Raw genomic sequence first — 57,039 nt, forward strand, 5'->3', positions numbered from 1 at the left:
CCTAGATCATCTTCCCGCACCCTCGGTCGACTAACCCGCCAACCGTCTCGCCCCGAGCACCGGAACTTCCCATCTCCCCCTTTCGCGCTACGTTTCCGTTACCGCGAAAGAGGCGTGATTCTAGGCACCATTCCGCTTTCGCGCAAGTCCTTTTCCGAAAGAAATTTACCCCCCCGTTCCGAGCGCGCGAAGCGGCTCGGAACGGGGGGGCGCGCATGTCCGCCCGAGCGCCCTCTCCATATAGGGAAACGGGAGGCTGCCGCTATTTGACGGTGCGCTCGACCGCGCGCATGTAGTAATCCAGGTCCGGCGTCGGCTTGCCGGCCACCTTCGCGAGATCGTCCCAACGGCGCAGGCGGATCGCGTCTACCGCGTATGGGCGCAGCAGGAAGGCGCCGGCTTCGGCACCGGAGAAGATGCCGCCCTGCAAACGCAAGCTGCGCACCGAGTCCGCGGACAGGCGCTCACAGTACGACGCATCGATCGCGCAGAGGCAGCGCTTCGCGTCGACGTGCAGACGGATCGGCTCCAGCACCGCGTCCGGAAACAGCGGCCGCAGGAACGGCAGCACGTAATACTGATGCAGGTCGTCGATGCCGTGCGCGGTCGGCGTTTCACCCCGGCGGTTCAGCAGGTGGCCCAAGTCGTGCAGCAGCGCCGCCGCGATCAGCGCGTCGCCCGCGCCCGCCTCCTCCGCAAGCTGCGCGCTCTGCAGCGCGTGCTCGCGCTGCGTCACCGGTTCGCCGCTGTATCCGATGTCGCCATGGCGATCGAACAGCGCGCGAATGTCGTCGAGCGTCAGCGCCATGCCGTCATGCCCACGGCAAAGAGAACGTCTTCAGGTTCGTGAAGCTCTTCATCGCCTCCTGCACCCCTTCCTTGTAGCCCAAGCCCGAATCCTTGATCCCGCCGAACGGCGTCAGTTCGAGCCGGTAGCCCGGCACTTCCCACACGTTCACCGTGCCGACGTTCAGCTCGTTGACGAAGCGCACGATCGCGTCCGCGCGGTCCGTGCACACGCCCGACGACAAACCGAACGCCGTGCCGTTGCCGATCCGGATCGCATCGTCGATCGTGTCGAACGCGATGATCGGCGACACCGGCCCGAACGTCTCTTCGCGCACGAGCGTCATCGACGCGTCGACGCGGTCGAGCACCGTCGGCGCATAGAGCGCGCCGCGCCGCTCGTTGCCCGTCAGCAGGCGCGCGCCCTGCGACACCGCCTCGTCGACGCGCGCTTCGAACAGCGCGGCCGCCGCTTCGTCGATCACCGTGCCCATCCGGTTCGCCGGATCGAACGGATCGCCGTACGACCATGCGCGCGTCTTCTCGACGAGCAGCTCCGTGAAGCGCGGCGCGACGCCCTTCTGGACGAGGATTCGCTTCACCGCCGTGCAGCGCTGCCCCGAGTTCCTGTATGAGCCCTGCGCGGCGAGCGTCGCCGCGCGTTCGAGGTCCGCGTCGTCGAGCACGATCAGCGGATCGTTGCCGCCCAGCTCGAGCACGATGCGCCGGTAGCCCGCCTTCGCCGCGATGTACTTGCCGATCGCGACGCCGCCCGTGAACGTGATCAGCGTCGCGCACGGATGCGTCAGCAGTTCGTCGGCGATCTCGCGCGGATCGCCCGTCAGCACCTGCAGCATCGGCTCGGGCAATCCCGCTTCGTACAGCACGTCGGCAAGGTACAGCGCCGACAGCGGCACCTTTTCCGACGGCTTCACGATCACGCGGTTGTTCGTCGCGATCGCGGGCGCGATCTTGTGCGCGACCTGGTTCATCGGATGATTGAACGGCGTGATCGCGACGATCACGCCGTCGAGCGGCTGCCGCTGCGAGAACACGCGGCGCGACGTGCCGTGCGGCGTCAGATCGCACGAGAAGCTCTGCGCGTCGTCGCGCAGCGCCTCGATCGACGCGAACTTGAACACGTCCGCCACGCGGCCGATCTCGTAGCGCGAGTCCTGCTTCGACAGGCCCGATTCGAGCGAGATCAGCGTCGACGCTTGTTCCGCGCACGCGCGCAGGCGCGCCGCCGCCCGCTCCAGGATCTGCGAGCGCTCGTAGCGCGACAGCGTCGGCCGGTATGCGGCCGCGTAGTCGAATGCGCGCCGCACGTCGTCGACCGACGCGAGCGGCACCTCGCCGACGCGCATCCCCGAATACGGATCGAACACGTCGAGCGTGCGCGCGCGCGCCGCCCGCTCGCCGCACCAGCGCAGCGTCTCGCGGCGAAACGCGGGGTGATCGCGAAGCAGCGTCAGCGTCATCGCGCGGCCCGGTTCAGCGCGAGATCGAACAGATCGAAGTTGCGCAGCCGGCGGCCCGGCTCGACGCCTTCGATCCGGCGGTTGAACAACAGCGGCACGCGCTGCTCGGACAAGCCGCCGTGCGAACGCAGCGGCACCGTCAAACCGGACAGGTCGTGCTCGCTCGTGCGCGTGCCGAGCGCGACGTCGCGCCGGCTCACGACGACGACGTCGCCGATCCGGTCGGCCGGCAGCTCGAAGCGCTCGGCGGCCGTCGCGTTGTCGAGCGCGAGCTCGATGCCGTCGCGTTCGCGCAGGCGGCCGATGACCGCCGCCGCGTCGACGCCGTCCGCGAGATAGATCGTCGCGAACGAGCCGAGCGCGCCGTGATGGACGACGTACGGATCGGTGATCGGCAGGATCACGCGCGCGCGGCGCGGCCCGAGCCACGCGTCGAGCGCGTCCTGCAGATAAACGACGTTCGGCTCGCCCGTGCGCGGATCGTGCTTCGCGTTCATCCCGTGGTCCGCGGTCACGCCGATCACCCAGCCGAGCGCGTCGAGCGCGGCGAGGTAGCGGTCCATCATCGCGTAGAACGCGTTCGCGCCGTCGCTGCCCGGCGCGCACTTGTGCTGCACGTAATCAGTCGTCGACAGATACATCAGGTCCGCGCGCCGGTTCTGCGCGAGCCGCACGCCCGCCGCGAGCACGAATTCCGACAGCGCGGCGCTGTAGACGTCCGGCGACGGCAGGCCGACGAAGTCGAGCACGTCGGCAATGCCGTTCTCGCCGAGGTTCGCCTGGTTCGCCTTCTCCGCCGAGAAGCACACGCCGCGCATCCGCCAGCCGAGCAGCCGGCGCAGCTTGTCCTTCGCCGTCACGACCGCGACCCGCGCGCCCGCGTCCGCCGCGGCGGCAAGCAGCGTGCCCGCGCGCAGGTATGCGGGATCGTTCATCATCACTGCGGCGCCCGCGCCGTCCTGCGCGTCCGGATCCCAGAAAAAGTTGCCGCAGATGCCGTGCACCGACGGCGGCGCGCCACACACGATCGACAGGTTGTTCGGGTTCGTGAACGACGGGATCACGCAATCGGCGTCGAACGCCGAGCCTTCGCGCAACATGCGCGCGATGAACGGTGCAACGCCCGCGTTCGCGGCTTCTTCGAGGTAATCGTATTCGCAGCCGTCGACGCACACGGCGACGGTCGGCTCGGTCGGCATCCGGTAGACGCGGCCGTTGACTTCGATGGATCGATTCATGATGTTCGCCGTTGGGGCCTTTCGTTCATGGTACGCGCGCACCGCGCGCCGGCCCGCCGCTCATCGCTTCGGCCGCGGCGCGCGCGCCGCGATCGCGACGAGCGCGACGAGCGACGCGCCGAGCAGCAGCAGCGACAGCGCCGACGCGGGCAGGTAGTAGCCGCGCTCGACGTCGCCGATCACGACGATCGGCACGGTCGCGAAGCCGGGCGGGTAGACCGTCAGCGTCGCGCCGAGCTCGCCGAGCGACAGCGCGAAGCCGAGCGCGAGGCTCGCGCGGATCGCCGGCACGAGCTGCGGCAGCAGCACGCGACGCAACACCATCGCGGGCGGCGCGCCGAGGCTCGCCGCCGCCTCGCGCAGCACGGTCAGCTCCGGGCGCAGCGCGGCGGCCGCGCACCGGTAGCAGAACGGCAGCACGAGCGCGAGCTGCACGAGCACGACGATCGCGGGCGAGCTCGACAGATCGACGGGCTTCGCGTGATACGCGATCAGCACCGCGAGCCCGAGCACGACGCTCGGCACGCCGTTCGGCAGCATCACGAGCGCGTCGACGAGTGCGCCGACGCCGCGCCGGCTGCGCCCTTCGAGCGCGAGCGCCAGCGCGATCCCGAGCGCCGTGCCGAGCGCGGCGACGCCGAGCCCGATCTCGAGGCTCGCGGCGAGCGCGTCGAATTCGGGCCGCCCGAGGCGCTCGAACCAGCGCAGGCTGTAGCCGGCGGGCAGGATCGTGCCCGACCAGTGCTCGGCGACGCTCGACAGCGCGACGACGATGACAGGCAGCACGAACAGCCAGCAGCAGACGACGGCCGTCAGCACGACGAGCGCGCGCGACGCGTAGCGCGCCGCCGTATCGGTCCAGCGCAGCTCGCGGCGCGGCACCGCGACGCCGCGCGTCGACAGGTCAGCGGACATCGCGCCCTCCTTCGCTCGCGCGCCGGCTCATCCGCCGGTACAGCGCGTAGAGCGTCAGCGACATCGCGAGCATCACGACCGCGCCCGCGGCCGCGGCCGGCAGGTCGAGATCGACGGTCGCGCTGCCGTAGATCGCGATAGGCAATGTGACCCGCTTCGCGCTGCCGAGCACGAGCAGGATGCCGAATTCGTTCAGCGTCAGCAGGAAGCACAGGATCACGCCCGCGGCGATGCCCGGCCACGCGAGCGGCAGCACGACGCGCCGCGCGAGCATCCAGCCGTTCGCGCCGAGGCTCGACGCCGCTTCGACGAGCCGCGGATCGAGCGTCGCGAACGACGCGAGCGTCGGCCGCACGACGAACGGCGTGTAGAACACCGTCTGCGCGAGAATCACGCCGCCCGTGCCGAACAGGAAGTCGAGCGGCGGCGCATCGAGGCCGAGCAGGCGCTGCAGGCCGATGCTGACCGAGCCTTGCGAGCCGTACAGGAAAATCAGCGTGAACGCGACGAGGAACGACGGGAACGCGACGTACAGCTCCAGGAAGCGCGTGACGAGCGACGCGCCGGGGAACGGCCGGAAGAACAGCAACGCCGCGAGCAGCACGCCAACCGCCGACGCGGTGCCCGCGCTCGCGAACAGTACCCACAGCGTCGTGCCGAGCACGTCGCGGATGTCGTGATTCGCGAAAAAGGCCCGGTATGCGGCGAGCGTCGCGCCGTGGTCGCCGATCACGCTCAGCAGCACGAGCCGCGCAAGCGGATACAGCACGAGCGGGCCGAGCACGACGGCCGCGAGCACGACGATGCGCGCGTTCGCATGCCGCTCGCGCCGGCGCGCGGCCGCGTCGTGCGCGGCGGCCGATGCGCGGATGCGGGCGTCGGCCGCCGGATCGGCGGCGAGCGCCGCGCGCGGTTCAAGGTGAAATAAGGACGACATCATCCGCCTCGCAATCGAGCGACACGCGCGCGCCGCGCTCGGGCGCCGGGCCGCGGCCGCGCTGCATCGTGACGAGCACCGGCTCGTCGCACGCCGCATCGGGCATCACGGTCAGCGACAGCGCCGCGCCGTGCCATTCGACCGACGCGATCGTGCCGTGCAGCCGCCCAACGCCCAACGGCCGCACCGTCAACCGCTCCGGCCGCACGCACGCGACCTTGTCGCGCACGCCGTGGCGCGGATCGCCGAACGGAAACACGACGTTCGGCGGCAGCAGGTTCGCCGCGCCGAGATAACGCGCGACGAAGCCGTCGGCCGGCGCGTCGTAAAGCTGCTGCGGCGTGCCGAGCTGCGCGATCCGGCCGTCGCGCATCAGGAGCGCGCAATCGGCGAGCACGAGCGCGTCGTCGCGATCGTGCGTCACGCAGACGACGGTCAGGTTCGGCAAGCGCTCGTGCAGCGCCTTCAGCTCGCTGCGCACCGACGCGCGCAGGTTCGCGTCGAGCGCGGACAGCGGCTCGTCGAGCAGCAGCACGTCCGGCTCGATCACGAGCGCGCGCGCGAGCGCCACCCGCTGCTGCATGCCGCCCGACAACTGCGCGGGCAGATGGTGGCCGGCATCGCCGAGTTGCACGAGCTTGAGCGCATCGGCGACGCGCCGCGTGACCTCCGCGGACGACATGCGCCGCGCGCGCAGCCCGAACGCGACGTTCTCGAACACCGTCAGGTGCGGGAACAGCGCATAGTTCTGGAACAGCAACCCGAGATTGCGCTTGTGCGGCGGCGCGTGCGTCAGGTCGCGGCCGGCGACGGTCAGCGTGCCAGTCAGGCCGTCCGCCTTCACGAAGCCGGCGATGAAGCGCAGCAACGTCGTCTTGCCGCAGCCGCTCTTGCCGAGCACGGCGAGCAGTTCGCCCGCGCCGATGTCGAGCGACAGGTCGTCGAGCACCGCGCGCGCGCCGTAGCGCACGCTCAGATGCTCGATGCGCACGCCGCCCGGCGCGCCCGCGCGCGGCGTCGCGTGCGGGCGCGCCGCATCGAACGCGCCGGGATGGGTGAGACTTGCGGTATCCACCAGGTTTCGTCCTTCGACGCGTCATCGCGTCGGCTGGTTGCGGCGACGGCGTTCGCTCATTTCGGCTTGACGACGTCGGTCTGCTTGCCCGAATCGCCGATCACTTCCTTCTTCCAGCGCTCGGTCCACACGGGCTTCTTCGCCATCACCGCATTCCAGTCGACCGGAATCAGCTTCACGCCGGCGATCGCGCGCTTCACCGCCTCGCCGTTCTTGCCGGCGAGCGGCACGTCGGTGCGGCCCGGGATGCCGAACATGTCGGGCACCTTCGCCTGCACGTCGGTCGACATCAGATAGTCGATCAGCTTCTTGCCCGCGTCCTGATTCGGGCCGCCCTTGACGAGGCCGATCGCGTACGGCAGCTGGAACGTCGTCGGCGGCTCGCCTTCCTTCGCGGAAACGAAGATCGGCTTGATCGACAGGCCGCCGTGCTCGGCGTCGTCGAGATCCATCTGCAGGTCGCCGTTCGCGACCGCGATCTCGTTGCGCGACAGCAGCACGTTCAGGTAGCCCGTGCCCTTCGTGTGGAACTTCACGCCGCGCTCGAGCTTTGCAAGGTAGTCGAACGCCTTGTCTTCGCCCATCAGCGCGCTCGTCAGGATGATGACGGCCATCCCGTCGCCCGCCGTCGCCGGGTTCGAATACGCGACCTTGCCGCTGTAGTCGGGATGCAGCAGATCGGCGAACGTCTTCGGCTGGCTCTTCACGACCGACGGGTTGATCGCGAACGAGAAGTAGTTGTTGACGAAGGTGGCCCACGAGCCGTCTTCCGCCTTCGCAATCGCCGGCACGTTCTTGTAGTTGACGCTGCGATACGACTGCAGCAGGCCGAGCTGGCCCGCCTGCTGGATGAACGGCGGCAGCGTGACGATCACGTCGGCCTTCGGCGAGCCCTTCTCGACATTCGCGCGGTTCACCACTTCGCCGCTGCCCGCCGTCACGATGTTGACCTTCACGCCTTCCTGCTTCTCGAACGCGGGCAGCACGTCGCGGTACAGGTTTTCGAGGCCGTCCGCCGTGTACAGCACGACCGCGGCCGCCTGCGCGTGCGTCGCAACCCCTTGCAACAGCGCAGCCGCGCACGCGGCGAGCGCGAAGCGGCGCCAGGCGCCGCCGCGCGGGAAATTCGAATACGTCATGTCGCTTCTCCGTAGGGTGGAACACGAACGGCCGAACGGCGCCGACGCCGTCCGCACGGGCCACGCCGCCGTCCCGCCGCGGCCGGACGCTCCGGTTTCTCGCGGCAATCGAAGCATCACAGCGTTCGATGACAGCTCCGTGACGAATCTCTCGATTTCCAAAAAACGACACATTTCGCCACTATCCTCCACATCTCCGGACAACCCGATTTCGACCTTTTTCTGGAGTGACGACGCCATGCTCGAACGTGATCCCATCCTGTTGACGCCCGGCCCGCTGACGACGTCGCGCACGACGCGCGATGCGATGCTGCACGACTGGGGTTCGTGGGACGCGGCCTTCAACCGGCTGACGCGAAGCGTCTGCGCGGACCTCGTCCGGATCGCGGGCGGCGGCGACGCATTCGTCTGCGTGCCGATGCAGGGAAGCGGCACGTTCGCCGTCGAGGCGGCGCTCGGCACGCTCGTGCCGCGCGACGGCCGCGTGCTCGTGCCGAACAACGGCGCGTACTGCGCGCGGATCGTGAAGATCCTGCGCCGGCTCGGGATCGCGCTCGTCGAGCTGCCGTTCGCCGAAGACGAGCCGGCGGGCGCGCGGGAGATCGACGATGCGCTCGCGCGCGATCCGCGCATCACGCACGTCGCGCTCGTGCATCTGGAGACGAGCGCCGGCCTGCTGAATCCGCTCGACGACATCGCGGCCGTCTGCCGGGCGCATCGGAAAACGCTGATCGTCGATGCGGTGAGCTCGTTCGGCGCGCTGCCGATCGCGCTCGCCGGCAGCGGCATCGACGCGCTGATCTCGGCGAGCGGCAAGTGTCTGGAAGGCGTGCCCGGCATGGGCTTCGTGATCGTGCGGCGCGCGCTGCTCGAAGCATCCGAGGGACGCTCGCCGTCGGTCGCGCTCGATCTGCACGACCAGTTCGCGTACATGGCGCGCACGTCGCAATGGCGCTTCACGCCGCCGACGCACGTGCTCGCCGCGCTGCGCGCCGCGCTCGACCAGTTCTTCGACGAAGGCGGGCAGGCGGCGCGCGGCGCGCGCTATGCGGACAATTGCGCGACGCTGATCGACGGGATGCGCGCGCTCGGCTTCGCGCCGTTTCTCGACGCGCGTGCGCAGGCGCCCGTGATTGTCACGTTCCACGCGCCCACCGATCCCGCGTATGCGTTCCCCGCGTTCTATGCGGCGGTGCGCGACGCGGGCTACGTGCTGTATCCGGGCAAGTTGACGACGGCCGAGACGTTTCGTGTCGGCTGCATCGGCGCGCTCGGGGCGGAGGAAATTCGGGGAGCCGTGGCGGCGATCGGCGGCGCGTTGCGGGCGCTCGGCATCGCGATGCGGTGATGGCGTGGTGCGGTGGTGCGGTGGTGCGGTGGTGCGGTGGTGCGGTGGTGCGGTGGTGCGGTGGTGCGTCCGGCATGACGTGCGGCTGAACGGCTCAAGCCAATCACGCCGACGCGCAACCGAAACGTTGCGCTGGGGCCCTCGCTTGTCGCCTCTCACCGTTTGGGCTCGGCATCGCGAGGCGGTGATGCGCCGTGGCGACGACACGCCGGGCATGACGCGCGGCTGAACGGCTCAAGCCAATTACACCGACGCGCAACCGAAACGTTGCGCGCGTGCCCTCGCGCGTTTCATCGCTTGCCCGGACGTCCGCCCCCCGGCTTTCGGCCCAAGCAGCAGCAGACGCCGCAAACCACAAACCAGCCGCCGCCGAACAGCCAGTGCAAAAAACGGCGCGCGCGTCCGAACCCGCGCCGCGCGCGCCGTGCGTACCGCGCTCGCCGCGGTTACAGCACGATCCGCTCGATGTCGCCGACGACGAAGATGTACGACAGCGCACCGATCAGCGCGATGACGGCGATGAACGCGAGCGCGCCGAAGAACGACCCGGTCGCCGCGACGACGAAGCCGACGACGAGCGGCGTGACGATGCCCGCGAGATTCGCCGCAAGGTTGAAGATGCCGCCCGTGACGCCGAGCAGCCCTTCCGGCGCGATGTCGGACACGAGCGTCCAGCCGAGCGCCGCCATCCCCTGGGCGAAGAACGCGACCGACATGATCGCGATCACCGCCTCGTTGCTCTTCACGTAGTTCGCGAGCACGATCGTCGACGCGAGCAGGAGCCCCGCGATGATCGGCAGCTTGCGCGCGACGTTCGCCGACTTGCCGCGGCGCAGCAGCCAGTCGGAGAAGATCCCGCCGAACATCACGCCGACCGATGCGGCGATGAACGGTAGCACCGCGAAGAAGCCGATCTTGAGCCAGACCATGTGGCGTTCCGTCGCGAGATAGGTCGGGAACCACGTGAGGAAGAACACGAGCGTCGAGTTGCCCGCGAACTGGCCGATGCAGATGCCCGCGAGCTGGCGCTTGCCGAGCAGTTGCTTGACGGTGCGCCAGTTGAACGTCTGCTGCGCGCGCCCGCTCGACGGCTGCGCGAGGCCGCCGCCTTCGGCGATGTATGCGAGCTCGGCCGCATTCGCGCGCGGATGGTCGCGCGGCTCGTGATAGAGCGTCCACCAGACCAAGCCGAACGCGATGCCGACGCCGCCGACGACCCAGAACAGCGACCGCCAGCCGAACGCGCCCATCAGCGCGAACAGCACGGGGCTCAGGAACGCGAGGCCGACGTACTCGCCAACCGTGTACGTGCCCGTCGCCATCGCGCGCTCCTTCTGCGGGAACCAGGTTGCGACGACGCGGCTGTTGGTCGGGAAGCACGGCGCCTCGGTCACGCCGAGCCCGAGCCGGCACGCGAGGAGCGGCGCGACGCCGTGCACGAAGCCCTGCGCGAGCGTGCACGCGGACCACAGCGTCATCGACCAGCAATAGGTGACCTTGCTGCCGAAGCGGTCGAGCAGCAGGCCGCCCGGCACCTGCGACAGCACGTAGGTCCACGAGAACGCGGAGAACATCACGCCCATCACCGCCGCGCCGATGCCGAGCGCCTTCGTCAGGCCCGGCGCCGCGACGCCGAGCACCGTGCGGTCGAGATAGTTGATCATCGTCCCGATCGCGAGCAGCGCGAGAATGCGGTAGCGCGCGTTCGAGCGCGGCTGCGTCGCGCCCGCGGCGCGGGCGGACGCGGCAAGCGCGGCCGACACGGCGTCGGTTTGAATCGGCTGGGGCATCGATGTCTCCTTGTTTCTAATCTGTCTGGTTCTGGGATTCAGCGTCCGACGAGCGCCTGGAAATGCTCGAGCATCCGCATGGCGTCCGGCGCGCGGCCGGTGAAGATCTCGAACGCGTCGACCGCCTGGTAGACCGCCATTCCGCCGCCCGGCAGCGTCTCGCAGCCGAGCGCGCGCGCGGTCCGGATCAGCTCGGTGTCGAGCGGGAAGTAGACGATGTCCGCGACCCACAGGTCGCTGTGCAGCAGCTCGGCGGGCAGCGGCAGGCCGGGATGCGTCAGCATCCCGGTCGGCGTCGCGTGGATCAGGCCGTTCGCGCTCGCGAGCGCATCGGCGAGCGAGCCGCCCGCGCTCAGGCGTGCTTGCGGAAAGCGCGCCTGCAACTGGTCGGCGAGCGTTCGCGCGCGCCTCGGGTCGACGTCGAACAGCGCCAGCTCCGCCGCGCCCATCGTCAGCGCCGCATGGGCGACGGCCGCGCCCGCGCCGCCCGCGCCAAGCTGCACGACGCGCTCGAGCGGCGCGCCCGGCAGCCCGCGCGCGAACGCCTTCGCGAAGCCCGACCAGTCGGTGTTGTGGCCGATCCGCCGGCCGTCGGCGAAGCGCACCGTGTTGACCGCGCCGAGCGCGGCCGCGTCCGAAGACAGTTCGTCGAGCAGCTCGATCACGCGCTGCTTGCACGGATGCGTGATGTTCAGGCCGTCGTAGCCCATTCGCTCGGCGGCCGTCAGCAGTTCGGGCAGCGCGTCGACGGACAGCCGCAGCGCGTCGAGATCGATGCGCCGGTACACGTAGTTGTAGCCCTGGCGGCGCCCTTCCTCCTCGTGCATCGCAGGCGACAGCGAGCCGCCGATTCCGGAGCCGATCAGGCCGATCAGAAACGAACGTGCGGTCATCGCGCGCCCTCCCGGCCGATCAGCGTTGCGATCCGCTGCAGCGCGAGCACATAGCCGTCGGTGCCGCAGCCGCAGATCACGCCGTCCGCGACCGCGGACACGAACGAATGGTGCCGGAACGCCTCGCGCCGGTGGATGTTCGAGATGTGCACTTCGATGATCGGCTTGCCGAGCGCCGAGAGCGCGTCGGCGATCGCGACCGACGTATGCGTGTACGCGGCGGGATTGATCACGACGCCCTGCACGCGCTCGCGCGCTTCGTGCAGCCAGTCGATCAGTTCATGCTCGGCGTTCGACTGGCGAAACTCGAGCGCGAGGCCGAGCGTGTGCGCGGCGTGTGCGCAGCGGCGCTCGACGTCCTGCAGCGTTTGCGCGCCGTAGATGTGCGGCTCGCGCTTGCCCAGCAGGTTCAGGTTCGGCCCGTTCAGGACCAGCACCTTCGGCTTGCTCATGTATGACACTCCGGTGAAAAAACGGGTACGCATTCGTAGACGAGCACGGCGGCATCGTCAAGATTCGGCGTCAGTGTGCACTTGCGCGCGCGCAATGTCTTTGCGGGTTTTCTATTATTTGTACCATCTAGTTAGTTTGTATAATGCGCGCCAGCGCCCTATCCGATTCTCGATGGAGCGCGATCGGCGATCCGCCGTCCATCCGGCCGTGCGCCGCCGGTCTCGCACCGCCCTTCATCCGCAGGAAACCGACCATGCAGCGCTCGATCGCCACCGTATCGTTGTCAGGCACGCTCGTCGAAAAGCTCGGCGCGATCCGCGCGGCGGGCTTCGACGGCGTCGAAATCTACGAAAACGACTTGCTGTACTTCGACGGCTCGCCCGCCGACGTCCGCCGCATCGCCGCCGATCTCGACCTGAAGATCGTGCTGTTCCAGCCGTTCCGCGACTTCGAGGGCGTGCCGGCCGAACGGCTCGCGCGCAACCTCGAGCGCGCGAAGCGCAAGTTCGACCTGATGCACGCATTGGGCGCGGATCGCATCCTCGTCTGCAGCAACGTGTCGCCGGACACGATCGGCGACGAATCGCTGCTCGTCGACCAGTTGGGCGCGCTCGCGCACGCCGCGCAGCAGGCGGGCGTCGTCGTCGCGTACGAGGCGCTCGCGTGGGGGCGGATCGTGAAGACGTACGGGCACGCGTGGCGGCTCGTCGACGCGCTCGACCATCCGCATCTCGGGCTCGCGCTCGACAGCTTCCACACACTGTCGCTCGACGATTCGCCGGACGGCATCGCGCGGATTCCGGGCGAGCGGATCGCGTTCGTGCAGATCGCCGACGCGCCGAAGCTCGCGATGGACGTGCTCGAATGGAGCCGCCATTACCGGTCGTTTCCGGGCCAGGGCGATTTCGACGTCGCGGGCTTCACCGCGCGCGTGATCGAATCGGGCTACGACGGGCCGCTGTCGCTCGAGATCTTCAACGACGGCTTTCGCGCCGCGCCGCCCGCGCCGACGGCCGCCGACGGCTATCGGTCGCTGCTGTATCTCGAAGAGACGACGCGCAAGCGGCTCGCGCGCGCCGCGCGGCAGCCTTCGCAACCCCTCTTCGCGCCGCCGCCCGCCCCCGCGCACGTCGGCTTCCAGTTCATCGAATTCGCGGTCGACGCGGCCGCGGCCGACAACGTCGCCGGCTGGCTCGGCAAGCTGCGCTTCAGGCGCGCGGGCCGCCACCGGTCGAAGGACGTGACGCTGTATCAGCACGGCGCGGCGTCGATCGTGCTGAACGCCGAGCGCGACTCGTTCGCGGACGCGTTCTTCCAGGCGCACGGGCTGTCGCTGTGCGCGTCGGCGTTTCGCGTCGACGACGCGCGGCTCGCATTCGAGCGCGCGGCGGGCTATGGCTACACGCCGTTCTCGGGCCGCGTCGGCCCGAACGAGCGCGAGTTGCAGAGCGTGCGCGCGCCGGACGGCAGCCTCGAATATTTCGTCGACGAGGCGCCCGGCGCGCCGACGCTGTACGAATCGGATTTCGTGCTGACCGACGTCGACGGGCCGAGCGAAGTCGGCCCGCTGGCCGGCATCGATCACGTGTGCCTCGCGCTGCCCGCCGACGCGCTCGACACCTGGGTGCTGTTCTTCAAGACCGCGTTCGGCTTCGAGGCCGAGCGCAACTGGCTCGTGCCCGATCCATACGGGCTCGTGCGCAGCCGCGCGGTGCGCAGCCCGGACGGCTCGGTGCGGATCGCGCTGAACGCATCGGTGGACCGGCATACGGCCGTCGTCGAGTCGCTGCATCGCTATCGCGGCACGGGTCTCAATCACGTGGCGTTCCGCACCGGCGACATCGTCGCGGCGATCGCCGAATTCGCGGCGGACGGCGTGCCGTTCCTGCGGATTCCCCGCAATTACTACGACGATCTCGCCGCGCGCTACGCGCTGCCCGACGAGACGATCGCGATGCTGAGCCGCCACCACCTGCTGTACGACCGCGACGAAACGGGCGGCGAGTTCCTGCATGCGTACACCGAGCTTGTCGACAACCGCTTTTCGTTCGAGATCGTCGAGCGGCGCGGCGGCTACGACGGATACGGCGCGGCGAACGCGGCCGTGCGGCTCGCCGCGCAGGCGCAGCGGAGGAAGTGAGCGCGGCGCGGGCGGCCGCGCGCATGACGCCCGCCGCGCGCCGCGCCGCAACGGGCGGCGCGCGGCCGCCACCCCGCCGTCAATGCGGCAGCGCCGGAATCATCCAGCTCAGCACGTGCTGCTGCAGGAACACGAGCACGCCGAGCAGCAGCGTGAGGAACACGCTGTGCCAGAACGTCCGTGCGAACACGACGCCTTCCTGCCCTTTCAGAGCCGTCGTCGACACGCCGGTCGCGATGTTCTGCGGCGAGATCATCTTGCCCATCACGCCGCCCGACGAGTTGGTCGCGGCCATCAGCACCGGATCGAAGCCGAGCTGCCGCGCGGCGACCACCTGAAGATTGCCGAACAGCGCGTTGCCCGACGTGTCGCTGCCCGACAGGAACACCGCGATCCAGCCGAGCGTCGCCGACACGAGCGGGAACAGCGCGCCCGTCGACGCGACGCCCGTCCCGAGCGTGTAGCTCATCCCCGAATAGTTGAGCAGATACGCGAGCCCGACGATCATCATCACGGTGACGATCGCGATGCGCGTCTGCCGCCAGGTCTGCGCGACGCAGCCGAAGAAGCTGCCGACGCCGGTGCGCGTCCACACCGTGGTGACGATCGCCGACAGCAGGATCGCGGTGCCGGTGCCGAGCGGCTGGAAGTCCCAGATCGCCGCATACGACTTGTGATAGAGCGTCATGTAGACGACGTTGTGCAGGCCGGGCCACTTGATCTTCATGTCGCCGATCGCGGCGACGCCCGCGTGCACCCAGAAGATCACGATCACCGACACGACGAGCCACGGCAGCCAGCCGCCGTAGCCGACGCGGCCGCGCGCGGCGCCCACGCCGACGGCGGCGTCGCCGCGCACGATCGCGAACTGCGGATCGGGCTGCGGCTTCCAGATCTTCAGGAAGCCGATCGTCACGATCAGCGACGTCAGCGACGACAGCACGTCGGTCAACTGATAGCTGATGAAGTTCGACGTGACGAACTGCGCGAGCGCGAAGCTGCCGCCCGACACGAGGAGCGCCGGCCACAGCTTGCCGATCGAGCGGACGCCGCCATAGATCCCGACGACGTAGAACGGCAGCAACAGCGCGAAGAACGGCAACTGGCGGCCGACCATCGCGCCGAGCGTGTCCGGATGCAGCGACGTCACCGCGCCGAGCACGGTGATCGGCACGCCGAGCGCGCCGAACGCGACGGGCGCGGTGTTGAAGATCAGCGCGAAGGTGAGCGCCTCGATCGCCGGGAAGCCGAGCGCGATCAGGAGCGCGCTCGTGATCGCCACCGGCGTGCCGAACCCGGAGATGCCTTCGAGCAGGCAGCCGAACGAGAACGCGACGACGAGCAGCACGAGGCGGCGATCGTCGGGCAGATGATCGAGCATCCATTGGCGGAACTGATCGAAGCGGCCCGATTTCACCGCGATGTTGTACAGCAGCAGCGCGTTGAAGACGATCCACATGACGGGAATCAGCGCGAGCGCCATGCCGGCGCCGACCGCGTTCAGCGCGAGCCCGGCGGGCATGCCCCAGACGGCGATCGCGACGACGATGCCGGTCACGAGGCCCGCGAGCGACGCCTGCCACGCCGGGCGTCGGAACAGCCCGAGCATCGCGAGCGCGACCGCGATCGGCAGCACGGCGACGAGAAACGACAAGGCGAGCGAGTTGCCGACGGGGGTCAGCGGCTGGGCGAACGCCGTCCCCGCCGGTAGTGCGAATGAAGGGTTCATGTTGTCTCCTATCTCCCCTCGGAATGGTTTTTATGTCGTTCTTGTGGTCGGCTTGCATCGGGCGCCGCATGCTCCACGCGCGGGCCGTCGTCGGGTGTCGGATGTCGGATGTCGGATGTCGGATGTCGGATGTCGGATGTCGGATGTCGGATGTCGGATGGGCGGCGGGCGCCGGGGCGCCCGCCCGTCGCGTCAACCCGCTTTCAGGTGCTGCTTGAACGCGAGCCGGTACCGGTGCAGCAGCGGCTCGGTATAGCCGCTCGGCTGCGCCCGGCCTTCCAGCACGAGCGCGCATGCGGCGCGGAACGCGTGCGAATTCGCGTAATCGGGCGCCATCGGGCGATAGTGCGGATCGCCCGCGTTCTGCGCATCGACGACGCGCGCCATCCGCTCGAACACCTCGTCGACGAACGCGCGCGTCACGACGCCGTGACGCAGCCAGTTCGCGATGTGCTGGCTCGAGATGCGCAGCGTCGCGCGGTCCTCCATCAGGCCGACGTCGTGGATGTCGGGCACCTTCGAGCAGCCGACGCCCTGCTCGATCCAGCGCACGACGTAGCCGAGGATGCCTTGCGCGTTGTTCTCGACTTCGGCGCGGATCTCGTCGTCGCTCCACGCCGCGCGCTCGACGACGGGAATCGTCAACAGGCCGTCGAGCAGCGCATCGCGCTCGCGTGCGTAGTCGGTCGTTTCGAGTGCCTGCTGGACCGCCTGCACGTCGACTTCGTGGTAATGCAGCGCATGCAGCGTCGCCGCGGTCGGCGACGGCACCCATGCGGTGTTCGCGCCCGCGCGCGGATGCGCGATCTTCTGCTCGAGCATCGCGTGCATCAGGTCCGGCATCGCCCACATGCCCTTGCCGATCTGCGCGCGACCGCGCAGCCCGGCCGCGAGGCCCGCCAGCACGTTGTTGCGCTCGTACGCGGCGATCCACGCGGACGACTTCATGTCGCCCTTGCGGTACATCGGCCCGGCTTGCATCGCGCTGTGCATCTCGTCGCCCGTGCGATCGAGAAAGCCCGTGTTGATGAACGCGACGCGCGCCGGCGCCGCCGCGATGCACGCGGACAGGTTCATGCTCGTGCGGCGCTCCTCGTCCATGATTCCCATCTTGATCGTGTGGCGCGGCAGTCCGAGCAGATCCTCGACGCGCGCGAACAGCGTGTCCGCGAACGCGACTTCGGCCGGCCCGTGCATCTTCGGCTTCACGATGTAGATCGAGCCCGTGCGCGAGTTGCGCTTCGACTTCAGGTCGTGCATCGCGCAAAGCGTCGTCACCACGCCGTCGAGGATGCCTTCCGGGATCTCGTTGCCGTCACGGTCGAGCACCGCGTTCGTCGTCATCAGATGCCCGACGTTGCGCACGAACAGGAGCGAGCGGCCATGCAGCGTCAGCGTCGAGCCGTCGGGCGCGCGGTACTCGCGGTCCGCGTTCAGGCGGCGCGTGAACCTGCGCCCGCCCTTGTCCACCGCCTCGGTCAGCGTGCCCTGATTCAGCCCGAGCCAGTTCCGGTAGAGCTGCACCTTGTCGTCCGCGTCGACCGCCGCGACCGAATCCTCGCAATCGATGATCGTGCTCACCGCCGCTTCGAGCACCACGTCGTCCACGTGCGCCGGATCGCCTTTGCCGATCGGCGTCGACGCGTCGATCCGGATCTCGATGTGCAGCCCGTGATGCTTGAGCAGCACGGCGGCCGGCGAATCGGCCTCGCCCTGGTGGCCGGCGAACTGGCCCGGGCGCGCGAGCGTCTTCGCGCCGTCGCGCGTGTCGACCGCGAGCTTGCCGCCTTCGACGCGGTAGCGGAGCGCATCGCGGTGCGAGCCGTGCAGCAGCGGCGCCGCGCGATCGAGGAAGTCGCGCGCGTAGTCGATCACGCGCTGCCCGCGCACCGGGTTGTACGCGCCGGCGCGCGTCGCGCCGTCGTCTTCGGGCAGCGCGTCGGTGCCGTACAGCGCGTCGTACAGGCTGCCCCAGCGCGCGTTCGCCGCGTTCAGCGCGTAGCGCGCGTTCGACAGCGGCACGACGAGCTGCGGGCCCGCCTGCGACGCGATCTCGCCGTCGACGTTCGCGGTCGTCACCGCGACGCGCCCGGGCGGCGGCACCAGATAGCCGATCCGCTCGAGGAACGCGCGGTAGTCGCGCACGTCGCGCACCGGCCCCGGATGCGCGCGGTGCCAGTCGTCGAGCTCGCGCTGCAGCCGGTCGCGCTCGGCGAGCAGCGCGCGGTTTTGCGGCGCAAGGTCGCGCACGAGCGCGGCGAAGCCCTGCCAGAACGCGCCGGCGTCGACGCCCGTGCCGGGCATCGCTTCCTGCTCGATGAACCGGGCGAGACCTTCGTCGACCCGGAGTCCGTGTTGTTCGATCATCCTGCTTTCTCCCTTATTCGCTTCATTCGTCGCCGCGCTCACGCGGCGACGCCCTGCACGCCGGCCTTCGCGATCTGCGCATCCTGATCGGACTTCACGCCCGACACGCCGACCGCGCCCGCGACCTGCCCGTCGACGATCACCGGCACGCCGCCTTCGAGCGTCGCCGCGAGCGGCGCGCTCAGGAACGCGGTGCGGCCGCCGTTGATCATGTCTTCATAGAGCTTAGTCTCCCGGCGGCCGAGTGCGGAAGTTCGTGCTTTTTCCAATGCGATGTACGCGCTCGAAGGCGAAGCGCCGTCGAGGCGCAGGAGCCCGAGCGGATGGCCGCCGTCGTCGACGATCGCGATCGCGACGGCCCAGCCGTTGCGCGCCGCTTCGGCGCGGGCGGCTTCGAGAATGCGTTCGACGTCGGCGCGGCCGAGCATGGGTTTCGTCTGCATGTCAGGGATTCTCGTGGCCAGGAGCAAGAAGGGAATCGACAAGCTCGATCCAGTGGCGCACGCGCGTGCGGCCCGCGCCGTTCAGGTGCGATTCGCAGCCGACGTTCGCGGTCACGATCTCGTCGGGACGATCGGCTTCGAGCGCGGCGAGCTTGTTCTCGCGCAGCCGCGCCGCGATCTCCGGCTGCGTCAGCGAGTACGTGCCCGCGGAGCCGCAGCATAGATGCGCGTCGGCGACATTCGTCAGATCAAAGCCGAGCCGCAGCAGCACGCTTTCGACCGCGCCGCCGAGACGCTGCGCGTGCTGCAGCGTGCACGGGCAGTGAAACGCGATCCGGCGCGGCGCGGGGAGCGCCAGCGCGTCGAGCGGCTCGGCCGCGATCACTTCGACGAGATCGCGCGCACGCGCGCTCACGCGCCGCGCCTTGTCCGCGTAGGCGGAATCGAAGCGCAGCAGATCGCCGTACTCCTTGACGAACGCGCCGCAGCCGCTCGCCGGGATCACGATCGCCTCGGCGCCCGCGTCGATCGCGGGCCACCATGCGTCGATGTTGCGGCGCGCCCGCGCGAGGCCGGCTTCCTGCGCGTTCAGATGGAATTCGTTCGCGCCGCAGCAGCCCGCCCGCGGCGCGGGCATCACGCCGATTCCGAGCCGGTCGAGCACGCGCGCGGCGGCCGCGTTCGTGTTCGGCGCGAGCGACGGCTGCACGCAGCCTTCGAGCATCAGCACGCGGCGGTCGTGGCGCAGCGGCGGACGCGCGGACGCGGCCGGCCTGTCGAGCGGAACCTTGCCGCGCAGCGCGGCGGGCAGCAGCGGACGCAGCGCGCGGCCCGCACCCAGCAGCGCCTTGAACGCGGCCGGCCGCGACACGACGTGGCGCAGCCCGGCGCGCAGCGCCCGCTCGCGCGCCGGCCGCGCGGTGCGCCGCTCGACTTCCGCGCGGCCGATGTCGAGCAGCGCGTGATAGCGCACGCCGGACGGGCACGTCGTCTCGCAGTTGCGGCAACTCAGGCACCGGTCGAGGTGCAGCCGCGTGCTGTCGGTGACGGGCTCGCCCTCGAGCGCCTGTTTGATCAGGTAAATGCGGCCGCGCGGCCCGTCGAGCTCGTTGCCGAGCAGTTGATAAGTCGGACAGGTCGCGTTGCAGAATCCGCAGTGCACGCACGCGCGCAGGATCGCTTCGGCCTCGTCGGCGCGCGCGAGGGACCGGGTCGCTTCGCAGAGATGGGTTTGCATCGGAGAACGAATCGGGCTCAGAGGTCCGCGTACAGGCGGCCCGGATTGAAGATCCCGTGCGGATCGAGCTGCGCCTTCAGCCGCCGGTGCACGCGCAGCAGCGCGTCCGGCAGCGGCTGGAACGGCGAGTCCGTCACGCCGGGCGTGAAGCACGTCGCATGGCCGCCCAGCTCGGCCGCGAGCCGGCGCAGCGCGTCCGGCGCCGCGTCGCTCTTCAGCCAGCGCTGCGCGCCGCCCCAGTCGAGCAGCGCGTCGCCCGGCAGTGCGGCGAGCGGCGCGGCGACGGGCAGCGACAGCCGCCACAGCGGACGCGGATCGGCGAAGAACGGCAGGCGCAGCTCGCGTAGCTGCATCCAGAACGCGTCCGGTGTTTCCTGGCCGCCGATCGTCTCGCGCGCGGCGCGCACCGAGCCGACGCCGCCTTCGAGCCGCACGTGCAGCACGCCGTTCGCGTGGCACGCGCCCGTCATCGGCAGCCCGGCGCGATGCCAGACCGTGAGCCGCCGCCGCGCGGACGCCGCATCGACCTCGAACGCGAGATGGCGCATGGCGCGCGGCTTCGGCAGCACCTTCAGCGACACTTCGGCGACAAGCCCGAGGCAGCCGAAGCTGCCCGCCATCAGCCGCGACACGTCGTAGCCGGCGACGTTCTTCATCACTTCGCCGCCGAAGCGCAGATGCCGGCCCTGGCCCGTGACGATCCGGCAGCCGAGCACGAAGTCGCGCACCGCGCCCGCCCACGGCCGGCGCGGTCCGGCGAGCGCGGCGGCGAGCATTCCGCCGACAGTCGCGCGGCCGTCGAACGTCGGCGCTTCGCACGGCAGCATCTGCCCCGCTTCGTCGAGCGCCGCTTCCAGCTCCGTGAGCGGCGTGCCCGCGCGCGCCGTCACGACGAGCTCGGTCGGATCGTAATGGACGACGCCGCGGTGCGAGCGCGTGTCGATCGTCCGCGCGTCGAGCGCGCGCCCGAGAAACGCCTTGCTATCGCCGCCGCGGATTCGCAGCGGCGTGCCGTCGGCAATCGCCTGCTCGACCTGCGCGATCAACGCGGCGCTGTCGTCGATCGAATCGAATTCGCGTCGCATCAGAATCGCTCCAGGTCGGGAAACGGCAATTGCCCGTGGCGAACGTGCATCGCGCCGAATTCGGCGCAGCGATGCAGCGTCGGGATGTGCTTGCCGGGATTGAGCAGCCGCGACGGATCGAACGCGGCCTTCAGCGCGTGGAAGTATTCGATTTCGTCGCGCCTGAACTGCACGCACATCTGGTTGATCTTCTCGCGGCCGACGCCGTGCTCGCCCGTGATGCTGCCGCCCACCTCGACGCACAGCTCGAGAATCCGGCCGCCGAGCGCCTCCGCGCGGTCCATCTCGCCGGGACGGCTCGCATCGAACAGGATCAGCGGATGCAGGTTGCCGTCGCCCGCATGGAACACGTTCGCGACCGCGAGCCCGTATTGCCCGGACAGCGCGGCGATCCCCTTCAGCACGCGCGGCAGCTCGCGGCGCGGGATCGTGCCGTCCATGCAGTAATAGTCGGGCGAAATGCGGCCCACGGCCGGAAACGCGTTCTTGCGGCCCGCCCAGAAGCGCTGCCGCTCCACTTCGTCGCGCGCGACGCGCAACTCCGATGCGCCCGCCGCCCGCAGCAGATCGGCGACGCGCGCCGCGTCCTCTTCGACGTCGTCGCGCGCGCCGTCGAGCTCGCAGAGCAGGATCGCTTCGGCGTCGGCCGGATAGCCCGCGTGAATGAAGTCCTCGGCCGCGCGGATCGCGAGGCGGTCCATCATCTCGAGGCCGCCCGGGATGATCCCCGCGCCGATGATCGCCGCGACCGCGCCGCCCGCGCGGCCGACGTCGTCGAAGCTCGCCATCAGCACCTTCACGCTCTGCGGCTTCGGCAGCAGCTTCACCGTGATCTCGACGACGATGCCCAGCATCCCTTCCGAGCCGGTGAAGAGCGCGAGCAGATCGAAGCCGGGGCTGTCGAGCGCGTCGGCGCCGAGCGTGACGCGCTCGCCGTCGATCGTCAGCACGTCGAGCTTCAGGATGTTGTGCACCGTGAGGCCGTATTTCAGGCAGTGCACGCCGCCCGCGTTCTCCGCGACGTTGCCGCCGATCGAGCACGCGATCTGCGACGACGGATCGGGCGCGTAGTAGAGGCCGTGCTGCGCGACCGCCTGCGAGATCGCGAGATTGCGCACGCCGGGCTGCACGCGCGCGACGCACGCGTCGGGATCGACGTCGAGAATCCGGTTGAACTTCGCCATCACGAGCAGGATGCCTTTTTCGAGCGGCATCGCGCCGCCCGACAGGCCGGTGCCCGCGCCGCGCGCGACGACGGGCACGCCGCGCGCGGACGCGACTTGCAGCACCGCGCGCACTTCGTCGACAGTCGACGGCAGCGCGACGAGAAGCGGCACCGTGCGATAGGCGGCGAGGCCGTCGCACTCGAACGGGCGCAGGTGTTCGCGGTCGGTCAGGATTTCCATCTGCGGCGCGCGGGCGCGCAGCGCCGCGGCGAGTTCGGCTCGATCGACCGGCGGCAGCGGGCCGTCGATCGTTTCGTCATACTTGAAGCTCATCGAAACGTCTCCTTCATCGACGGTGCGCAACGCGCGCTTCCATCGTCGAATTCGGTGATTTTTCGGCGCGCGCGGGCCGCTGTCCAGTGCATCCGAGAGTGGTCACACCAGTTTTTTCGCTCACCCCTTCGGCGAGCCTCCCCGGCATTCAATAAATTCAACGCATACAATGCGTTATCCAGCGATGCGGGGAGTCCCGTAAAAGTGGTCATACCAGTGAAGATAATCGAAGATGAAGCGTCGGCGCGCCGCGTCGCCGACGCAGTCGCCGAACGGATCGAGCAGCTGATCGTCGACGGCGTGCTGAAGGTCGGACAGGCGCTGCCGTCCGAGCGGCGGCTCACCGAGAAGCTCGGCGTGTCGCGCACCGCGCTGCGCGAAGGGATGAAGCTGCTGCGCGCGCGCGGCATCATCGAGACCGCGCACGGCAAGGGCTCGTTCGTCGCGAGCCTCACGCCGCGCGAGCAGATCACGCCGCTCATGCATCTGCTCGGCTCGCAGCCGCGCACGCTCTACGATCTGTTCGAAGTGCGCGGGATGCTCGAGACCGAAGCCGCGCGCCTCGCCGCGCTGCGCGGCACCGATGCCGACTTCATCCTGATTACGCGGCGCTACGAGGACATGATCGCGCCGCAGTCGCAGCACCTCGCGCCCGAGGCGCGCGCGAAGCTCGATCACGCGTTCCATCGCGCGATCTGCGAGGCTTCGCACAACCCGGTGCTCGTCAACACGCTGCAGTCGCTGACCGATCTGCTGCTGAGCTCGGTGTTCGCGTCGGTCAACAATCTCTATCACCGCGAGCCGCTGAAGAAGCAGATCGACCGGCAGCACGCGCGGCTCTACAACGCGGTCGTCGGCCGGCTGCCCGAGCAGGCGCGCAAGGCGGCGAGCGAGCACATCAAGAGCGTCGTCGAGTGTCTGCGGGAAATCGAGCAGGAGGAACAGCGGCTCGTGCGCGCGACGCTGCGGCTCGAAGGGTGGAAGTGACGGCGCGCCGCACAACGGCGGCGGCGCGGGCGGCGCGGGCGGCGTGTCCGGCAGTGCGGGCGAGTGCGTCGGGACGCGTGTTGCTTTCCGGCATCCGGCCGGCGCGAATGCGCCGCGTCGCAACATCGCCAAGCGGCTTCGCGCACGTCGGCGCGGCGTGGTCCGGCCCCGTTGTGATCCTTGTCCGGCAAGGCTGTTACACGTCGTAACCCACCCGTTCGGCGCATCCCGGCCGCTTTAAGAATCGTTTAAGTCTATGTCGGCACCATCCGTGACCAATACCCGTTCAGGAGGTTCGCCATGAGCACCGTCGACACATCTGCCGCGGTCCGCCCGGCCGCCCCCCCGGCCAAACCGAAAACCATGCTGCGCCGCCTGCTCAGCCATCACGAGATCGCGACGCTGCTGATCATGCTGCACGCGCCGATCGGCGCGAATGCGAAGCCGGAACTGCCTGCGCTGCAGGAAGCCGGCCTCGTCGAGATGGTCCGCTCCGGCATGGATGCGTCGCCGTCCTTTCGTCTGACGGAAAACGGCACCGCCGTGTTGAAGGGCCTCGGGTATCGGTAATCGTCTGATCGATGCGGCGACGGCCGGGCGATGCCGGTCGAGCACGCCGACGTTCCGATGATGACCGGCCGGTGGGCCGGTTTGTTTTTGCCGGCGGTTTTTGGTGACGCGCTTTGGCTGTCGGGTTCTTGGTTTGCCGCTTTCCTACGCTTGCCGCTTGCCGAATTGTCGGATTCGTCGGCCCTTGAACGTTTAATCGCCGAGCGATCGAGCCCTCGACTCCCGGCGCGCCCGTCGCCCGTTTCTCAATCCGCCGGCATTCCTCCGGCACTGCGCTCGACAAGCCCGCCCGCTCGCGGCCCCATCGCGCTTCGGCATCGTGCGCACCGCACGCGCAAGCGTCTCCCAGGCGCGACGCTCGCGCTCAAGCCCCCCGCCCCTCCTGCAGCATCAGCCGATATTCGGTCGGCGTCACGCCGACCGTCGCCTTGAACTGTCGCGTGAACGCGCTATGGTCGGTGTAGCCGCACAGCGCCGCGACGTCCGTCACCTTGTCGTGCGTGACGAGGAACGCCGTCGCCGCGTCGAGCCGCGCCTTCAGCAGCATCTGCCGCGGCGTCAGATGAAACACCTTGTGGAAGTAGCGTTCGAGCTGCGCGACCGACATCCCCGCCATCGCGGCAAGGTACTTCAGGTTCAGCGGCTGCACGTAGTGCGCGTGGATGTAGCGGACCACGTCCGCGATGCGGCTGTATGCCGGGTGCGAGCTCTCGTGCGCGCGCAGATCGCGCGACAGCCCCGCGATCCCGACGATCTTCCCCTGCGCGTTGCGCAGCGGCTCCTTGCAGGTCAGGCACCAGCCGGGCTGGCGGCCCGAGTACAGATGCAGCTCCAGCTGATCGGTCAGTTGCCGGCCGCCCGCGATGATCGCCAGATCCTGCTCGACGTAGCTGCGGCCGAAGCGGCGCGGAAAGACTTCGTCCGCGGCCTTGCCGTACAGGTCGCGCTTGTCCTTGTAGCCGCAGCGCTGCGCGAGCGTGCGGTTCACGAGCGCGTAGCGCGCATGCATGTCCTTCACGAAGAACGCGACGTCGGGCAGCGCATCGAACACCGGTTCGAGCTGCACGAAGTGCGCGAGCATCGCGGCGAAGCCGTCGTCGCCGTCCGGCGCGGCGGGCTGCGCCGAAGCCGATGGCGGCGCGGCGGCCGTGGAGACAGCCGACGCGGACACCGCCGACGTGGAGACAGCCGACGTGGCGGACAACTTCTCGGGCGGTACGGCAAGCAAAGTCATCATACGGATCTCGCGCGTCGAAACACGGATGGCGTCGATTATAGGAGCGCATCGTCGGTCGCGACGAGCAGCGTGTCGATTCGCGCGGGCGAGAACGGCGGGCGCGGCGGCGCGTCGTCCCAGCCGAAATACGCGTGCGCCGCCGCGCCGCACACGCGTCCCTGGCACGCGCCCATCCCGCAGCGCGTCTGCAATTTCGCGTCGCGCGCCGACGCGTGCGCGCGCACCGCGCCGATCGTCACGTCCTCGCAGCGGCACAGCAGCGTATCGTCGGGCGGCAGCGCGCGGGCCGCTTCGCGCAGCACGAACGTATCGGCGACGCGCGCCGCGAAGCGCCGCCACGTCTCGCGGCGGCGCAGCAACGCGGCGAAGCGCGCGCGGCCGTCCGGCGTCGCGTCCGCGCCGCTCGCCGCGAGCCCGGCGAGCTCGCCTTCGATCCGCGCGAGCTCGACGCCGCCGACACCCGTACATTCGCCCGCCGCATAGACGTGCTCGACCGACGTGCGCTGCGCGTCGTCGATCGCGATCGCCCGGTCGCGCACCGCGCAGCCGAGCGCCAGCGCGAGCGTCAGGTTCGGCGCGAGGCCGAAGCCGCATGCGACGCGGTCGCAGTCGAGCGTCTCGCGCGCACCGTTTCGTTCGATCGTCACCGCGCGCACCCGCGCATCGCCGTGCGCTTCGCGCACGACCGCGCCCGTCAGATAGCGCGTGCCGGCGAAGCCGCGCGTCAGGCGCGCCGCCTGCGCGAGTTTCGACGGCGTCGCCGCGAGCGACAGCGCGAAACGCGCGAGCGCACCGAGGGGCGCCTGCTCGACGACCGCGACGACCTTCGCGCCCGCCGCGCGCGCGGTCGCGAGCGATGCGATCAGGAGCGGCCCGCTGCCCGCGATCACGACGCGCTCGCCGCGCACCGGCATGCCGCCCTTGATCAGCGCCTGCAGCCCGCCTGCGCCCGTCACGCCGGGCAGCGTCCAGCCGGGGAACGGCAGCAGCAGCTCGCGCGCGCCGCAGCACAGAATCAGCTTCCGGTAGCCGAGCAGCAGCCCGCGCTCCGCATCCTCGAGCAGCAGCGTGCCGGCCCGCGGCGCGGCGACGACGCGCGTCGCCGCGAGATGGCGCACGTTCGGCCGCCGCAGCGCGTCGAAGCTCGCCCGCGCCGGCGCGCTCGGCGCGACGTCCGGACCCTGCCGCCAGATCTGCCCGCCCGAGCGCGGGTTGTCGTCGACGATCGCAACCGTGCAGCCGCGCTTCGCGGCCGCCTGCGCGGCGGCGAGCCCAGCCGGCCCCGCGCCGACGATCGCGACATCGACCGTCAGATGCTCGTTCGTCATCGCGTCCGCTCCACCTGCATGCCTTCGCGGCAGAGCGTCTGGCACGCGAGCCGGCGCCGTCCGTCGATCGTCACTCTGCACTCCTGGCAAATGCCCATTCCGCAAAACGGCGCGCGCGCGGCGCCGCTGCACGACGTGCGCGTCGTGTCGTCGCCGCTCAGCGCGACCGCGGCCGCGACGGTCATGCCGTCGGCCACGGTCAGCGCGCGGCGATCCAGATAAATGATCATTGAAGCGCTCCGGTCACGGCCGATTTCGACGTCGACAAGAAGCGCCCCGGCGAGTACGGCTCGACGTCGATCGCCGCGCGCTCGCCGAACATCAGCGCGGCGAGCACGCGCGCGCTGCCGGGCGCGGTCGTCACGCCGAGCCCCTCGTGCCCGACCGCGAGCCACAGGCCACGCTGCGACGGATGCTCGCCGAGGAGCGGCAGGCCGTCGGGGCTCGCCGAGCGAAAGCCCGTCCACGCGCGGATGCCGTTCAGGCCGGCGAGCGCGGGCAGATAGCCGACCGCGCGGCGCAGCATTCGCGCGAGCACGGGCGCCTCGACGCGCGGGTCCTCGGTGTCGAACTGCCGCGACGAGCCGATCAGCAGTTGTCCCGTCGGCCGCGGCTGCACGTTGAACGCGACCGACGTGCCGTCGCTCGCATGCGCGCTCGCCGCATAGCCGAGCTCGACGAGCTGATGCGACACCTGCGACGGATAGCGGTCGGTGATCAGCAGATGGCCCTTCTTCGGCCGCAGCGGCAGCTCGGGCAGCAGCGCGCGCGCCGCGACGCCGTTCGCGACGACGACGCGTTCCGCGCGCAGCGTATCGCCGCTTTCGAGCGTCACGCTCGGGCCTTCGACGGCGACGGCTTTCGCGCGGCGCATCGCGACGCCCGGCAGCCGGTGCAGCAGCCAGTGCGCGGCGGCGGGCGCGTACAGGATGCCGTCGCCCGGAATCTTCAGCGCGCCGCCGAGATCCGCGCGCAGCATCGGCTCGAGCGCCGCGAGCGTCGCGCGATCGATCAGTTCGCCCGCGACGCCGCGCTCGGCGAGCGCCGCCTGCTTCGCGCGCGCGAGGTCCATCTCGTGCGCGTCGGCCGCGAGCCACAGCGTTCCGCAGTTGCGGTACGCGCAGCCGTCGGGCATCGCGTCGCGCAGCGCGTGCCACAGCGCGATCGAATCACGCGTGAGCGCGAGCTCGGCCGCGTTGTCGTCCATCGCGACGAGGTGGCCCATCCCCGCGCCCGTCGCGCCGCCGCTGCCGTCGTCGACGACGACGACGCGCAGCCCGCGCTGCGCGAACTCGTGCGCGCACGCGGCGCCGACGATGCCCGCGCCGATCACGACGACGTCGGTCTGCGAATCCGTCACGACGCGATGCCCCAGCCGAACGGATCGTCGTCTTCGATCAGGAGCGTCGCCTCGGCGGCGAGGTGCGCGCCGCCGCGAATCGTCGGCACGATGCCGCCGGCGGCGGGCGCGTAGCTCGCCGAGAACACGCTGCCGATCACGCTCGCCTGCCGCCACACCGCGCCGGGCGCGAGCTTGCCGTCCGCGGCGAGGCACGCGAGCTTCGCGCTCGTGCCGGTGCCGCACGGCGAGCGGTCGTACGCGTGGCCCGGGCACAGCACGAAGCTGCGGCTGTCGTGCTCGGGATCGTCGGCGAACAGCTCGATGTGATCGATCTCCGCGCCGTCGCGGCCCGTCACGCCCGCGCGTTCGAGCCCCGCGCGCACCGCCGACGCGTACGCGGTCAGCGCCGCGACGTTGTCGCCGGCGACGCGCTGGCCGTGGTCGCTCGCGAGGAAGAACCAGTTGCCGCCCCACGCGACATCGCCCGTCACCGCGCCGTGTCCCGGCACGTCGACGACGACGTCCTTGAGATGCCGGTAAGCGGGCACGTTGCGCACGCTGACCGACAGATCGTCGTGCAGCGTCGCCTCGACATCGCCGACGGGCGTCTCGATCCTGTGCACGCCGGGCGCGATGCGGCCCATGTGATGCAGCGTGCGCACGAGGCCGATCGTGCCGTGCCCGCACATGCCGAGATAGCCCGCGTTGTTGAAGAAGATCACGCCGGCCGCCGCGTCGGCCGCAACCGGCTCGCACAGCAGCGCGCCGACGAGCACGTCGCTGCCGCGCGGCTCGAGGATGCACGCCGCGCGAAAACGGTCGTGATCGCGCGCGAGCGCCGCGAGGCGCTCGGCCATCGGCCCGTCCCCCAGCGCCGGAAAGCCGGACACGACGACGCGCGTGGGTTCGCCGCCCGTATGCGAATCGATGATGTGGATGTGCTTCATGTCGCGTCGATTCAAGGTGGAAAGGCGCACAGCTTCCCCTGTGGCGCCGCCCGCCGCTTGTGGGTTTTCGATGATGCGCGCGACGAAATCGGCACAGGCCGGCGCGCGCGCCGGCGATCGCGCCCCGATTGTGCCGATTTCATCTTTTCACGGCTGGAAAAGCCTCAAGCCTCGCGGCGCATCGACAGCGATACTGGTTCTCGCTCCGACGACGCCCGTCGGCCATCCCATTCGAACGTAGGAGATTCTCAGTGAGCCGTAACGCCATTCAGTGGAGCGGGGTGTTCCCCGCCGTCAGCACCCAGTTCAAGCCGGACTTCTCCCTCGACATCGACGCGACGCACCGCGTCGTGAAGAACCTGGTGAACGACGGCGTGTCGGGCCTCGTCGTCTGCGGCACGGTCGGCGAGAACACCTCGTTGTCCACGTCGGAAAAACTCCAGGTGATCGAGGCCGCGCGCGACGCGGCGGGCGGCAAGGTGCCGGTGATCGCCGGCATCGCCGAGTTCACGACCGAGTTCGCGCGCAACACGGTGCGCGAGGCGCAGCGCGTCGGCGTCGACGGCGTGATGGTGATGCCCGCGCTCGTCTATTCGGCCAAGCCGCACGAGACGGCCGCGCACTTCCGCGCGGTCGCGACGGGCACCGACCTGCCGGTGATGGTCTACAACAACCCGCCGATCTACAAGAACGACGTGACGCCCGATGTGCTGATCGCGCTTCAGGACTGCGAAAACATCGTCTGCTTCAAGGATTCGTCGGGCGACACGCGCCGCTTCATCGACCTGCGCAACGCGGTCGGCGAGCGCTTCGTGCTGTTCGCGGGCCTCGACGACGTCGTCGTCGAGAGCATCGCGGTCGGTGCGCAAGGCTGGGTGTCGGGGATGTCGAACGCGTTCCCGAAGGAAGGCGAGACGCTGTTCCGTCTCGCGAAGCAAAAGCGCTTCGACGAAGCGCTCGCGCTGTATCGCTGGTTCATGCCGCTGCTGCATCTCGACGCGCGTCCGGACCTCGTCCAGTGCATCAAGCTGTGCGAAGAGCTCGTCGGCCGCGGCAGCGCGGTCACGCGCCCGCCGCGCCTCGCGCTCTCGGGCGACACGCTCGACGAAGTGAAGGCGATCGTCGCGAAGGCGCTCGCCGCGCGTCCGACGCTGCCGGACGTCGGTCTCTGACCGACGCGCCCGGCGGCCGGCCGGGGCGCATCGCCCCGGCGATGCGGGCATGCCATCGCGCGCCTGCCGATTGCGCCTGCCGATTGCGCCTGCCGGTTCGCGCCTGCCGGTTCGCGCCTGCCGGTTCGCGCCGGACGCCGCCCGCGAGCGGGCGCGCGGCGCGTTCCGCCACGCGCGACGGCCGAGCCGCGCCGCCGCCGCAACGCGCCGCGCGAAGTACCGCCCGCCGACTGCATCGCTCCGGCCGCCCGTCGGCCCCACTTGTTCGCCCCGACGAGGCCGACCGCCTCAGCCGCGGCGCACGCAAGCCACCGCGCCCCCGGCCGCAGACCGAAACGAAATCACCAATCCAATGGAGACAAGCCCATGCCCGCCCAAGGCAACGTTCATCGATCCGCGCCGCTCGCGCGGTCCGCGCCTCCCGAAGCCGGACACGGCAAGTTCAAGAAACAGCTTTCGCTGACCGATCTGACGTTCATCGGCCTCGGCGCGATTTTCGGTTCGGGGTGGCTGTTCGCCGCGAGCCACGTATCGACGATCGCGGGCCCGGCCGGCATCCTCTCCTGGCTGCTCGGCGGCTTCGCGGTGCTGCTGCTCGGCATCGTCTATTGCGAGCTCGGCGCCGCGCTGCCGCGCGCGGGCGGCGTCGTCCGCTATCCGGTGTTCTCGCACGGCCCGCTGCTCGGCTACCTGATGGGCGCGATCACGCTGATCGCGTTCTCGAGCCTGATCGCGATCGAAGTCGTCGCGGCGCGCCAGTACGCGGCCGCGTGGTTTCCGGGCCTGACGGTCGTGGGCTCGAGCAATCCGACGACGCTCGGCTGGCTCGTGCAGGCCGCCCTCCTCTGTTTCTTCTTCTACCTGAACTATTCGAGCGTGAAGACGTTCGCGACGGCGAACAACATCATCAGCATCTTCAAGTTCGTCGTGCCGCTGTCGGTGATCGGCGTGCTGTTCGCATTCTTCAAGCCCGCGAACCTGACGATGCACGGCTTCGCGCCGTTCGGCATGCCCGGCATCGAAATGGCCGTGTCGGCGGGCGGCATCATCTTCGCGTATCTGGGCTTGACGCCGATCGTCTCGGTCGCGAGCGAAGTGCGCAATCCGCAGCGGACGATCCCGATCGCGCTGATCCTGTCGATCGTGCTGTCGACGCTGATCTACGTGCTGCTGCAGCTCGCGTTCATCGGCAGCATCCCGACCGCGATGCTCGCGGGCGGCTGGCACGACGTCAGCCGCGCTTTCTCGCTGCCGTATCGCGACATCGCGCTCGCGCTCGGGGTCGGCTGGCTCGCGTACATGGTCGTCGCCGACGCGATGATCTCGCCCTCCGGCTGCGGCAACATCTACATGAACGCGACGCCGCGCGTCGTCTACGGCTGGGCGAAGACGGGCACGTTCTTCAAGGTGTTCACGCGCGTCGACGAAGCGTCCGGCATCCCGCGCGCGGGCCTGTGGCTGACGTTCGGCCTCGCGGTGTTCTGGACGATGCCGTTTCCGTCGTGGGAGGCGCTCATCAACATCGTGTCGGCCGCGCTCGTGCTGAGCTACGCGGTCGCGCCGATTTCGGTCGCCGCGCTGCGCCGCACCGCGCCCGACCTGCCGCGGCCGTTCCGCGCGAGCGCGTTCGCGATCACCGGCCCCGCGTCGTTCGTGATCGCCGCGCTGATCGTCTACTGGTCGGGCTGGAGCACGGTGTCCTGGCTGCTCGGCCTGCAGATCGCGATGTTCGTCATCTATCTCGCGTGCCGCCGCTGGGTGCCGACCGCGCATCTGAGCCTCGCCGAGCAAGTGCGCTCGTCGCTGTGGCTGATCGCGTTCTACGCGCTGATGATCGTCGCGTCGTATTTCGGCGGCTTCGGCGGCACCGGACAGCTCGCGCATCCGTACGACACCGTCGTCGTCGCGGTCATCGCGCTCGTCATCTACTACTGGGGCGCGCATACCGGCGTGCCGGCCGCGAAGCTGCGGCTCGACGACGACGAGGACTGACGCGCCGCGCATCCGCCTTTCTTTTTCACCGGCCGGGCCGGCAACGCCCGGCCCGCACTCTTCGAGGAAAAACCATGCGACTCACAGGCGAGCTTTTGATCGGTCAATCGGCGGCGTTCGGGCAGAACGGCGCATTCCGCGCAATCGAGGCCGCGACCGGCGCACCGCTCGAACCCGCATTCGGCGGCGCGAGCCTGCACGACCTGGAAGCGGCCTGCGCGCTCGCCGACGACGCATTCGACGCGTATCGCGAAACGCGCCTTAACGCGCGCGCCGCGTTTCTCGACGCGATCGGCCGGCACATCATCGCGCTCGGCGACGCACTGATCGAACGCTGCGCCGCCGAATCGGGCCTGCCGCGCGCGCGGATCGAAGGCGAGCGCGCGCGCACCGTCGGGCAGCTCGCGCTGTTCGCGTCGATCGTGCGCGACGGCGGTTTCCTCGATGCGCGCATCGACCCCGCGCGCCCGGACCGCAAGCCGCTGCCGCGCGTCGATCTGCGGCTGCGCAACGTCGCGATCGGGCCCGTCGCCGTGTTCGGCGCGTCGAATTTTCCGCTCGCGTTCTCGGTCGCGGGCGGCGACACGGCATCCGCGCTCGCGGCCGGCTGCCCCGTGATCGTCAAGGCGCATTCCGCGCATCCGGGCACCTCCGAGCTCGTCGGCCGCGCGATCCAGGCGGCCGTGCGCGAATGCGGGCTGCCGGCCGGCGTGTTCTCGCTGCTGTTCGACGCGTCGCGCGAGATCGGCCAGGCGCTCGTCGCCGATCCGCGCGTCAAGGCGGTCGGCTTCACCGGCTCGCGGCGCGGCGGCGTCGCGCTGATGCACATCGCGGCCGCGCGCCACGAGCCGATTCCGGTCTACGCGGAGATGAGCTCGATCAATCCGGTGCTGCTGCTGCCCGACGCGCTCGCCGCGCGACACGATGCGATCGCGCAGCAGTTCGTCGCGTCGCTGACGCTCGGCGCCGGCCAGTTCTGCACGAATCCGGGCCTCGTGCTCGGCGTCGACGGCCCCGCGCTGCGCGCGTTCGAGCGCGCGGCGGCGGCCGCCGTCGACGCGGCCGCGCCGGCGACAATGCTGACGCCGCCCATCCATGCAAGCTATGGCGAGGGCGTGGCGAGGCTCGCGTCGCACGATGCGCTCGAGCGGCTCGGCGAAGGCGCCGCGGGCGACCGCCATCAGGCACGCGCCGCGCTGTTCGCGACGACGGCGGACGCGTTCATGTCGCGCGCCGAGCTGCGCGACGAAGTGTTCGGCCCGGCGTCGCTGATCGTCCGCTGTCCGGACGCCGACACGCTGCACCGCGTGCTGAAGTCGCTCGAAGGCCAGTTGACGATCGCCGCGCATCTCGGCGACGGCGACGCGCCGCTCTTGCGCACGCTGCTGCCGACGCTCGAGCGCAAGGCCGGCCGCATTCTCGTCAACGGCTTCGGCACGGGCGTCGAAGTCGGCCACGCGATGGTGCACGGCGGCCCGTTCCCGGCGACGTCGGACACGCGCACGACGTCGGTCGGCGCGCGCGCGATCGAGCGCTTCCTGCGGCCGGTGTCGTATCAGGACCTGCCCGCCGCGCTGCTGCCCGACGCGATCCGGGACGGCAATCCGCTGCGTGTTCCTCAACGCATCGACGGCGCGATCGCGCCGCGGGAGCCGCGCGATGCCTGATCCGCAAGCCCTCGCGCAAGACGTCGTCCTGTCGCTCGACGACGTGCATGCGCTCGCGCTGCGCGTGCTGACGCACCACGGGCTGTCCGACGCGCACGCGCAGGCGATCGCGAACGTCGTCACGCAAGGCCAGCGCGACGAATGCCATTCGCACGGCGTCTACCGGCTGCTCGTCTGCGTGCGCTCGCTGCGCGTCGGCAAGGTCGATCCGCGGGCGGCGCCGACGCTGCGCCGGCGCTCGTCGTCGATCGTGTCGGTCGACGCGCATCGCGGCTTCTCGCTGCTCGCGTTCGAGACCGGCCTGCCGGTGCTCGTCGAGATGGCGCGGCGGCACGGCATTGCGGCGATGACGATCAACCGCTGCTACCACTTCTCCGCGCTGTGGCCGGAAGTCGAGGCGATCGCCGCGCACGGCCTCGCCGGCCTCGCGATGAACCCGAGCCATAGCTGGGTCGCGCCGGAAGGCGGCGCGAAGCCGGTGTTCGGCACAAACCCGTTCGCGTTCGCGTGGCCCCGGCCGGGCGGTCTGCCGTTCGTGTTCGATTTCGCGACGAGCGCGATCGCGCGCGGCGACATCGAATTGCACGCGAAAGCGGACAAGCCGATTCCGCCGCACTGGGCGATCGACGCGAACGGCGAGCCGACCACCGATCCGAAGGCCGCGCTGCAAGGCGCGATGCGCACGTTCGGCGGCCACAAGGGCTCGGCGCTCGCGGCGATGGTCGAGTTGCTCGGCGGCGCGCTGATCGGCGACATGACGAGTCTCGAATCGATGGCGTTCGACGACGGCGTCGGCGCGACGCCGTGCCATGGCGAGCTCGTCGTCGCATTCGATCCGAAAGTGTTCCTCGGCGACGATCTCGACGCGGGCCTCGCGCGCGGCGAGCGGATGCTCGATGCGATCGTCGCACAGGGCGCGCGGCTGCCGTCGCAACGGCGCTTCGACGCACGCGCGCGCAGCGTCGCGAACGGCGTGAGGATTCCGGCCCGGCTCCACGACGAGATCCTCGCGCTGCTCGATTGACCGGATCGACCGGATTGACCGATCGGCCGCGTCATCGGACGTCGCTCGCCCGCCGCCCCGCGCGAGCGAGCGACGCGCCCCCAACGCATCGTTCGCCGCCGGTCCGCAATTGCCGATTTCCACGATATCGCCCGCGCCTTTCGGCGTTCCGCCGTCCTGTAGAATCGCCGGCATTGCGTCACGTTCGTCTCCGCGCGGCCCGTATCCGGCCGCCGCGCGGTGCGTGTCCCGTGCTCCATCCCGCGCGTTGCACCGTCTGTCCGACGACGAGGCCCGCCGCCCGGCCCCGATCCGCGCGGTACACAACCATTCGAACCCAGATCGCCCTGACCATGCCCGCATCCGAATTGAGCGCCGCTTCGAGCGCCGCGCCACGCGCCCTCACGGGCCGCGACTACAAAACCCTGAGCCTCGCCGCGTTGGGCGGCGCGCTGGAGTTCTACGACTTCATCATCTTCGTGTTCTTCGCGCCCGCGATCGGCCAGTTGTTCTTCCCGCACGACATTCCCGACTGGCTGCGCCAGTTGCAGACGTTCGGCATCTTCACGGCCGGCTATCTCGCGCGGCCGCTCGGCGGCATCGTGATGGCGCACTTCGGCGATCTCGTCGGCCGCAAGCGGATGTTCACGCTGAGCGTGCTGCTGATGTCGGTGCCGACGCTCCTGATGGGCCTGCTGCCGACCTACGACAGCGTCGGCCTGCTCGCGCCGATCGCGCTCCTGCTGTTTCGCGTGCTGCAAGGCGCGGCGGTCGGCGGCGAAGTGCCGGGCGCGTGGGTGTTCGTGTCCGAGCACGTGCCGACGCAGCGCATCGGCTACGCGTGCGGCACGTTGACCGCGGGCCTGACGGCGGGCATCCTGCTCGGCTCGCTCGTCGCGACGGCGGTCAACAGCCGCTTCTCGGCGGCCGAAGTCGGCGCGTTCGCGTGGCGCATTCCGTTCCTGCTCGGCGGCGTGTTCGGCCTCTTCTCCGTCTATCTGCGCCGCTGGCTGCACGAAACGCCCGTGTTCGCCGAGATGAAGGCGCGCAAGACGCTCGCGGCCGAGATCCCGCTGAAGGCGGTGATCCGGGACCACGGCCGCGCGGTGATCGTGTCGATGCTGCTCACGTGGATGCTGTCGGCGGCGATCGTCGTCGTGATCCTGATGACGCCGACGCTGCTGCAAAAGCAATTCCACATCGCGCCCGCGACCGCGCTGTTCGCGAACAGCATCGCGACGCTGTGCCTGACGGCCGGCTGCATCACCGCCGGCTCGCTCGCGGACCGCGTCGGCGCGAAGGCGGTGCTGTCGATCGGCGGCATCGTGCTCGCCGCGTGCTACTACATGATGTTCACGCAGCTCGCGGCCGACGCGACACGCCTCGTGCCGCTCTACGCGCTCGCGGGCTTCGTCGTCGGCACGATCGGCGCGGTGCCGTTCGTGCTGGTCAGGAGCTTTCCGGCCGTCGTGCGCTTCTCGGGCATCTCGTTCTCGTACAACGTCGCATATGCGGTGTTCGGCGGGCTCACGCCGGTGATCGTGTCGCTGATGATGAAGTCGAATCCGCTCGCGCCCGCGCTGTACGTCGCGGCGATTTGCGTGCTCGGCGCGGTCGCGGCGATGTTCGCGAAGGACGCTGAATAATTGATGTTCGCGCGGGCGGCGACGCGCCGCCCGCACATGTCGATGTCGGCGCGCTCACGCAATTGGGCAAGCGAGGCGCGCGGATATTACCGGCATGCTCCGCGCCGCCGCCTCCTGCCTCCTGCTGCTTGCTGCTTGCTGCTTGCTGCTTGCTGCTTGCTGCTTGCCGCTTGCCGCTTGCCGCTTGCCGCCGCATCTTACGCCGCCGCGAACACTGACCGGACGTGGCCGCCTCCCCATCCGCGCCGCATCCGACATTTCAGAAGAGCCCGCAACGTCGCCGCGCCGCGCGGCACTACGATGCGCGCATGGACTCGCACACGCCCCACCCCGCCCTCTCCCGCGCCGCGCTCGTGCGCATCGTCTCGACCGTGAGCGCCGGCTTCGTCATCACGCAGCTCGACGTCACGATCGTCAACGTCGCGCTCGCGCGCATCGGCATCGATCTGCGCACGGGCGTCGCGGGCCTGCAATGGATCGTCGATGCGTACACGCTCGCGGTCGCCGGGCTGATGCTGTCGGCCGGCGCGCTCGGCGACCGCTTCGGCGCGCGCCGGCTGTTCGCAGCCGGGCTCGCGCTGTTCGCGTTCGCGTCGTTCTTCTGCGGCATCGCCGCGAACGCGACGACACTGATCGCCGCACGCGCACTGCAAGGACTCGCGGCCGCCGCGATGCTGCCGAACTCGCTCGCGCTCCTCAATCACGCATGCGCGCATGATCCGCGCCTACGGGCGCGCGCGGTCGGCTGGTGGACCGCGTCGGGCGCGATCTCGATCGCCGCCGGCCCGGTGATCGGCGGCGCGCTGATCGCGCAATTCGGCTGGCGCAGCATCTTCTTCGTCAATCTGCCGCTGTGCGCCGCGGGGCTCGTTGCAACGTTGCTGTGGATCGACAAGGACGAAACGAGCGCGGCGGCTTTCGCCTCCGGCAAGCGCGCCGCCGCCGCATCGCGCTTCGCCGATCCGGCCGCGAACCCGGATGCGTCCCGTCCGAGCGCCGCCATCCGCGCCGCCGCCGACATCCGTCCGCGCGGCATCGACCTCCCCGGCCAATCCCTCGCCGTCGTCGCGCTGACACTCTTCACCGGTGCGGTGATCGACTGGCATCCGACGCTCGTCGCCGTCGCGCTCGCGGCGGCCGCCGCGTTCGTGTTCGTCGAATCGCGCAGCGCACATCCGATGATGCCGCTCGCGCTGTTCAGGCAGCGCACGTTCAGCGTCGCCGTGCTGTTCGGCGTCTGCATGAATCTGTCGTACTACGGCGTCATCTTCGTGCTGAGCCTGTATTTGCAGCGCGTGCGGCACGACACACCGCTCGAGGCGGGGCTCGCGTTCCTGCCGCTCACGGGCGGCTTCCTGCTGTCGAACGTCGCGAGCGGCTGGGCCACCGCGCATTTCGGCGCGCGCCGGCCGATGATCGTCGGCGCGCTGATCGGCGCGACCGGGTTCGCGCTGCTGAGCGCGACGCGCGCCGATACGCCGATCGCCGCGCTCGCCGTGCCGTTCCTGCTGATTCCGGGCGGCATGGGGCTCGCCGTGCCCGCGATGACGACGACCGTGCTCGCATCGGTCGAGCGTGCGCGCGCCGCGACTGCGTCGGCCGTGCTCAACACCGCGCGGCAGGCGGGCGGCGCGATCGGCGTTGCCGGATTCGGTGCGCTCGCGAGCGGCGCGCTGCCGGCGCAGATCGTTTCGGGCTTGCACGCGTCGGCGCTCGTGTCGGCGGCGCTCTTCGTCGCCGCGGCGGCGATCGCAACCGCCGCGCGCGGCGCGCCGCATCCGGCGACGTCGGCCGAGCCCGCGAGCGCGAACGCGCGCTGAGCCGGCGCACACGAAGCGAATCACGTCGGGCGAACGCGCTGAAACCGGTTGCGGGAGAAAGACTGGAAATATCGATGCGGCACGTCACGCGCTGCGCGACGCGCGCCCGCCGCACGCGATGGCTGCGCCGCGCCGCTTCGAGCGAAGCGCCGCGCGCAAGCTCGGCGGCAAGTTCAGCGCAGCGACCCGTACGACGACGACCGCCGCGCGCCGTCGATACTGACGCTGCCCGCGCCCGTCACGTACAGCAGCAGGAAGCCGCCCGCGATCGCGACGTTCTTCCAGAAGTGCACGACCATGTCGCGCTGCAAAGCCGAATTGGTCGCGTCCCAGAAATTGTGACCGATGAGCGCGGCGGCGAGCGTGTAGAACGCGAGCACGAGTGCGAGCGGCTTCACCTTGTACCCGACGACGAGCAGCAGGCCGCCCAGCGCTTCGAGCGCGACGATCGCGGGCGCCGCGACCTGCGTGAACGGCACGCCGAGCCCCTTCAGATAGCCGACGAACTCGCCGTAGCCCAGAAGCTTCATCGCGCCGCCCCAAAGGAACAGCACGGCAAGCAGGAGCCGTGCGAAAAAAATGACGCCGGAATCGACGGAACGCGTCATGCGTGACCTCCTGGTGATGAATCGACGCAGCCGCGCCGGGCGCGGCTATCTCGTAAATCCGCCAGAATAGGAGGTCTCGCCCGTCGTTCCAAGCAAAAGGTTGTAGCAAAACGTTGCGATCCCGCTCATTCCCCGCTTATCTGCCGCAAATTTCGCAACAGATTCATCGTCTTACCACGCGCAAGTAAAGCGAGTTGAATTACATCAACTTCATCTACGTGCCACCTAACGTGACGGATGCATGCAACGTGTTTTCGGGACGGTTTCAGCGGGCACTGCCGCTAGGGTCGTCACCCTGTGTCCGGTTAATCCACCCCCCCGAACTCTAGGGAAACAACCCGCGACATCTACAGACGCTCGATGCTCCACGCGGAGTAGCAGGCGTCCATCCGCGCATCTCCCAAAGGCATGCGGGGATCAACTAACGTACCGATAGAATTGCCGAACCCGAGCCCACACAACAGGACCAATCGATGCCCCGCCCCCGCCTATACAAATACTTCTCCGATCGAAAGTGGGCCGAAGAATTTTTCGACGGAAAGCTCCTGTTTCGTTCACTGGCCTACTTTCGAGACTATGAAGATAATCACGTACGAAGCGACGACAAGGAGGGAACGAGCGTCTATCGCCCGAACGGTGGGCTGATCATTAACAATCTCACTCAAGGGACGACATTCACTTTGCCATACCACGCATTCGAATCGTCAGCGAAGCAGGACGAAATCTTCGTCTATTGCCTCAGCAGATCCCTCAGTGAGATGCTTCGTCAAAGATTCGACGCGGCAGTTTGCGTGGAGGTCCTGGATGTCGCGGCCTTCTGCACGCGAATCACGGCGGCATTGCCGCCAGCCGCCACATTCCCGGGCCAATCGGGCAAGACCAAAATCGGATGGCGGGTCGACTACTACAATGAGGCTGAAGCGGCGAATCCACGCTGGGCGTTGCCGGACATGATCGCCACCGCCAAATCGAAAGGCTATGCTTGGCAAGAAGAGTTCCGGTTAGTGTTCTCACTTACCAAGGCATTCGCGTTTGAGAACGTTACCCCCCGGTTAGTGCATGTCAACTCGAAAGACGCTGCCAAACCTGACGAACATCACAAGCGCCTCGTATGCGCACAGGGCCTCCGTGACATCTGTAGACTCGTCGAATTTAACGCCAGAATGATCCACGGGGGCATACAAGATTTTCCACATGCAGACGGCCCGCCAAAGCGAGCCGCCGTGTAGGGTCGTCACCCGGTGTCGGTTTAATCCACGTGCAGGCTGTTCAGGATGTCAGCCGCCTCGCGGCCCGTGCTGTCCGGGCAGAGGTGCGCGTACTTCTGGGTCATCGACGGATTCGCGTGGCCCAGCAGCAGTGACACCTTCAGCAGTGAGACGCCCTTCTGCACCAGCCGCGACGCGAAGGTGTCCCGGAAGGTGTGAGGCGTTACGCGATCCCGCATCGGGTCTCTGCCTCCCGCTCGGCCCGCGCCCACTCCTGATACTCCAGCTCGTGACGCAGCCGGGCGGCGCAGGACACCCGGCCCCCCGTTCAGCCGGCGTCCACTGGGTTCGCCAGGGCCGTGAGGACGGCACACGCCGCAATGGTCTCCGCATCGAGCGCACCAAACACGGCAGTCGCGTCCGCAATGCGCTTCGTGTTCGGATCTTCGCGCTTGTCGGCGTACTCGGCCTGCTTCGCCGTAACCGCCGCCGCCATCGGGCCGATCAGCTCCGAGGCAATGCGTTGATCATGCTGGACTTCCCCGAGGTCTCGGGTCGTCGTGGTGCCGTCCTCTTTGTCGCGGACGAAGGTCCTGCGGTAGCGATCGATTCCGCGCTGGACCTGGAAATGCTCCCAGGCCCGCTGCGCGTTGTGATCGGACGCGCCTACAGGCACTGGCTTTACCGTATACGAAAACGTGACGGGCGCAACTCCTTGATTCGATTCGCTGTCAGATGCGAGCAAAATCCTTCCCCTTAGAAATCGATAACTTAGGGAACTGATTACGCCGGTCTAACGTTGTAGCAAATCTTTACACGGCAGTCCGTACGAAGCAGCGCAAAACAGGGCCGCAGCGCAGGTGCGCGGACCCGCATGCATCACGTTTTCGCCGGCAGCAACGAGCCAGCCCACGCTGTCACGAACCGCGGCGTGCGCACCGGCGCGCTCGCCGCCGACGCGTTCAATGCACGACCATCCCCGTCAGCCAATACGCCTGCACGCAAGTCATCACGCCGACGATCAACGCGAAGAACAGGCTATGCCGGAGCGTGAAGCGGAACAGATCCGCCTCGTGTCCGACGAGACCGACCGCCGCGCAAGCGACCGCGATCGACTGCGGCGAAATCATCTTGCCCGCGACGCCGCCCGTCGTGTTCGCCGCGACGAGCAGCGTGCTCGGCACGCCGATCTGCTGCGCGGTCGTCGCCTGCAGCGAGCAGAACAGCGCGTTCGACGATGTATCGGAGCCCGTCAGGAACACGCCGATCCAGCCGAGCAGCGGCGAGAAGAACGGGAACGCGGCGCCCGTGCCCGCGAGCAGCAGCGCGAGCGTCGCCGACATCCCCGAATAGTTCTCGACGAACGCGAACGCGAGCACGAGACCGATCGACAGCACCGGACGCTTCAGGTCCTTCAGCGTCTCGACAAACGTGCGCAGCCCGGTGCGCGCCGGAACGTTCAGGATCGCCATCGATACGATCGCCGACAGCAGGATCGCGGTGCCCGTCGCCGCGAGCAGATCCCAGTTGAACACGGCGGGCACGGGCGTCGGATGCGCGACGACGGGCGCCATCTTCTGCGTGAGCTTGTCGAGGTGCGGAATGTGGAACGGCAGCGTCGTGAACGCGAGCGCGCCGCCCTTCGCGAACAGCGCCTTGAACGGCTTCATGCTCCAGATCGTCACCATCACGGTCAGCACGACGAACGGCGACCACGCGCGCACGATCTGCGCGAGCGAGTACGGCGAAGGCTGCCGGCCGCCCATCGCGCGCGCGCCGCCCAGGCCGCCCGGCATGCCGCCCAGCGCGAGCGCGCCGCCGCCCGCCGCGGCGGCCATGCTCGCGCCCGCGGCTTCGCGCGCGCGCTTCGGCTGCCACACCTTCAGGAACGACGCGAGCGCGAAGAGGCTCGCGAGCGCGGACGTCACGTCGGGCAGCTCGGGCCCGATGTAGTTCGACGTGAAGAACTGCACGAGCGAGAAGCTGCCGCCCGCGACGAGCGCGGCGGGCCACGTTTCGCGCACGCCCTTCACGCCGTCCATCACGAACACGAGCCAGAACGGCAGGAAGAACGACAGGAACGGCAACTGGCGTCCCGCCATCGCGCCGACCGCCATCGGATCGAGGCCCGATACCTGCCCCGCGACGATCACCGGAATCCCGAGCGCGCCGAACGCGACGGGCGCGGTGTCCGCGATCAGGCAGAGGCCCGCCGCGTAGAGCGGATTGAAGCCGAGGCCGACGAGCAGCGCGGCCGTGATCGCGACCGGCGCGCCGAAGCCCGCCGCGCCTTCGAGGAATGCGCCGAACGAGAAGCCGATCGGCAGCATCTGCAAGCGCTGATCGTCGGTCAGCGACACGATCGAGCTGCGGATGACATCGAACTGGCCGCTCTTCACGACGATCTTGTAGAGGAACACCGCGGTGACGATGATCCATGCGATCGGCCACAGGCCGTACGCGAAGCCGTAGGCGGCCGATGCGAACGCGCGCTCGGCGGGCATCCCGTAGACGGCGATCGCGACGACGAGCGAAAGCGCGAGCGTCAGCGCGCCCGCGACGTGCCCCTTGAGCCGCAGCACCGCGAGCGACACGAAGAAAAGAATGATCGGCGCGCCGGCTGCAAGCGCCGACCAGCCGACGCCGCCAAGCGGCAAATAGACCTGGTTCCAAACCTGCACGGGTGTCTCCTTCCATGAATGAATCTGAATCGGGCGACGGCCTCGCGGCCGTTCGAATCGATGCGCCGGTCAGTGCCGGCGCTTTGGTATCGGTGCGGTGCGCGAGGTTGGCGCGCGTCGCCTGTTTCTGGGTGTCGGGGGGGATTCAACAACGTTGAATCGCCGGGTTGCTGCGTTCGGTTTTCGCTTCTTGCCGCTTCTTTGCTTCTTTGCTTCGATGCTTCTTTGCTTCGATGATTCGATGCTTCGATGATTCGATGCTTCGATGCTCTGATGCTCTGATGCTCTGATGCTTCGTTGCTTCGTTGCTTCGTTGCCGCCCCGCACATTCGCGATATCGCGACGACGCCGCACAGCAATCAGCACACCGCACTTCTTTGCGCGACCGCGTCGTGCATCGGCGAACATTTCGACGAGCAACGCGCGTTGCGAGGTGCGACGCGACGCGGCACGATCCATCGAGCACGCCGCGTTCGAACGCAGCGCGCATCGGATGCCTCATCCATGCTGGCTTTCAGGCGTCGTCGCAAATCAGCACGAGAACCCGCTGCGGCCCATGCACGCCGACCTGAACGGTCTGCTCGACGTCGGCGGTGCGCGACGGCCCCGTGATCACGTTGACCGCGCGCGGCAACACAGGCACCGACGCGCGCACGCGCGCCCAAGCGTCCTCCATCGTCGCGACGATCGCGCTGCGATTCACGAGCACGACGTGCGTCGCGGCGACGAAATTGAGCGACGTCGGCGTCGCTGTCGACGACAGGCACATGACACTGCCCGTCTCCGCGATCGCCGCGAACGACGGCGTCACGCTGACGAGTCCGTCGCGCCGCAAGTCGACGCCGGGCAGCGCGCCGTGCGTGCGCCACGGCAGCGCTTCGAGCGCCGCCGCGACGACGAGCGGCGCGCCGGCCAGGCCCGCGTCGCGCAGATATGCATCGACCGCCGCGGGCGCGTCGGCGGCCGTCGCGATACGCGTGCACGTAGCCGACACCTGCTGCGCCTTCGCGACGAAGCGCGCGACGAGATCGATGTCGCCGAGCAATATCGCCGGGCCGCGCGCGGCGCAAGACGCGGCGGAAAACGATGCGTCCGACGCAAACGCGGCATTCGCATTCGGCGCGGCGGATGCACCCCCGCCCTTCGTTTGCGCCGGCGCCGGAAACTGCGCGGCAAGCTGCGCGCGCTCGCTGCCGAGCGCCGCGCGGATACGGCCGAGAATGTCGTCGCGCGCGCTCATCGACGCACCTCCGATTGGCTTGCGCGCGTCGCGTCCCACGTCTCGAAGAACGTGCGCGGCGGCGGTTTCGGCAATTCGCGCGAATCGGTCCAGCCGGACGCGAACGGCACGCGCGCGATGCTGCCGCGCTTGCCGCCGAGGCCGCGCAGCACGCGCGCGCCGACGCGCGTCAGCCAGTGATACAGCGCCGGCCGCCGCGCGAGCACGCCGAACGCGCGCAGCAGGAAGCGCGTGCCGGGCGCGGTGAGCCGCGCGTCGAACAGCATCCCGCGCAGCTTCTTGAGCAGCGTCGGCAGCGGAATCTTCACCGGGCACACTTGCGCGCAGCGTCCGTTCAGCGTGCACGCGTTCGGCAGATCGGTGTCGTGTTCGATGCCTTGCAGGAGCGGCGTGAGGACGGCGCCCATCGGCCCCGGATAGACCCAGCCGTATGCATGCCCGCCGACCGCGCCGTACACCGGGCAATGGTTCATGCACGCGCCGCATCTGATGCAGCGGAGCATGTCGCGGAACTCACCCGCGAGCATCCGCGTGCGGCCGTTGTCGACGAGCACGACGTGATACTCGCGCGGCCCGTCGAGATCGTCGTCGCGCTTCGGGCCCGTGCTGAACGTCGTGTACGACGTGATCTCCTGCCCCGTCGCGCTGCGGCCGAGCAGGCGCACGAACAGCGCGACGTCGTCGAGCGTCGGCACGACGCGTTCGATGCCCGCCGTCACGATATGCACGCGCGACAGCGTCGACGTGAGATCGCCGTTGCCTTCGTTCGTGCAGATCACGTTCGAGCCCGTCTCGGCGACGAGATAGTTCGCGCCCGTGATGCCGACGTCGGCGACGAAGAACTTGTCGCGCAGCACCTTGCGCGCCTCGCCCACGACGTCCGCGACGGTCTCGCGAGGCCCGTCGTATTGCGCGGCCGAATGATGCTCGGCAAACAGTTCGGTAACCTGACCGATCGTCTTGTGCAGCGCCGGGAACACGATGTGGCTCGGTCCTTCGTGCGCGAGCTGCACGATGTATTCGCCGAGATCGGTTTCGACGACATCCATCCCCGCGCCCTCGAGCGCGGCGGGCAGCCCGATCTCCTCGCCGACCATCGACTTGCCGCGCGTGATGGTCTTCGCGTTCGCGTCGCGGCAGATCTTCAGCACGATCTCGCGCGCGTCGGCCGCGTCGTTCGCCCAGTGGACGACGCCGCCCGCGCGCGTGACGGCCGCTTCGTAGCGTTCGAGATACGTGTCGAGATTCGCGAGCACGTGGTCCTTCACCGCCTTCGCGCGCTCGCGCAGCAGCTCGAACTCCGGCAGCAGCGACACGACGCGCCGCCGCTTCTCGATCCAGCCTTCGCCGAGTAGCCCGAGCGCTTCCTGGAGCTGCGCATCGTGCAGCGCGGCGCTCGCGCGCGCCTTGAACGTCGTCGTCGCGGAAGGTTGCGCGCTCATTCGCCCTCCCCGCAGATCGGCTCGACGTTCATCCCGGTCAGCACTTCGGCGACGTGATAGACGCGCACCGGGCTCCCTTCGCGCTTCAGCCGCCCGCCGATGTTCATCAGGCAGCCGAGGTCGCCGCCCGCGAGCACGGCCGCGCCGCTCGCGGCGACGTTCGCGGTCTTGTCGCTGACGATCTTCGTCGAGATCTCCGGATACTTCACGCAGAACGTGCCGCCAAAACCGCAGCAGACTTCGGCATCCTTCATTTCCGTCAGCGCGACGCCCTCGACGCGCGACAGCAGCGCACGCGGCTGCGCCTTGATGCCGAGGCCGCGCAGGCCCGAGCAGGTGTCGTGATAGGTCAGCGTGCAGTCCGGCACCGCGACGCGCTCGGGGCCCGCCCAGCCGAGCACGTCGGTCAGGAAGCTCGTCAGCTCGTGCGCGCGGGCGGCGAGCCGCTCGGCGCGCGGCTTCCAGGCGGGATCGTTCGCGAGCAGGTCCGGGTAATCGTGGCGCAGCGTGCGGATGCACGAGCCGGACGGCGCGACGACGTAGTCGTAGCCTTCGAACACGTCGATCGTGCGGCGCGCGATGCGGCGCACGTCGTCGAAATCGCCGCTGTTCAGCGCCGGCTGGCCGCAGCAGGTCTGCGCGCGCGGCGCATCGACCGTGCAGCCGGCCGCCTCGAGCAATTGCACGGCGGCGAGCGCGGCGCTCGGCCGAAAGAGATTCGCGAGGCACGTGACGAACAGTCCGACGCGCGGCGTCTCGCGTGCGCCGCCGGACGAGCCGGCGGTCTGCGGGGATGGGTTCATGTGTTTCATCCCGGCCGCTCGTCGCGGCCGTTTCTTCGCTTCAACGGATCGCCGCGCGATCGCGCGCGGCTGGCTTCGGTGACCTATACTTGGTCATGTTGGTCTGACCACGCTGGCCAAGATAGTGAGATGGCGACCGGCTGTCAATGTCGCGGCCATCAGGGAAAACGCCGACCCAAATCTTGCCGATCGCGCCGAAACCCGCGCCGGCATTGCCTCGGACGGCCGTCGACGCCCCGGCGGGTATAATTCCGCGCGGCCGCCGCACGCCCCGGCGCAGGTCGGCCGACGCGCGGCGAGCGCCCGGCCGCGAGGGCCGGCACCGCGCACCCCAACCGTCCAGAAGGCCCGTGCATGACGTTTCAGCCTGTCGAGTCCTATACCCGCGTGCGCCTGTCCGACGTGGTGTCCGATCAGATCAAGTCGCTCATCTCGGCCGGCAAGCTGCTGCCCGGCCAGAAGCTGCCGACCGAGCGCGAGCTCGCCGCGCAGCTGAACGTGTCGCGCCCGTCGCTGCGCGAGGCGCTCGTGCGGCTCGAAGCGGACGGCTTCATCGGCTCGGTCGGACGCGGCGGCTTCGTCGTCGCGGACATCACGGCGCCCGTCGTGTCGAACCCGCTCGCCGATCTGCTGCTGCAAAACCCTGAAGCGAGCCACGACGTGCTCGAGCTGCGGCACGGCCTCGAAACGATCTCGACCGCCTACGCGGCCGAGCGCGCGACGCCCGGCGATCTCGCGAAGATCAAGGACGCGTTCGATTCGCTCGCGGGCCTGTCGCTGAAGCACGAGCCGGGCCGGCTCGCCGAGGTCGACGCGAACTTCCACCTCGCGATCGCCGATGCGACGCACAACGTCGCGCTGATCCACGTGATGCACGGCATCCACGGGCTGCTGCAGGAATCGATGCACAAGTCGCACCGGCTCGTGAACCATGCGGACATGATGGAGCGCGCGCTCCTCGAGCAGCACACCGAAATTTACGAAGCGATCGCCGCCAAGGACCCCGAACGCGCGCGCGCCGCGGCTGAGCGGCATCTGCAGTACGTGCGGACGCTGTACGAACGGGCGGCGTAACGCGTTCGTCACGCCGCGGCCGCCGTCGTCGATGCTAAATTGGGATTTTTCGACGAGGAGCGCGCATGCCGACGCCGGACCATCCATGGAATTCGCTGGAGATCGTCAAGCTCGCCGCCGGCGTCCTCACGCCGCTTTCCGTCGCCGCGTTCGGCTGGCTTCTCAGCCATCGGCTCAAGCAGCTCGAGCTCGTCCAGTGGACGAACCAGAAGCTGATCGAAAAGCGGCTCGCCGTCTATGACGCGGTCGCGCCGCTCCTCAACCGCCTGCTGTGCTTCTACACGTGGGTCGGCCCGTGGAAGGACATCTCGCCCGACGACGTGATCCGCACGAAGCGCGAGCTCGACCGGACGATCCACATCTACCGCCACCTGTTCGACGACGACGTCTACCGCGCCTATCAGGCGTACCTCGACGCGCTGTTCGACACGCATTCCGGCGCCGGGCAGGATGCGCGGATCAGGTCGACGATCGCGAGCCCCGACGGCGACCGCATCGGTCACGGCACCTATCAATGGCATCCCGCCTGGTCGGCCCGCTTCTCGAGCGCGAACGTCGCGTCGCGGGACGAAGTGAGGGCGCGCTATCAACGCATCATGGACGGGCTGCGCGTGTCGCTGGGCGTCGCGCGATGACAGCCGCGGGCAGCGCGCGACGCCCAGCCGTCGAGCCCTCGGATCCTCCGGCCGCTGCAACGTCCGCCGACACAAAAACCGCGAAACGTCACGGACTGCACATCAATGTGTCACACGCCGCGTGTCTGATTCGGGGTACCGATCTTGGTTGACTTCGTTGATCTCACGGCCCTCACGTGGCGTCGGCGCACGCGCGCCGCGTTGCCCGGGACCGGACCGGCACCGACATGAAAGCACGGCCGATGCTCGAATACGCGCTGCACCCGGTGGAGGATCGACTGGTCCACGTCGACGAACTCTGTCGTGCGGACCCCGTCCCGCGCGGGTGGGCGCGCTGCCCGCTCTGTCTGGAAGCGCTCTATGTCGTGCAGTTGCGCGACCGTTCGCACGCGCGCCGCTTCGTCCATCTGGCGGGCGAATTCGCGCGCTGCCCGCTCGTCAACGACGCGCTGCCGAACCCGCTCGCCGTCCACGTCGGCCCGCCGCTCGACGAGCACGGCCGGCGGCAGCGCGCGACCTTTTTGCGCCACTGGCAGCGGCATCTGCACACGATCCGGCAGACGGCGTCCGCGTTCGGAATCGCGCGCTTCATGCGCGTGATCGAGCACGCGGACGTGCTGAAGCTGTGGGCATGGCCGACGCTCGCGCAACGCGACATCCCATACATCCTGCTCGTGCTGACCGAGTTTATCGCCGCGCCGCGCGGCGAGAAACAGGCTGCGTGGTCGCGCTTCTGGTTCGATGCATCGGTGCAGCAGATCGGCGATCTGAGCAAGCCGCGCGGCATGCTGCCCCGACTGTTCCGGCTGCGCTACCGATTACCCAGGATGTCTAAGTTTCCGAATGCGCGGCATCTGATCGACTGCCAGCCGGTGCAGATGGACGACGCCGGCCCGAGCGTCCCGGCAATCGGCACGCCGCGCGCCGACATCGCCGCGTTCGAGACGTTCGCCGCGCGTTTCGCGCGGCAACCGATCGAATGAGCAGGAAGATCGCGCGGCTCGCGAACCTGCGCTGCGCGCGAACGCGTCACGTATAGAGCGACGCGTCGGGCAGCACGCCCGTCAGCGCATAGCGGCCGACGTCGCGCAGCCGGTAGTCGAGCGGATCGTGCAGCGTGTGCGTGCGCGCATTGCGCCAGAAGCGGTCGAGCGCGAGCGGCGCGGCCGTCGCGCGCGCGCCGCAGGCGTCGAACAGCGCCTCGCTGACGTCGAGCGCCGCGCGCTGCGCGACGATCTTCGCCTCCGACACCGCGAGCGCGACTTCCGCGCGCGCATCGGCCGTCAGCGCCGCCTTCTTCGCCCATGCGGCCTGCAGCGCCCGCGCCGCGCGATCCGCGAGCGCCTCGGCGCTCACCGCCTGCACGCGCATGTCGCCGAAGCGCTGCAGCGTGTACGGATCGTCGGCCGCGCGCTCGACGCCCGAATGCACCCACGGCCGCCCCGCCCGCTGCACGTAGTCGCGCGCCTCGGCGAGCGCGCCTTCCGCGATGCCGACGAAAAGATTCGTCAGCACGAGCTGCGACACGAGCGTGCGCAGCGTCGCGCGCGGCGTCGGCGGCGTCTCCGAGCGATGCAGCACTTCGTCGGGCCCGACGCGCACGCCGTCGAACGACACGCTGCCGCTGTCGGTTTGCCGCTGGCCGATCGGATCCCAGTCGTCGCGCACCACGATGCCTTCGCGCTCGGTCGGCACGACGGCGAACACCGGCTTGCCCGTGTCCGGATCGTGCGCGGATATCGTCATCCGCTGCGAGCCGCGCGTGCCCGAGCAGAAGCCCTTGACGCCGTCGAGCCGGTAGCCTCCGTCGCCCGTCGCGTGTGCGACGAGCCGCGCGTCGAGCGGGTTCACCGCGTTGCCCCACCACCAGTCGTGCGCGACCGTGCCGCGCAGATAGCGCTCGCGCTGCGCGGCGCTGCCCCACACGTCGACGCTGACGATCTGCAAGCATTGAAAGCCGAGCAGATGCGCGAGCGCACTGTCGACGCGCGCGAGCGCGCGGATCGTGTGATAGATCACGGGCCAGCCGGCTTCCTGGCCGCCGAATTCGCGCGGCACCGCAAGCGTCAGCAAGCCGGCGTCGGCGATCCACTGCTTCTCGCGCGCCGCGTGGCCGCCCGCGCGATCGCGCTCGGGCGCGCTCGCGCGCAGTGCCGCGATCAGCTCGGCGAGCGTGCGCGGCCCGCGGTCCGCTTCGGCAGTCAGTTCAACCAGGACTCGTGGATCGTTCATACGGAGGCTTCCCAGATGGCGGGCTTGTCGGTCGATGCGACGGCGGGCCGCGATGTCACGCGTGCGCACGCGCCGCGCCGCCGGTTGTTGTCGATCGCCCGATTAGCGGTGTGGTGTGCGTCGAATACTAGCGCCGGGCACCTGTAATCAATGTACAAATATGTGTCGGAACATCGCCGCGTCACACACCCGCGCCGACGTGCATCGAAATACGCGGCGCGTGGCCGTGTGGAGGATCGGCGTCGCCCGGCGAGCATGCGCGTCGACGATCGACAAGGATTGCTTACGTTTCTTGCGAAGGCCTCATTGTCCGGACATTCACGCGTCGCGGCAATCCGCTTGCCAGCCCGACGTTCATGCATTGCGCGCCGCGCAGCCTTAGGAGGCGGTCGGACGACTCGAACCGCGCCATGCTGCGAGCCGATTGCGATCGTCATCGTGTCGCCGTCGTCGCGACGCGGCCGTGGCATTGCTTCCCGAAAACCGCCATCGTCACGCGCCCGCATGTCAGTTCCATGTGCGGGCGCTCGCGCAGCGCATGCCGTCGGCGTCGCCATCGCGATGGCAGCCGTGGCGCTCGCCGTCCGCGTGCCGCGTCGACGCGCCGTGAACGACGCGCACGTTCCGAAGCGTTCCGCAGCTGCAACGGTGAGCTTCTTCGGGAGCCGACGCAACGCCCGCCATGCGGACGCGATGTCCGGCCCGCGCCCGCGCGACGCTTGCCGTCGCATCCGGCGCGCCGTCTCGCGCGCCGGTTCGCGCCATCCGTTCTTCGGCATCGGGCGGGCCCCTCCTTCGCCGAGCGCGCTCACGCGCGCTTCGTCAGCCGCCGCACGATGCGATCGCCGCTGAATTGCACGACGGTGACGAGCGCGATCAGGATCACGATCACCGTCGTCATCACGGTCGTGTCGAAGCGCTGATACCCGTAACGGATCGCGAGATCGCCGAGCCCGCCCGCGCCGACCGCGCCCGCCATCGCGGTCGAGCCGATCAGCGCGACGACCGTGATCGTGAAGCCGCCGACGATCCCCGGCAGCGCTTCCGGCAGCAGCACGTGCCAGACGATGTGACGCCGTTCGGCCCCCATCGCCTGCGCGGCCTCGACGAGCCCTTTGTCGACTTCGCGCAAGCTCACCTCGGCGATTCGAGCGAAGAACGGAATCGCGGCGATCGACAGCGGCACGATCGCGGCCCACACGCCGATCGTCGTGCCGATCAGGACGCGCGTGAACGGCAGCAGCGCGACGAGCAGGATGACGAACGGCGTCGAGCGGAATGCGTTGACGAGCGCGCCGAGCGTCGCGTTCAGGCCGCGCCGTTCGTAGATGCCGCCCGGCGCGGTCGTGACGAGTACGAGCGCGAGCGGCACGCCGGCGAGCGCCGCGACGCACGCCGATGCGGCGACCATCCAGATCGTGTCGCGGATCGCGTCCGCGAGTTCGGGAAACCACAGTTCAGACATAGCCAAGCACCTCCACGCGATTCGCGTGCCGACGCGCGGCGGCGAGCGCGGCCGCGATCCGTTCCGGGCCGGCCGCATCGCGTGCGGCCAGCGACGCGGCGATCACGAGCCGCCCCTGCGCGCGCCCCTGAATCCGGTCGAGCCCGCCGTGCACGAGACGCACCGCGTCGCCCGCATCGCGCGCGAGCGCGTGCGTCAGCGCCCCGAGATCCGGCTCGCCGTCGTCCGCGCCGGTGTAGCGAACGTCGAGCAGCAGCTGCGCGCCGCGCGGCAGCGGCGCGCCGCCATCGAGCGGCCGCACGCGCGTCGCGAGATCAGCCGGCAAGTCATGGACGAGCGTGCGCAACAGCGCGCGCGTCGCGCCGTGCCGCGGATCGCCGAATACGCGCCACACGGGCCCCGTCTCGACGATCTCGCCATGCTCGACGACGGCCACCGTGTCGCACACCGCGCGGATCACTTCCATCTCGTGCGTGATCAGCACGATCGTGAGGCCGAGCCGGCGATTGATGTCGGCGAGCAGCGCGAGAATCGACTGCGTCGTCTCCGGATCGAGCGCGGACGTCGCTTCGTCGCACAACAGCAAGTCCGGATCGTGGACGAGCGCGCGCGCGATCCCGACGCGCTGCTTCTGCCCGCCCGACAGGCTCGCCGGATACGCATCGCGCTTCGCGGCGAGACCGACGAGATCGAGCAGCGCGTCGACCTTGCGCGCACGCTCGGCCTTCGGCACACCGGCGATCTTCAGCGGCAGTCCGATGTTGTCGGCGACCGTCTTTGCGGACAGCAAATTGAAATGCTGGAATACCATGCCGATCCGGCGACGCAGCGCGACGAGTCCGCGCGCATCGAGCGCGCCGACGTCGACGCCGTTCACGCGCACCGCGCCCGACGACGGCCGTTCGAGCCCGTTGATGAGCCGCAGCAGCGTCGACTTGCCTGCGCCGCTGCGGCCGATCACGCCGAACACGCCGCCGCGCGCAACGTCGAGCGTCACGTCGCGCAGCGCGGCCGACGGGCCGCGCGGACCGTTGAACACCTTGCTCGCGTGCTCGAACGACACGGCCGCCCCCGCCGCAAATGCAGCCGCCGCATCGCGCGCGGCCGCGCCGGCTTCTCGCCGGGCCGCCGTCGAGCGTTCGATGAAACCCAGGGAATCGAGTAGTTGCACCATCGAATCGCCTCGCCGCTTTCTCACACGTTCTCGGCTTCGCTCACGCGGCCGAACCGGTGCTGCGCGCCTGCATGCCAGTCGGGCAGCCGCCCGTTTCCGCCGAAGAGCTTCGCGCGCAGCGTCGGCGCGCAATCGTAGTCCTCCTTATAAAGGCCGCGATTCTGCAGCTCCGGCACGACCCAGTCGACGAAATCCTCGAACGACTCGGGCATCACCGTGCGCGTCACGTTGAAGCCGTCGACGCCCGTTTCGTCGATCCACGCGGCAAGCTCGTCCGCGACCTGAGACGGCGAGCCGACGACCGGGTGATAGCGCCCGCCGATCGACATCTGCTCGAGCATGCGCCGCACGGTCCACGCGCCCGACGTGCTTTTCTTCGAGATCGCATCGACGGCCGACTGGATCGAATCGGTCTTCACGTGCGCGATCGGCTCGTCGAGGCCGAAGCGCGCGAAATCGATGCCGGTCGAGCTCGCGAAATGCGCGAGCCCCGCTTCGGGATTCGCGTAGCGCCGGTATTCGTCGAACTTCTCGCGCGCGAGCCGCTCGTTCTCCGCCGTCACGACCGTGATGCCCGCGAAGATCTTGATCGACGCCGGATCGCGTCCGATCCGCGCGGCGGCCGCGCGAATGTCCATCACCGCCGAGCGCGCGGCGGCCTTGCTCTGCCCGTTCACGAACACGCACTCGGCGTGCTTCGCGGCGAACTCGACGCCGCGCGCCGACGATCCGGCCTGATAAAGCACCGGCGTGCGCTGCGGCGACGGCTCGCTCAGATGGATCGCGTCGACCGAGTAATACGGCCCGTCGTGACGCACGCGCCGCACCTTGCCCGGCTGCGCGAACACGCGCGCGTCGCGGTCGCGAATCACCGCGTCGTCGTCCCAGCTCCGCTCCCACAGCTTGTAGACGACGTCCATGTAATCGTCGCCGCGTGCGTAGCGATCGTCGTGCTCGATCTGCTTCACGAGCCCCATTCCGCGTGCGGCGCTGTCGAGGTAGCCGGTGACGATGTTCCAGCCGACGCGTCCTTTCGTCAGATGATCGAGCGTCGACATCCGCCGCGCGAACAGATACGGCGGCTCGTACGTAAGATTCGCGGTCACGCCGAAGCCGAGGTGTCGCGTCACCTGCGCCATCGCCGGCACGAGCAGCAGCGGATCGTTGACGGGCACCTGCACCGATTCGCGCAGCGCGACGTCGGGGCTGCCGCCATAGACGTCGTAGACGCCGACGATGTCGGCGAGGAAGATCCCGTCGAACTTGCCGCGCTCGAGCGTGCGCGCGAGATCGGCCCAGTAGTCGAGGTCGGTGTAATGTGCGGAGCGGTCGCGCGGATGCGTCCACAAACCGTGGTTGATGTGGCCGACGCAATTCATGTTGAACGCGTTCAGCAGGATCTTCTTGTTCGCCATTGCACGGGCTCCCGCGTCACCACGCGACCGCGTACAGCGAGCCGAATGCGTTGTCGAGCGCCTTGCGGACCGCCGGCGAATGCTGGTAGATCGAGATGAACTTGCGGATGCGCGGATCGTCGACGCGTTCCGGCCGCACGACCCATTGCAGCGCGAACAGCTTGTTCTCGACGCCGTCGAACAGCAGCGCGCTGTTCGGATCGGCGGTGCCCGCGAGCTTGATGAAGCTCGGATAGCCTTGCGCGAGGTCGACGTCGTCGAGCGCGCGCGCGAGCTGCGACGCTTCGAGCGGCACGATCTTCAGATGCTTCGGATTCGAAACGATGTCGCGCGTCGTCGCGCGGTAATCGGCGCCCGGCCTCAGCTTGACGAGCCCCGCACGCTGCAGCAGCAACAGGCCGCGGCCGCCGTTGACGGGATCGTTTGCGATTGCGACCGTCGCGCCGTCCTTCAGTTGATCGAAGCTTTTGACCTTCTTCGAATAGAGGCCGATTTTCATGATCGTGCCCGGCGCGATCGCGACGAAGTCGTAGCCGCCCTGCTGCTTCGCATTTTCGAGGAACGGAATGTGCTGAAAGTAGTTGACGTCGATATCCTTGTTCGCGAGCGCGGCGTTCGGCGTGTTCCAGTCGGTGAACTCGATGATCTTCACGTCGAGCCCCTGCGCCTTCGCCTCCTTCGCGGCGGTCTTCAGCGCTTCGATCTGCGGGCTCGTCGCGATGCCGACCTTGAGCGGCGCGGAATCGGCATGCGCGAGCGGCGCGACGAACGCAGCGCTCGCGAGCGCCGCCACAAAAACGCGCGAAGCGCGCCGGACGATACGCGCAAGAAACGGGCGAGACGGCATAGAAGGTACTCTCTTCAGGATGCTGGAACGAACGATATCGGCGGGCGAGCGAAGCCGCCCGCGCTCGCGCGACGGTGCGGCTGCTTCGTTTGGGGATTGAACTTCGATCGATGATAGGACCGCCCGGCAGGGCGGTCTACGAAGCGATTTCGCAAAGTAAATCGCGGCGGGCGATATAGCGCGGCATGCAATGCAACAGGGTCAGGGCACGGCCGCGCGGCATCCTCTCACGCCGTGGCATTCGCGTGCGCCGTTGCGATCCGGATACGTCGCCGACCGGCAATGCCGGCACATAATGCACGCACATGACGCACGCCGCGATCGCGCGCCCATGCCGCCCGCCGGCGCGCGCCGTCAGATCAATCCGCGCGCCGATGCGATGACGACCGCCTGCGCGCGATTGTTCGCGCCGATCTTCCGTGCGGCGTTCGACAGATGGAACACCACTGTCCGCTCGGAAATACCGAGAATCTTCGAGATTTCCCAGGCCGTCTTGCCGCGTCCCGCCCATTGCAGCGATTCCCGCTCGCGCGCCGTCAGATCGCACGAGCCTTGCCGCCTGAGCCGGCAGTCGAGCAGTTCCTGCATCGCCGCATGCACGAAGCTCGCGAGCAGTTGCGACAGGCTCAGCAATCTCAGTACGTCGATCGTGTCGCGCTCGAAAGGCGCGTCGGTCGCCATGCTGAGCATGCTGATCGTGCCGCCGCGGTCGTGAACCGGGCAACTGAGCCCGTAGACGAGACCGTACGACTTCGCTTCGTCGCGCATGATCTTCGCGCGGCCGGTCGTGTACAGCTCGTCGCTCCAGATCAGCGGCACGGTCCGGCATCGGCAATGCTGGACCACGGGATCGATCGACAGATAGTCGGAGGCGTCGTATCGCAGGCGCCATTCGGCGGGAAAGCCGTCGAGCATGCAGCGGCTCGACGACATCCCGGCGATCTGATGCCGGTACGCGAAGTTCTTGAAGCCCAGTTGGCGAACGTGGTACGCCGTCTGCTCAAAGAGGCTGTTCTTGCAAGTGGCGTTCAGAATTTCGTTAAACGAACAAATGGACAAGCCTTCGAACATAGAACCGCCCAGCTCAAGTAAGAATATTAGATTAGCGAACCAATGAAGAAAGCGTGCTCGAAAGGGCAATGTGGCGATGGCCGCTCGTTTGCGGCGGCGGCTTCGCTGCGCGTGTCGCGCGAGCCTGTCTCCTGAAATGTGCGCCGCCGAAGCGCAGACGCGCGGCGCGCAATCGCGCCGCCCGATCCATCGGATGCAGTGCGACGATTCGTCGCCGGCGCCGGACTAGCGATCGACCAAGCATCGTTCGAATTCCTGCATGTGTCGACATGCGTTCGCCTCGAGACCGGCTGTCGCGGACGCTGTCGCTCGACGACGTTTCCCCTCGCCCGCCACTGCTTCAACAGCGGCATGCGCCGTCGTGCGCACCGTGATCGAGCGTGACTCGCTGAAGATAATTTTCAGCACGCTCGACACCCGCAGGGCAAACGTCGATCGAAGATCGAACAAAAAATCCCCGGAAGGCTATCGACGAACGCGACGCTCGCATGCCTCGTCGGCCCAAAAGCGTCTGAAGCATGCAATGCGGGCGCCGGCGATGAGCCATATGTTGCGCGCTCCCACGACGACGGCCCTTCGTCGCGGCGGATCGGCAACGGCATTTCCGACAATTTTGAGAAGAGCAAAGTTCAGTTTGTTTTTAAATTGGCCCGGACTATTTCAAATAGTAGATCAAATTTGCGTTTCATGTGCCCATTCTTTTCCGACGAAAGTCAATTACATCGATTTCCCGGTTTTATTTTTCGGCATCCACATAATTAACTGCAACGTCGAACTGGTCGTCATCGTCGTCGATGATATCCACCATGAAGAAAACCAGCATCCCGGTTTTACGGCTGTCATGACCTGGCTTCGGAATCGTTTCCGATGATTGAAAT

Annotated in this window: 50 protein-coding genes and 1 pseudogene; 16 read left to right on the plus strand and 35 right to left on the minus strand. The window is 69.0% G+C overall.

Going from position 1 to position 57,039, the window contains the following annotated elements; all coding sequences use genetic code 11:
* Positions 1-262: 262 nt before the first annotated feature.
* Genes WS62_RS31500 through phnS form a run of 7 tightly spaced genes read right to left on the minus strand, consistent with a single transcriptional unit; the run spans position 263 to position 7,571 of the window.
* Positions 263-808 carry a phosphonate degradation HD-domain oxygenase gene (locus WS62_RS31500; RefSeq protein ID WP_066579417.1) on the minus strand — a complete coding sequence of 182 codons (546 nt, stop codon included), beginning with the start codon at positions 806-808 and terminating at the stop codon, positions 263-265.
* Positions 809-812: 4 nt separating this feature from the next.
* Positions 813-2,267 carry a phosphonoacetaldehyde dehydrogenase gene (phnY, locus tag WS62_RS31505; RefSeq protein WP_066579423.1) on the minus strand — a complete coding sequence of 485 codons (1,455 nt, stop codon included), beginning with the start codon at positions 2,265-2,267 and terminating at the stop codon, positions 813-815.
* The gene (phnA, locus tag WS62_RS31510) at positions 2,264-3,505 is read right to left on the minus strand and encodes a phosphonoacetate hydrolase (protein WP_066579431.1); all 1,242 of its coding nucleotides are present in this window, start codon (positions 3,503-3,505) and stop codon (positions 2,264-2,266) included. The genes phnY and phnA overlap by 4 nt, the downstream gene beginning before the upstream one ends.
* A gap of 60 nt (positions 3,506-3,565) precedes the next feature.
* Positions 3,566-4,420 (minus strand): 2-aminoethylphosphonate ABC transport system, membrane component PhnV, encoded by an 855-nt coding sequence (phnV, locus tag WS62_RS31515; RefSeq protein WP_066579436.1) that lies wholly within the window; start codon positions 4,418-4,420, stop codon positions 3,566-3,568.
* Positions 4,410-5,357 carry a 2-aminoethylphosphonate ABC transporter permease subunit gene (gene phnU, locus WS62_RS31520; RefSeq protein WP_066579655.1) on the minus strand — a complete coding sequence of 316 codons (948 nt, stop codon included), beginning with the start codon at positions 5,355-5,357 and terminating at the stop codon, positions 4,410-4,412. Before phnU ends, phnV begins: the two co-directional genes overlap by 11 nt.
* Positions 5,335-6,432 (minus strand): 2-aminoethylphosphonate ABC transport system ATP-binding subunit PhnT, encoded by a 1,098-nt coding sequence (gene phnT, locus WS62_RS31525; RefSeq protein ID WP_066579438.1) that lies wholly within the window; start codon positions 6,430-6,432, stop codon positions 5,335-5,337. The genes phnU and phnT overlap by 23 nt, the downstream gene beginning before the upstream one ends.
* 56 nt (positions 6,433-6,488) lie before the next feature.
* Entirely contained in the window at positions 6,489-7,571 is a 1,083-nt protein-coding gene (gene phnS / locus WS62_RS31530) for a 2-aminoethylphosphonate ABC transporter substrate-binding protein (protein ID WP_066579441.1), read from the minus strand.
* A gap of 238 nt (positions 7,572-7,809) precedes the next feature.
* Between phnS and WS62_RS31535 the strand changes: the two genes are divergently transcribed.
* The gene (locus tag WS62_RS31535) at positions 7,810-8,919 is read left to right on the plus strand and encodes a 2-aminoethylphosphonate--pyruvate transaminase (RefSeq protein ID WP_066579444.1); all 1,110 of its coding nucleotides are present in this window, start codon (positions 7,810-7,812) and stop codon (positions 8,917-8,919) included.
* Positions 8,920-9,365: 446 nt separating this feature from the next.
* On the opposite strand, the gene WS62_RS31540 is transcribed toward WS62_RS31535, so the two are convergent.
* The 3 genes from WS62_RS31540 to aroQ are packed head-to-tail and all read right to left on the minus strand — an operon-like array spanning position 9,366 to position 12,054.
* Positions 9,366-10,709 (minus strand): MFS transporter, encoded by a 1,344-nt coding sequence (locus WS62_RS31540; RefSeq protein WP_066579447.1) that lies wholly within the window; start codon positions 10,707-10,709, stop codon positions 9,366-9,368.
* Between the two features lie 38 nt (positions 10,710-10,747).
* Positions 10,748-11,602, minus strand: a complete 855-nt coding sequence (locus WS62_RS31545; protein WP_066579449.1) for a shikimate dehydrogenase — start codon at positions 11,600-11,602, stop codon at positions 10,748-10,750.
* Entirely contained in the window at positions 11,599-12,054 is a 456-nt protein-coding gene (gene aroQ / locus WS62_RS31550; protein ID WP_066484060.1) for a type II 3-dehydroquinate dehydratase, read from the minus strand. Before aroQ ends, WS62_RS31545 begins: the two co-directional genes overlap by 4 nt.
* Before the next feature lie 254 nt (positions 12,055-12,308).
* On the opposite strand from aroQ, the gene WS62_RS31555 reads away from it, so the two are divergent.
* The gene (locus WS62_RS31555) at positions 12,309-14,195 is read left to right on the plus strand and encodes a bifunctional sugar phosphate isomerase/epimerase/4-hydroxyphenylpyruvate dioxygenase family protein (protein WP_066579453.1); all 1,887 of its coding nucleotides are present in this window, start codon (positions 12,309-12,311) and stop codon (positions 14,193-14,195) included.
* Between the two features lie 79 nt (positions 14,196-14,274).
* Here the strand turns inward: WS62_RS31555 and WS62_RS31560 are convergent, their stop codons facing one another.
* From WS62_RS31560 to glcD, 6 genes are all read right to left on the minus strand, one after another.
* Entirely contained in the window at positions 14,275-15,924 is a 1,650-nt protein-coding gene (locus WS62_RS31560) for an L-lactate permease (RefSeq protein WP_066579466.1), read from the minus strand.
* Between the two features lie 192 nt (positions 15,925-16,116).
* Entirely contained in the window at positions 16,117-18,291 is a 2,175-nt protein-coding gene (locus WS62_RS31565; protein WP_066579471.1) for a malate synthase G, read from the minus strand.
* A 38-nt stretch (positions 18,292-18,329) separates the two neighbouring features.
* Complete coding sequence (locus WS62_RS31570) at positions 18,330-18,734, minus strand: heme-binding protein (RefSeq protein WP_066579480.1); 405 nt, start codon at positions 18,732-18,734, stop codon at positions 18,330-18,332.
* A 1-nt stretch (position 18,735) separates the two neighbouring features.
* Entirely contained in the window at positions 18,736-19,971 is a 1,236-nt protein-coding gene (glcF, locus tag WS62_RS31575; RefSeq protein ID WP_066579482.1) for a glycolate oxidase subunit GlcF, read from the minus strand.
* Positions 19,972-19,988: 17 nt separating this feature from the next.
* Positions 19,989-21,056, minus strand: a complete 1,068-nt coding sequence (gene glcE, locus WS62_RS31580) for a glycolate oxidase subunit GlcE (RefSeq protein WP_066579491.1) — start codon at positions 21,054-21,056, stop codon at positions 19,989-19,991.
* Positions 21,056-22,555, minus strand: a complete 1,500-nt coding sequence (gene glcD, locus WS62_RS31585; RefSeq protein WP_066579658.1) for a glycolate oxidase subunit GlcD — start codon at positions 22,553-22,555, stop codon at positions 21,056-21,058. Before glcD ends, glcE begins: the two co-directional genes overlap by 1 nt.
* A 204-nt stretch (positions 22,556-22,759) precedes the next feature.
* Between glcD and glcC the strand changes: the two genes are divergently transcribed.
* Both glcC and WS62_RS31595 read left to right on the plus strand, forming a co-directional pair.
* Entirely contained in the window at positions 22,760-23,542 is a 783-nt protein-coding gene (glcC, locus tag WS62_RS31590) for a transcriptional regulator GlcC (RefSeq protein ID WP_442855118.1), read from the plus strand.
* A 300-nt stretch (positions 23,543-23,842) separates the two neighbouring features.
* Complete coding sequence (locus tag WS62_RS31595) at positions 23,843-24,112, plus strand: hypothetical protein (RefSeq protein ID WP_066579496.1); 270 nt, start codon at positions 23,843-23,845, stop codon at positions 24,110-24,112.
* 364 nt (positions 24,113-24,476) lie between these two features.
* Here WS62_RS31595 and WS62_RS31600 read toward each other — a convergent pair whose 3' ends face one another.
* From WS62_RS31600 to WS62_RS31620, 5 genes are read right to left on the minus strand one after another with little or no spacing between them, the layout of a single operon-like run.
* Positions 24,477-25,349, minus strand: coding sequence for an AraC family transcriptional regulator (locus WS62_RS31600; protein WP_066579501.1), 873 nt, complete (start codon positions 25,347-25,349; stop codon positions 24,477-24,479).
* Positions 25,350-25,384: 35 nt separating this feature from the next.
* Positions 25,385-26,677 carry an NAD(P)/FAD-dependent oxidoreductase gene (locus WS62_RS31605; protein ID WP_066579502.1) on the minus strand — a complete coding sequence of 431 codons (1,293 nt, stop codon included), beginning with the start codon at positions 26,675-26,677 and terminating at the stop codon, positions 25,385-25,387.
* Positions 26,674-26,907, minus strand: a complete 234-nt coding sequence (locus WS62_RS31610) for a (2Fe-2S)-binding protein (RefSeq protein WP_066484049.1) — start codon at positions 26,905-26,907, stop codon at positions 26,674-26,676. The genes WS62_RS31605 and WS62_RS31610 overlap by 4 nt, the downstream gene beginning before the upstream one ends.
* Entirely contained in the window at positions 26,904-28,037 is a 1,134-nt protein-coding gene (locus WS62_RS31615; protein WP_066579504.1) for an NAD(P)/FAD-dependent oxidoreductase, read from the minus strand. The genes WS62_RS31610 and WS62_RS31615 overlap by 4 nt, the downstream gene beginning before the upstream one ends.
* Positions 28,034-28,966 carry a 4-hydroxyproline epimerase gene (locus WS62_RS31620; protein ID WP_066579508.1) on the minus strand — a complete coding sequence of 311 codons (933 nt, stop codon included), beginning with the start codon at positions 28,964-28,966 and terminating at the stop codon, positions 28,034-28,036. The genes WS62_RS31615 and WS62_RS31620 overlap by 4 nt, the downstream gene beginning before the upstream one ends.
* A gap of 57 nt (positions 28,967-29,023) precedes the next feature.
* On the opposite strand from WS62_RS31620, the pseudogene WS62_RS38945 reads away from it, so the two are divergent.
* The 7 genes and pseudogenes from WS62_RS38945 (at position 29,024) to WS62_RS31650 (ending at position 38,266) form a co-directional block, all read left to right on the plus strand.
* Positions 29,024-29,207 (plus strand): annotated as a pseudogene (locus WS62_RS38945) (hypothetical protein).
* Positions 29,208-29,217: 10 nt separating this feature from the next.
* Positions 29,218-30,138, plus strand: a complete 921-nt coding sequence (locus WS62_RS31625) for a dihydrodipicolinate synthase family protein (protein ID WP_066579511.1) — start codon at positions 29,218-29,220, stop codon at positions 30,136-30,138.
* Positions 30,139-30,504: 366 nt separating this feature from the next.
* Positions 30,505-32,130, plus strand: coding sequence for an APC family permease (locus WS62_RS31630; protein ID WP_066579514.1), 1,626 nt, complete (start codon positions 30,505-30,507; stop codon positions 32,128-32,130).
* Between the two features lie 74 nt (positions 32,131-32,204).
* A complete protein-coding gene (locus tag WS62_RS31635) occupies positions 32,205-33,797 on the plus strand; it encodes an aldehyde dehydrogenase (NADP(+)) (RefSeq protein ID WP_066579515.1) in 1,593 nt (530 codons plus the stop codon).
* Positions 33,790-34,821 (plus strand): Ldh family oxidoreductase, encoded by a 1,032-nt coding sequence (locus WS62_RS31640; RefSeq protein ID WP_066579517.1) that lies wholly within the window; start codon positions 33,790-33,792, stop codon positions 34,819-34,821. Before WS62_RS31635 ends, WS62_RS31640 begins: the two co-directional genes overlap by 8 nt.
* A gap of 332 nt (positions 34,822-35,153) precedes the next feature.
* Positions 35,154-36,446, plus strand: coding sequence for an MFS transporter (locus WS62_RS31645; protein ID WP_066579519.1), 1,293 nt, complete (start codon positions 35,154-35,156; stop codon positions 36,444-36,446).
* A gap of 308 nt (positions 36,447-36,754) precedes the next feature.
* Complete coding sequence (locus WS62_RS31650; RefSeq protein ID WP_066579521.1) at positions 36,755-38,266, plus strand: MFS transporter; 1,512 nt, start codon at positions 36,755-36,757, stop codon at positions 38,264-38,266.
* Between the two features lie 173 nt (positions 38,267-38,439).
* On the opposite strand, the gene WS62_RS31655 is transcribed toward WS62_RS31650, so the two are convergent.
* Positions 38,440-38,874, minus strand: a complete 435-nt coding sequence (locus tag WS62_RS31655) for a DoxX family protein (RefSeq protein WP_066484041.1) — start codon at positions 38,872-38,874, stop codon at positions 38,440-38,442.
* A gap of 473 nt (positions 38,875-39,347) precedes the next feature.
* Here WS62_RS31655 and WS62_RS31660 point away from each other — a divergent pair, with 473 nt between their 5' ends.
* The gene (locus WS62_RS31660) at positions 39,348-40,103 is read left to right on the plus strand and encodes a hypothetical protein (RefSeq protein ID WP_066579523.1); all 756 of its coding nucleotides are present in this window, start codon (positions 39,348-39,350) and stop codon (positions 40,101-40,103) included.
* A 20-nt stretch (positions 40,104-40,123) separates the two neighbouring features.
* Here the strand turns inward: WS62_RS31660 and WS62_RS31665 are convergent, their stop codons facing one another.
* The 7 genes from WS62_RS31665 to WS62_RS31690 all read right to left on the minus strand — a co-directional run bounded on the left by WS62_RS31665 (position 40,124) and on the right by WS62_RS31690 (position 46,248).
* Entirely contained in the window at positions 40,124-40,321 is a 198-nt protein-coding gene (locus WS62_RS31665) for a tyrosine-type recombinase/integrase (RefSeq protein ID WP_066579526.1), read from the minus strand.
* An 89-nt stretch (positions 40,322-40,410) separates the two neighbouring features.
* On the minus strand, positions 40,411-40,827 hold the full coding sequence (locus tag WS62_RS31670) for a hypothetical protein (RefSeq protein ID WP_156441203.1): 417 nt from the start codon (positions 40,825-40,827) through the stop codon (positions 40,411-40,413).
* 217 nt (positions 40,828-41,044) lie between these two features.
* Positions 41,045-42,763: a lactate permease LctP family transporter gene (locus WS62_RS31675; protein ID WP_066579532.1), complete on the minus strand. Its 1,719-nt coding sequence runs from the start codon at positions 42,761-42,763 to the stop codon at positions 41,045-41,047.
* A 69-nt stretch (positions 42,764-42,832) separates the two neighbouring features.
* Positions 42,833-43,222 (minus strand): hypothetical protein, encoded by a 390-nt coding sequence (locus tag WS62_RS37185; RefSeq protein ID WP_156441204.1) that lies wholly within the window; start codon positions 43,220-43,222, stop codon positions 42,833-42,835.
* A gap of 55 nt (positions 43,223-43,277) precedes the next feature.
* Positions 43,278-44,003 carry a LutC/YkgG family protein gene (locus WS62_RS31680; RefSeq protein ID WP_066579662.1) on the minus strand — a complete coding sequence of 242 codons (726 nt, stop codon included), beginning with the start codon at positions 44,001-44,003 and terminating at the stop codon, positions 43,278-43,280.
* A complete protein-coding gene (locus WS62_RS31685) occupies positions 44,000-45,445 on the minus strand; it encodes a LutB/LldF family L-lactate oxidation iron-sulfur protein (RefSeq protein WP_066579535.1) in 1,446 nt (481 codons plus the stop codon). The genes WS62_RS31680 and WS62_RS31685 overlap by 4 nt, the downstream gene beginning before the upstream one ends.
* Positions 45,442-46,248, minus strand: coding sequence for a (Fe-S)-binding protein (locus WS62_RS31690; RefSeq protein ID WP_066579660.1), 807 nt, complete (start codon positions 46,246-46,248; stop codon positions 45,442-45,444). Before WS62_RS31690 ends, WS62_RS31685 begins: the two co-directional genes overlap by 4 nt.
* Positions 46,249-46,602: 354 nt before the next feature.
* Between WS62_RS31690 and WS62_RS31695 the strand changes: the two genes are divergently transcribed.
* From WS62_RS31695 to WS62_RS31705, 3 genes are all read left to right on the plus strand, one after another.
* Complete coding sequence (locus tag WS62_RS31695) at positions 46,603-47,322, plus strand: FadR/GntR family transcriptional regulator (RefSeq protein ID WP_066579536.1); 720 nt, start codon at positions 46,603-46,605, stop codon at positions 47,320-47,322.
* Positions 47,323-47,387: 65 nt separating this feature from the next.
* Positions 47,388-47,957, plus strand: a complete 570-nt coding sequence (locus WS62_RS31700) for a hypothetical protein (RefSeq protein ID WP_066579540.1) — start codon at positions 47,388-47,390, stop codon at positions 47,955-47,957.
* A 242-nt stretch (positions 47,958-48,199) separates the two neighbouring features.
* Positions 48,200-48,940 (plus strand): hypothetical protein, encoded by a 741-nt coding sequence (locus WS62_RS31705; RefSeq protein WP_066579665.1) that lies wholly within the window; start codon positions 48,200-48,202, stop codon positions 48,938-48,940.
* Positions 48,941-48,986: 46 nt separating this feature from the next.
* Here WS62_RS31705 and WS62_RS31710 read toward each other — a convergent pair whose 3' ends face one another.
* From WS62_RS31710 to WS62_RS31735, 6 genes are all read right to left on the minus strand, one after another.
* Positions 48,987-50,162: an acyl-CoA dehydrogenase family protein gene (locus tag WS62_RS31710; protein ID WP_066579666.1), complete on the minus strand. Its 1,176-nt coding sequence runs from the start codon at positions 50,160-50,162 to the stop codon at positions 48,987-48,989.
* An 835-nt stretch (positions 50,163-50,997) separates the two neighbouring features.
* On the minus strand, positions 50,998-51,654 hold the full coding sequence (locus WS62_RS31715; RefSeq protein ID WP_066579541.1) for a methionine ABC transporter permease: 657 nt from the start codon (positions 51,652-51,654) through the stop codon (positions 50,998-51,000).
* The gene (locus WS62_RS31720) at positions 51,647-52,828 is read right to left on the minus strand and encodes a methionine ABC transporter ATP-binding protein (RefSeq protein WP_066579542.1); all 1,182 of its coding nucleotides are present in this window, start codon (positions 52,826-52,828) and stop codon (positions 51,647-51,649) included. Before WS62_RS31720 ends, WS62_RS31715 begins: the two co-directional genes overlap by 8 nt.
* A 20-nt stretch (positions 52,829-52,848) precedes the next feature.
* Complete coding sequence (locus tag WS62_RS31725; protein WP_066579545.1) at positions 52,849-54,243, minus strand: LLM class flavin-dependent oxidoreductase; 1,395 nt, start codon at positions 54,241-54,243, stop codon at positions 52,849-52,851.
* Between the two features lie 16 nt (positions 54,244-54,259).
* Positions 54,260-55,090, minus strand: coding sequence for a MetQ/NlpA family ABC transporter substrate-binding protein (locus tag WS62_RS31730; RefSeq protein WP_066579548.1), 831 nt, complete (start codon positions 55,088-55,090; stop codon positions 54,260-54,262).
* Positions 55,091-55,444: 354 nt separating this feature from the next.
* Positions 55,445-56,149, minus strand: a complete 705-nt coding sequence (locus WS62_RS31735) for a LuxR family transcriptional regulator (protein ID WP_197422964.1) — start codon at positions 56,147-56,149, stop codon at positions 55,445-55,447.
* Between the two features lie 373 nt (positions 56,150-56,522).
* On the opposite strand from WS62_RS31735, the gene WS62_RS37190 reads away from it, so the two are divergent.
* Positions 56,523-57,032 (plus strand): hypothetical protein, encoded by a 510-nt coding sequence (locus WS62_RS37190; RefSeq protein ID WP_156441205.1) that lies wholly within the window; start codon positions 56,523-56,525, stop codon positions 57,030-57,032.
* The last annotated feature ends 7 nt before the right edge of the window (positions 57,033-57,039 follow it).

It is taken from the genome of Burkholderia sp. ABCPW 14, from assembly GCF_001523835.1.
GTDB lineage: Bacteria > Pseudomonadota > Gammaproteobacteria > Burkholderiales > Burkholderiaceae > Burkholderia > Burkholderia mayonis.

Excerpts from the sequence above, each read along its gene's own strand:
- WS62_RS31500 (WP_066579417.1), bottom strand. The coding sequence starts at position 808 with ATGGCGCTGACGCTCGACGACATTCGCGCGCTGTTCGATCGCCATGGC.
- phnY (WP_066579423.1), bottom strand. The coding sequence starts at position 2,267 with ATGACGCTGACGCTGCTTCGCGATCACCCCGCGTTTCGCCGCGAGACG.
- phnA (WP_066579431.1), bottom strand. The coding sequence starts at position 3,505 with ATGAATCGATCCATCGAAGTCAACGGCCGCGTCTACCGGATGCCGACC.
- phnV (WP_066579436.1), bottom strand. The coding sequence starts at position 4,420 with ATGTCCGCTGACCTGTCGACGCGCGGCGTCGCGGTGCCGCGCCGCGAG.
- phnU (WP_066579655.1), bottom strand. The coding sequence starts at position 5,357 with ATGTCGTCCTTATTTCACCTTGAACCGCGCGCGGCGCTCGCCGCCGAT.
- phnS (WP_066579441.1), bottom strand. The coding sequence starts at position 7,571 with ATGACGTATTCGAATTTCCCGCGCGGCGGCGCCTGGCGCCGCTTCGCG.
- WS62_RS31535 (WP_066579444.1), top strand. The coding sequence starts at position 7,810 with ATGCTCGAACGTGATCCCATCCTGTTGACGCCCGGCCCGCTGACGACG.
- WS62_RS31540 (WP_066579447.1), bottom strand. The coding sequence starts at position 10,709 with ATGCCCCAGCCGATTCAAACCGACGCCGTGTCGGCCGCGCTTGCCGCG.
- WS62_RS31545 (WP_066579449.1), bottom strand. The coding sequence starts at position 11,602 with ATGACCGCACGTTCGTTTCTGATCGGCCTGATCGGCTCCGGAATCGGC.
- aroQ (WP_066484060.1), bottom strand. The coding sequence starts at position 12,054 with ATGAGCAAGCCGAAGGTGCTGGTCCTGAACGGGCCGAACCTGAACCTG.
- WS62_RS31555 (WP_066579453.1), top strand. The coding sequence starts at position 12,309 with ATGCAGCGCTCGATCGCCACCGTATCGTTGTCAGGCACGCTCGTCGAA.
- WS62_RS31560 (WP_066579466.1), bottom strand. The coding sequence starts at position 15,924 with ATGAACCCTTCATTCGCACTACCGGCGGGGACGGCGTTCGCCCAGCCG.
- WS62_RS31565 (WP_066579471.1), bottom strand. The coding sequence starts at position 18,291 with ATGATCGAACAACACGGACTCCGGGTCGACGAAGGTCTCGCCCGGTTC.
- WS62_RS31570 (WP_066579480.1), bottom strand. The coding sequence starts at position 18,734 with ATGCAGACGAAACCCATGCTCGGCCGCGCCGACGTCGAACGCATTCTC.
- glcF (WP_066579482.1), bottom strand. The coding sequence starts at position 19,971 with ATGCAAACCCATCTCTGCGAAGCGACCCGGTCCCTCGCGCGCGCCGAC.
- glcE (WP_066579491.1), bottom strand. The coding sequence starts at position 21,056 with ATGCGACGCGAATTCGATTCGATCGACGACAGCGCCGCGTTGATCGCG.
- glcD (WP_066579658.1), bottom strand. The coding sequence starts at position 22,555 with ATGAGCTTCAAGTATGACGAAACGATCGACGGCCCGCTGCCGCCGGTC.
- WS62_RS31595 (WP_066579496.1), top strand. The coding sequence starts at position 23,843 with ATGAGCACCGTCGACACATCTGCCGCGGTCCGCCCGGCCGCCCCCCCG.
- WS62_RS31600 (WP_066579501.1), bottom strand. The coding sequence starts at position 25,349 with ATGATGACTTTGCTTGCCGTACCGCCCGAGAAGTTGTCCGCCACGTCG.
- WS62_RS31605 (WP_066579502.1), bottom strand. The coding sequence starts at position 26,677 with ATGACGAACGAGCATCTGACGGTCGATGTCGCGATCGTCGGCGCGGGG.
- WS62_RS31610 (WP_066484049.1), bottom strand. The coding sequence starts at position 26,907 with ATGATCATTTATCTGGATCGCCGCGCGCTGACCGTGGCCGACGGCATG.
- WS62_RS31620 (WP_066579508.1), bottom strand. The coding sequence starts at position 28,966 with ATGAAGCACATCCACATCATCGATTCGCATACGGGCGGCGAACCCACG.
- WS62_RS31630 (WP_066579514.1), top strand. The coding sequence starts at position 30,505 with ATGCCCGCCCAAGGCAACGTTCATCGATCCGCGCCGCTCGCGCGGTCC.
- WS62_RS31635 (WP_066579515.1), top strand. The coding sequence starts at position 32,205 with ATGCGACTCACAGGCGAGCTTTTGATCGGTCAATCGGCGGCGTTCGGG.
- WS62_RS31640 (WP_066579517.1), top strand. The coding sequence starts at position 33,790 with ATGCCTGATCCGCAAGCCCTCGCGCAAGACGTCGTCCTGTCGCTCGAC.
- WS62_RS31645 (WP_066579519.1), top strand. The coding sequence starts at position 35,154 with ATGCCCGCATCCGAATTGAGCGCCGCTTCGAGCGCCGCGCCACGCGCC.
- WS62_RS31650 (WP_066579521.1), top strand. The coding sequence starts at position 36,755 with ATGGACTCGCACACGCCCCACCCCGCCCTCTCCCGCGCCGCGCTCGTG.
- WS62_RS31655 (WP_066484041.1), bottom strand. The coding sequence starts at position 38,874 with ATGACGCGTTCCGTCGATTCCGGCGTCATTTTTTTCGCACGGCTCCTG.
- WS62_RS31660 (WP_066579523.1), top strand. The coding sequence starts at position 39,348 with ATGCCCCGCCCCCGCCTATACAAATACTTCTCCGATCGAAAGTGGGCC.
- WS62_RS31665 (WP_066579526.1), bottom strand. The coding sequence starts at position 40,321 with ATGCGGGATCGCGTAACGCCTCACACCTTCCGGGACACCTTCGCGTCG.
- WS62_RS37185 (WP_156441204.1), bottom strand. The coding sequence starts at position 43,222 with ATGGATCGTGCCGCGTCGCGTCGCACCTCGCAACGCGCGTTGCTCGTC.
- WS62_RS31680 (WP_066579662.1), bottom strand. The coding sequence starts at position 44,003 with ATGAGCGCGCGCGACGACATTCTCGGCCGTATCCGCGCGGCGCTCGGC.
- WS62_RS31685 (WP_066579535.1), bottom strand. The coding sequence starts at position 45,445 with ATGAGCGCGCAACCTTCCGCGACGACGACGTTCAAGGCGCGCGCGAGC.
- WS62_RS31690 (WP_066579660.1), bottom strand. The coding sequence starts at position 46,248 with ATGAACCCATCCCCGCAGACCGCCGGCTCGTCCGGCGGCGCACGCGAG.
- WS62_RS31695 (WP_066579536.1), top strand. The coding sequence starts at position 46,603 with ATGACGTTTCAGCCTGTCGAGTCCTATACCCGCGTGCGCCTGTCCGAC.
- WS62_RS31700 (WP_066579540.1), top strand. The coding sequence starts at position 47,388 with ATGCCGACGCCGGACCATCCATGGAATTCGCTGGAGATCGTCAAGCTC.
- WS62_RS31705 (WP_066579665.1), top strand. The coding sequence starts at position 48,200 with ATGCTCGAATACGCGCTGCACCCGGTGGAGGATCGACTGGTCCACGTC.
- WS62_RS31715 (WP_066579541.1), bottom strand. The coding sequence starts at position 51,654 with ATGTCTGAACTGTGGTTTCCCGAACTCGCGGACGCGATCCGCGACACG.
- WS62_RS31720 (WP_066579542.1), bottom strand. The coding sequence starts at position 52,828 with ATGGTGCAACTACTCGATTCCCTGGGTTTCATCGAACGCTCGACGGCG.
- WS62_RS31725 (WP_066579545.1), bottom strand. The coding sequence starts at position 54,243 with ATGGCGAACAAGAAGATCCTGCTGAACGCGTTCAACATGAATTGCGTC.
- WS62_RS31730 (WP_066579548.1), bottom strand. The coding sequence starts at position 55,090 with ATGCCGTCTCGCCCGTTTCTTGCGCGTATCGTCCGGCGCGCTTCGCGC.